The organism is Prevotella pectinovora, from assembly GCF_000834015.1.
GTDB lineage: Bacteria > Bacteroidota > Bacteroidia > Bacteroidales > Bacteroidaceae > Prevotella > Prevotella pectinovora.
The window spans coordinates 1-57,671 of the sequence record NZ_JXQI01000026.1 but is presented as its reverse complement, the minus strand read 5'-3'; the positions used below and the strand labels follow the sequence as shown (position 1 = coordinate 57,671).

The window sequence follows — 57,671 nt, the reverse complement described above, 5'->3', positions numbered from 1 at the left end:
ATCTGTGCCGCGAGCGAAATGCTGCTGATAGGCGTTTTCAGCTCATGGGTCATGTTGTTTATGAAGTCGTTCTTTATCTCCGTATACCTCTTCTGTCTGAATATCACCACGATGGTGAATATGAATGTGATGAGAAGCACTATGGTGAATGCTATCGACGGTATCATGAACTTCACGCTGCTGAAGATGTAGTTGTCCATGTCGGGGAAATGTATCCTCACGATGCCCGACTTGTTGAGCGGGTCGTTTCTGAATAGTGTCTGAGAGTAGCTGTATTCCTCTCCCTCGTCGCTATAGTCGGGACATCTGTATTGCTCTCTTCCGTCCTGCGTTGAAACCGTGAAATGATACGGGATGCTCACTCCGTTGTTCATCAGCTCCGTCTTCAAGTCCTGGTCGAGCAGTTTGAAGTTAACCCTCTCTTTCAGAGGCTTGTCTGAAGCCGTGTATAAGATATTGTATACCACCTCGTCGAGCAAAGCCTTCTGATAGACATATCTGTTTTTTATTATCTCCCTCATGGATTTCGTGGCTTCCGAGATGGAGTTCTTGTCGCTTCTCAGTATCATCGCCTTCGGCATCGAGGCTGGTCTCATCGTTATGGTCTTGAGCTCGAACGATGAATACACGTTTCCGTTCTTGTCTGCCACGGCATATTGGTGGCTGTGCTGCACGGTACCGTCCGGATGTCCGGAGCGTGTCCCCACGGAGTCGCTCTTATATGCGCGCCTCTCCGTTTCGTTCACCTCCTTTTCCAGATACTTCAGGGTTTCGTTGAGTTCCAGATTCCGGGCTGCCTGATAGAGGGCTTTGTTCACCGACTCGTCGAGCTGCTCCTTCTTCATCTTTATCATGGCATCCATGTATGTGAGCTGAAGGAAGAGCAGAGCGAGGAATGAAAATCCCATCACGCCAGCAATCAACCATATCGTTTTTTTCTTCATGCCGCAAATATATCCTATATTTAGCATTTGGCAATGGATAAAAGTTAATTTTCTGTTCCTTTTTCTATGTCGTTAACAAATATCGGTGTTTATACTTGACAATTATCAACTTTCACCAAACATCAAGTATTCAAAATCACGGCAAGCCCTAATAAATGACCGGCATAAAAATCCCAGACGAGGCCATATAAACCCAAAACGGTCATTAGGCCGTTAAATGTGATATTTTATAACTGCTTGCAGTCTTTTGCTTTTTATAAGGCGTCTTTTGTCCGTTTTTAATTCGCAATAGCTTGCTATTACTCATTAAAAGCCAAACAAAATCCACTCTTCTAAAAATCAAAATCCAAGCAAGCCCTAACGACCGATTTGGGATAAAAGATAGGAATAAAAATCCCAATCAAGACCCTAATGACAAATTTGGATCAGAGACCTCTGTCAGGACAAAACGGAATAAGACGGGCAACCAAGTTCTAATTCCTTGATTGCCCGTCATCCGGTTATATATCCGGGTCTTTACATTCCCGGTCATATCTGTTATCTCATCATCAGGAAATCTCTCTACAGATCTCATGATGAAGGAGTCGTCATCATCAGATTATCTCTACCGATCTCTTGATGAAGGAGTCAAGCGCCTCACCCTTTAGCATTCCGTTCTGCAGCAAAGCCAGGTCGATGAGCTGGTGTACCACCTTATTGTCTTTTGCATGTGCTGCCACAATCTGCTCCTTCTTTGCGCGTTCATCGCTGAGCTTCTTTTCGGTAGCCGTCATGTCGTCTTTCTCCTCCTGTGTCACCTCTTCGGGCTTCTTTGCCTTGCGAGCCTCGCCGAGAGCTGCGAAACGAGCCTGGAGTCCCTTTATCTCTGCCACTACAGGTTTGAGCTCCTCTTCACATTCCTTCTCGCTCTTTTCGAGCACCGCCTTCACGAGTCTGTGGTCTGTGTTGAGCACGATGCTGTAGGCGTCTGGCATTTGGGCATAGAAGTTCATTCCGCTCTGGAATTTGCTTATGTCCTTCATTCTGCGCATATACTCGTTCTGTGTTATCACTACCGGCTGTGCGTTCTCTCCCAGTGCACCAGTCTCCACGTTGAACTCGATATGGTCGAGATGTGGCAGCTGGGTGCGGAAGGTAGCTGACAGAATGTCAGTCTGCTCCTGCGTCAGGTCAGTCTTCTTGAGGTCTTCCTTCACGATGAGTCTCTCCACGATGTCGCTGTCTACACGTGTGAAGCGCGACTTCTCCCATTTCTGCTCAAACATGTTAACGCATGGCGTGTCGAGTTGTCCGTCAAGCAGCAACACGCTGTAGCCCTTTGCCTTGGCAGCCTCTATGTATGAATACTGTTCGTCCTTGTCGGTGGCATAGAGATAGATGAGTGTGCCGTCCTTGTCGGTCTGTGCGTCCTTGATGAGCGTCTTGTATTCTTCTGTCGTGAAGTATTTGCCGTCTACGTCCTTGAGCAGTGTGAAGTCCTTGGCGCGGTCGTAGAAGTCCGGCTGCGAGAGCATACCGTAGTTGATGAAGAGCTTCAGGTCGTCCCATTTCTTCTCGAAGTCCTTGCGGTCATCCTTGAAGATTCCGTTCAGTCGGTCAGCCACCTTCTTTGTGATGTATGTCGAGATCTTCTTCACGTCGCGGTCGCTCTGCAGATAGCTGCGGCTCACGTTGAGCGGGATGTCCGGAGAGTCGATCACTCCATGTAGCAAGGTAAGGAATTCCGGCACGATGCCTTCCACCTGGTCTGTCACGAACACCTGGTTGCAGTATAGCTGTATCTTGTTGCGCTGCAGGTCGATGTTCGACTTTATCTTCGGGAAATAGAGTATACCCGTGAGATTGAACGGATAATCCACGTTGAGGTGTATCCAGAACAGAGGTTCGTCCTGCATCGGATATAGCTTGCGGTAGAACTCCTTATACTGCTCGTCAGAGATTGTGCTTGGTGTCTTTGTCCATAGCGGCTCCATGTCGTTGATGATGTTGTCCTCGTCGGTATCCACCTGCTTGCCGTCTTTCCATTCTGTCTTCTTGCCGAATGCCACTGGTACTGGCAGGAACTTGCAGTATTTGTCGAGCAGCGTCTGTATACGGCCTTTCTCGAGGAATTCCTTGCAGTCGTCGTCGATGTGGAGGATGATGTCCGTTCCGCGGTCTTCCTTCTCAGCGTCGGATATCTCAAACTCCGGACTTCCGTCGCAGCTCCATTTCACGGCTTTCGAACCGTCTTTCCAGCTTCGTGTCACGATTTCCACCTTTTTGCTCACCATGAAAGAGCTGTAGAAACCCAATCCGAAGTGTCCGATGATGGCATTTGCGTTGTCCTTGTATTTGTCGAGGAAGTCGGTCACTCCCGAGAATGCGATCTGGTTGATATATTTGTCAATCTCCTCTTCTGTCATTCCGATACCGCGGTCACTGATTGTCAGCGTTCCCTTCTCCGCATCGAGAGACACGCGAACTGTCAGGTCGCCCATCTCTCCTTTGAACTCGCCTCTCTCAGAGAGAGTCTTTAGTTTCTGAGTAGCGTCCACGGCGTTGCTCACCATCTCACGCAGGAATATCTCATGGTCTGAATAGAGAAATTTCTTGATCACCGGGAAGATGTTCTCGGTTGTTACTCCAATATTTCCTTTCTGTGTCATAATATTTAATTTTTAACTTTTTACTTTGAATGTTTGTTTTCTGACCATGTTTATACAAAAACAATGCCAAAACGAAATACGATGAGATGAGAATGCCAAACAAAATCCTCTCTTCTGATATTCTGAAATACAGGCAAGCCCTAATTACCGATAGGTTTGAGTAACACAATGCGGTTCATCACATAATATAAAGAGGTAATATAAGCAGGCTAAGGAGGTTGTTAAGGCAACACAAAGAGGATACTTCGGCAAGCTAAAGAGACAGTTGGCAATGGGCTGGAACGGTATGCCTCTGACACAGCTATAAAGAAAAAAAGACTAACCGCCCGGCAACAACCAGACAGATAGTCTTTTTTATTATTATGTGTCTTGCGGATGTAATCCTCTATGGATTAAGCTGACGAAGGATGCTCCCTCATCTTTTATCCACAAATACAGAATCAAGGGGTCTGATGACCCGTTGTGTGTATATTAATATGCGAACAAAGGATAATCCTTCATCACGTCGTTAACGCGCTGGCGTACAGACGCTATCACGGCTTCGTTCTCAGGGTCGTTGAGCACTTCCTCGATGAATTCGGCTATCTTCACCATCAGGTCTTCCTTTGCACCACGTGTGGTGATGGCAGGAGTTCCCAGACGGATACCTGAAGTCTGGAATGCGCTGCGGGTATCAAACGGCACCATGTTCTTGTTCACGGTGATGTCGGCAGCCACGAGAGCCTTCTCTGCCACCTTACCGGTGAGGTCAGGATACTTTGTGCGCAGGTCTACGAGCATGCTGTGGTTGTCAGTACCGCCGCTCACGATGGCGAATCCGCGCTTTATGAGCTCTTCGGCGAGCTTTGCTGCGTTCTTCTTCACCTGCAGAGCCCACTCCTTGAATTCAGGCTGCAATGCCTCGTTGAATGCCACTGCCTTTGCTGCGATGACATGCTCCAGCGGACCGCCCTGCTGTCCTGGGAACACGGCGCTGTTGAGCAGCTGGCTCATCATCTTCACCACTCCCTTTGGAGTTGTCAGACCCCATGGGTTTTCGAAGTCCTTGCCCATCAGGATGATACCTCCGCGAGGTCCGCGAAGAGTCTTATGAGTTGTAGAGGTCACGATATGAGCGTATTTCACGGGGTTATCGAGCAGACCTGCTGCGATGAGTCCTGCCGGGTGAGCCATGTCAACCATGAAGATGGCACCCACCTTGTCGGCGATTTCTCTCATGCGCTTGTAGTCCCACTCACGGCTGTATGCCGAACCACCTCCGATGATGAGCTTTGGCTTGTGCTCGAGAGCGAGCTTCTCCATCTCGTCGTAGTCCACGCGACCTGTTTCCTTGTTCAGGTTGTAGCCTATCGGATTGTAGAGTATTCCCGATGTATTTACTGCCGAACCATGTGAGAGGTGTCCACCATGAGCGAGATTAAGTCCCATGAAAGTGTCTCCGGGCTTCAATACAGCCAGCATCACGGCGGCGTTTGCCTGTGCTCCGGAGTGAGGCTGAACGTTGGCATACTCTGCTCCGAAGAGCTTCTTGACTCTCTCGATGGCGAGTTTTTCAACTTCGTCAACGCCCTCGCAACCGCCGTAATATCTCTTTCCTGGGTAACCCTCAGCGTATTTGTTCGTAAGCCACGAACCCATTGCCTGCATCACCTCGTCGCTGACGAAGTTTTCAGATGCGATAAGTTCCATACCCTTGAGCTGACGCTGGTGTTCTCTCTCGATCAAATCGAAAATCTCTTGGTCTTTTTTCATATGTACAAATATTTAAGATGAATATTAGTTGTCTGTAAAATCCATGTTGAAGAAGGCCTTCCTTCAGGTCAAACGAGTTTCACCTCGCTTATCACCTGCTCCTTGTCGCAGTAGTGACATTTAATTATGCCGCTGTTCTTGTCAATCACGTGGAAGATGGTGTTCATCGGCTCATTGTTTGTGATGCATTTAGGGTTGTTGCATCTCACGATACCTTTCAGCGTGTCAGGTGTCACCACTTTCTTCTTCTCCACCACCTCGTAGTCTCTTATCACGTTGAGCACCACGTTTGGCGCCACCACTGAGAGGCGTGAGATTTCCTCGTCGGTGAAGAATTTGTCTTCTATCTTTATGATACCCTTTTTCCCGAGTTTCTTCGACGGGTAGTTGTATCCTATGGTAACCGGTGTCTGAAGCTTCTGCAGTCCCAGCAGCGTTGCCACGGCATAGGTTTTCTCTGCCGGTATATGGTCGATGACGGTGCCGTTCTCTATAGCGGCCACGAGTCTTTCTTTCTTGCTCATCATAAGACTTTGTTTATTTTATTATCGTTGTGTCTGCCTCCACTTCTTCGAGGCTTATGCCCAGCACGTCGCAGAGTATCGCCTCTCTGGCATATAGTCCGTTCTGTGCCTGCTGGATGTAGTATGCATGTGGGTTCTCGTCCACGTCGTATGCTATCTCGTTCACTCTCGGCAGCGGATGCAGGATCTTCATGTTCTCTTTCGCCTTGCCGAGCATGTCGTTCTTCAGGATATACACGTCTTTCACTCTCTCATACTCCATGAGGTCTGAGAAGCGCTCCTTCTGCACTCGTGTCATATATATGATGTCAGCCCCTGCTATCACGTCTTCGTTGAAGTCTGTGTGCTCGATATACTTTATTCCGTGCTGTTTGCAATACAGTTTGTATTCCTCGGGCATCGCCAGCTCCTCTGGGGCTATGAAATGGAACGTAGGGTTGAAATGTCTCATCGCCATGATGAGAGAATGCACGGTACGTCCGTATTTCAGGTCGCCCACGAGGTATATGTTCAGGTTCTCGAGGGTTCCCTGTGTCTTGTAGATTGAATACAGGTCGAGCAGACATTGTGATGGATGCTGGTGAGCGCCGTCACCTGCGTTTACGATAGGAACGGGAGCTATTTCTGAGGCATACTGGGCGGCGCCTTCGATATGGTGGCGCATCACGATGACGTCTGCATAGTTAGACACCATGAGGATTGTGTCTTTCAGCGTCTCGCCCTTGGTAGCGCTCGTAACCTTGGCGTCTGAAAATCCTATCACACGCGCTCCCAGGCGGTTGGCTGCCGTCTCGAAGCTGAGCCTTGTCCTGGTGGACGGCTCGAAGAAGAGTGTGGCTACTACCTTGCCTTTGAGAATCTCACGGTTAGGATGCATTTCGAACGCCTGTGCCATATTCATCAGATACATTATTTTCTCTTTCGACAAATCGGCAATGGTTACAAAATCATGTTTTTCCATAAAATGAATTGTGTTTATATTTATCGACTGCGAAGTTAAACAATATTTTTAATTTAACCTTTCAAAGAGTGGAAAAATTATGTTTTTTGACGAATATAACTACATTTAAGACATAAAAGAGGGATTATTCTTAACTCGTTGGCTTAATTTCATTATCTTTGCAAGGATATAACATAATTTGCATGCGCATGATATGACATCAATACACGGCTGACGTATATGCGCATGATACTCCATCTGAAACAAAAGACAAGAAAACGAAGAAAAAAAGAAAATGAGAAGAGCATTGATACATTTCCTGTGGGCGGCGCTCGGCTGCGTCACTCTCGCGTCCCTTATAGCCTTCATAGCGATATGGAACGGATGGATCGGATACATGCCCGATGTGGAAGACCTTCAGAACCCTATCAGCAAATACGCCTCACAGGTGTATACGGCTGACAACAAGCTGATGGGAACCTACAACATGAACCAGGAGAACAGAATACATGTAGACTACGACAACCTGTCGCCATATCTCGTAAAGGCACTGGTGGCTACAGAGGACGAACGCTTCTACGAACATTCGGGAATAGACTTCATAGCCCTCGGACGTGCCATTATTAAAAGAGGTGTGTTGGGACAGACCAGCGCAGGAGGAGGCTCTACAATCACACAGCAGCTCGCCAAGCAGCTCTATTCAAACACGGCAGAGAGCACATCGGAACGACTGCTGCAGAAGCCCATAGAATGGGTGATAGCCATAAAGCTGGAGAAATACTACACCAAGGAGGAGATAATAACCATGTATCTCAACTATTTCGACTTCCTTCACAACGCCGTGGGAATAAAGAACGCCTCAAACGTGTATTTCAGCAAGGAGCCAAAAGACCTCAAGCTCGAAGAGGCCGCCACACTGATAGGACTCTGCAAGAACCCCTCGTTCTTCAATCCCGTGCGCTATCCCGACAGATGCCGAGAGAGACGCAACGTGGTGCTCGGACAGATGCTCAAGGCTGGAAAGATAACCCGCGGCGAATACCTCATGGCTACGGAGAAGCCGCTGGCCCTCAACTTCAAGCGCTCCGACCACAAAGACGGCATAGCAACGTATTTCCGCGAATTCCTGCGCCAATACATGATGGCAAAGAAACCGGAAAGGAGCAAATACCCATCGTGGAACCTCGTGCAATACAGCATCGACTCGCTGGCATGGGAGACAGACCCTCTGTATGGATGGTGCAACAAGAACGTGAAGAAGAACGGCGAACCATACAATGTGTATACCGACGGACTGAAAATCTTCACCACCCTCGACTCCAGGATGCAGAAATATGCCGAAGAGGCTGTGCGCAAACACGTGGGAGGATTCCTCCAGCCTGAATTCAAGAAGGAGAACAGACTCAAGAAGAACGCCCCCTTCACCACCAACCTGAAGCCATCAGAGGTGAAGGCGATACTCGACCGCTCGATGCGGCAGAGCGACAGATACAGGATGATGAAGGCCCACGGAGCCACAGAGGAGGAAATAAGAGAGGCTTTCCAGAAGCCTACGGAGATGACCGTGTTCACATATCGCGGCGACATAGACACCATCATGTCGCCTATGGACTCCATACGCTACGTGAAGTCGTTCCTCAGAGCCGGATTCATGAGCATGGACCCACGCACGGGAGCCGTGAAGGCGTATGTGGGAGGAATCGACTTCAACCACTTCAAATACGACATGGTGACACAGGGACGACGCCAGGTGGGTTCCACCATCAAGCCATTCCTTTACGCCCTGTCGATGTCTAACGGCATGTCGCCATGCGACGTTGTTAGAAACTCTCCCAAGCGCTTCGGCAACTGGGCTCCGCGCAACAGCTCCCACGCCAGAATGGGACAGATGGTGACGCTGAAATGGGCACTCACGATGTCGAACAACTGGGTGTCGGCAGAGCTGATGAGCAGGATAAACCCTCAGGACTTCCTGCGGATACTGCGCGACTTCGGAATAAACACCTATGGCATATACCCCTCTTTAGTGCTCTGTCTGGGACCTAACGAGGCTTCGGTATGCGAGATGGTGAGCGCATACACCACCTTCGCCAACCACGGCATACACACATCGCCCATCTTCGTGTCGAAGATTGAAGACAGCGACGGCAACGTGATAACCAACTTCCAGCCGAGGATGAACGAGGTGATAAGCGAAGAGAGCGCATACAAGATGCTCGAGATGCTGATGTCGGTAATCGACCACGGAACTGGCGGACGACTGAGATACAAATACAACATCGACTGCCAGATGGGAGGAAAGACCGGTACGACGAACAAGAACGCCGACGCATGGTTCATGGGCTTCACCCCGTCGCTCGTGAGCGGATGCTGGGTGGGCGGAGAAGACCGCGACATCCATTTCGACACCACGCGCATGGGACAGGGAGCCACCATGGCCCTGCCTATATGGGCTTACTACATGAAGAAGGTGTTTGCCGACAAGACCCTGGGATACGACCCAAAGGAGACATTCGACATACCTGAAGACTTCAACCCCTGCTCTTCTGAAGACGACAACAACGGACAATACAGCATTGAGGATATATATGAATAAGATAACACTCTTTCCATGTGCCAAGATAAACTTGGGACTGAACATCACAAGAAAAAGAAGCGACGGCTACCACGACCTGGAAACCGTGTTCTGCCCCGTGCCAATAGCAGATATACTGACTATTGAGAAAAACGGAAAACCTGCGGGATGCTCTCTGAAGACAAACGGTATAGTAATCGACGGAAGGGCGGAAGACAACATAATAGTGAAGGCGTATGACGAAATGGCAAAAAGACACACTCTGACGGGTGTCGACATCACGATCACCAAAAACATACCCATACAAGCCGGTATGGGAGGAGGGTCGGCAGACTGCGCATTCACGATAAAGGGACTGAACCAACTCTTCTCTCTCAACCTGACAGACGGGGAGATGCGTGACATAGCCAAGGGTCTGGGTGCCGACTGCGCCTTCTTCATCAACCCCACACCTGCCTACGCCACGGGCATCGGCGAGAAGCTGACTCCCATCGACATTCCTCTCGACAACCACTGGATAGTGATAGTGAAGACCGATACCGCCGTGAGCACCCGTGAGGCTTTCGCCGGCATCTGCCCTCATGAGCCGGAAAGAAACTGTCGGGATATTGTGACTTCCGTTCCGCCAAGGGAGTGGAAGGACGTATTGCATAATGATTTTGAGGAAACGATATTCAAGCTCCACCCCACCCTTGCCGAAATCAAGCAAAGGCTCTACGAGGCGGGTGCCTGCTATGCCTGCATGAGCGGAAGCGGAAGCGCCGTTGTGGGACTGTTCGACGACCGGCCCTCTGTGGAGTCTACCGACAGGCTCAGAAGCGACTACAACGCCCTTGTCGCCACCTTCAAGCTGGGCAGACAGAAGGACAACGCCTTCGAGCTGCTGCCTCTCGTGGATGCAGAGGGCAGAGTGACGGGCAAGACAACCCGTTCTATGGCACATTGCGGCACGAAGCTGCTCCACCCCGTCGTACACCTCCACGTATTCGACACCCACGGCAACCTGTATCTGCAAAAGCGTCCGGCATGGAAAGACATCCAGCCTGACAGATGGGATACTGCCGTAGGGGGCCACATAGGATATGGAGAGAGTGTGGAGGAGGCTCTCCAGAGGGAGACCCGTGAAGAGATTTCCATCGCAGACTTCAGCGCCGAGAAGATCGACGCCTACGTGTTTGAGAGCAGATACGAGAGGGAATACGTGAATGTGTTCAAGACTGTTTACGACAAGGAAATACGTCCATCTGCCAATGAGCTCGACGGTGGCCGCTTCTGGAGCAGGGACGAGATACTGTCGTCTATCGGAAAGGGAGTCTTCACACCAAACTTCGAAAGCGAATACGTGAAGTATTTCAAGTAGAGGCTGCTTCTGCTAATTGGGTATTTTTAATTCTATATATTGTCATATTCACTTCGCCCTCTTGTAGAAATCTCTTAGCGACGCCCTTGCCACTCCCATCCTGACGAGTTCGTCGAGCTGTTTCCTTGCCTCTGCCGTCCGCCTGTCGCGTATCAGGGCGTCGGTATAGTCTATGCGGTATTCGGTGTTTGTGGAGTCGCGCTTTATCGCCTCCTCATAGTCGAATATGGCGAGCGCCACCATCCCTTGCTCCATCTCTATTCCCGCCCTTGCGGCATACGCCACGGCATTGTCGGGATACTGCGTCACGAGCCTGTTTATCTGGTCGAGAGCCTCCGTATGCCGCTTGCTCTTCTGGTTGAGCAGAGCCAGTCCGAGCTGTCCTTCGAAGTGTCCCGGCACTACCGTGAGCAGGCTCTCATAGTCTCTTCTCGCGAAATCGTCTCTGTGAAGCTTCTCGTTCGTGTAAGCCCTGTAGAAGAGGGCTGCCGGGTTGCCGGGTTCCCTTTTCAGGATATAGTCGTATTCGTCCTGCGCATACGCCCATTGTTCGAGTCTCAGGTTGTATCCCGCCTTCTTGAGTCTCAGGTCAGTTGAGTCCGGACTGTATGCCAGTCTGTCGGCAGCCACCTTGAGCGAGTCTCTGAGCTGGCTTCTGGTCTGCGCTCCCGCCTCTGTGTGCACACACATAAGCGCCATCACCACTATTGTGGCGTATCGTGCCACAATGGGTCTTGACAGGAAATAGAATTTTCCTGTCGCAGCCATGTTCCACACGTATGCCGTCTTGTCCACACATACCATCTTCCGTCTGATGATTTCCGCGAATGTCTGTATTCCCAATGGATATAGTCTTCTTGCCATGCCCTTGTCTTGATTTTCAATAATGCGTTATCAAGTTGCAAATATAATGATAAAAAACGACAAGCTGACAATAATAAGTTTTTTTCGATTTCAGCAACGCCTGTTAACCGTCATCTGTCATCTGTTAACCGTCAACTGTCATCCATCATCTGTGAACCGTCAACTGTCATCCATCATCTGTTAACCGTCAACTGTGAACCGTCAACTAAATTAAGTTAAAATTCAATTTTTTTCCACTTTCTTCATTGTTGCAAGCGAAATAATCACTAACTTTGGAATTTGTGAGTCATGAAATCTCTACGGGTGTGTAATGCAGCCTTTGCGGACTTCGCCGCCAATAGAAGAAAGCAAGTCCTGACCCATGGTCTGAAGTTCTCGCTGCCCTATCAAATCATCTAAAACTGCTGCCATGAACAACCTCTTCCCCACCTCCATATCCCCCGACGCCGCAGCTCTCGACATTCTCGAGAGGATGCCCGTCATGGAGCATGACGATATAGAAGACAAGCTGGCATTTGCCATCAGCAGCCATGGCATGAACGACGAAGACATCAACCGGCTCTGTTCCGTACTCAGCTACAGACTGTTCATCATCGAGAAGGAGCACGAGCATTTCCTGGACTTCACGCATCAATACAACGGGCTTTTCGCCGTGAAGAAGAAGGGCTATGTGAAATCGGTCCTCGACTGCTTCATGCGCCACAAGAAGATGGTGTTGCCGCTCATTACCATCATCCAGACGCTTGCCCCCCAGCTCTACACCTCAGTGAGCAGCATGGCGTCGTCATCTTCTGCCGACATGTGGGCGGCTGCCTCTGCGATTGTCTGCAGCGACTGTCTCTTCGAGCGAGCCTACCCTTCGAGCGTGTCGAAGTTCATCGGTCTGCTTGTCAGGTATTTCGGATTCATCGAGGCTATGATCGGCTGCACCACGCAGCTGCTCCATGAAGAGCAGTGCATAAAGAATGATGCAGGGAAATGCCTCTACCGCATGGAACTCTCGATGAAGGAAGCGAAAGCGTATTACGAACCTCTTCTCAAGGAGGAGCGGCTTCCCGCGTTTGCCTTCTTGATAAAGGAGAATGACCGCCTCTTCGATGAATACATGGCAGCCGGTGACAAGCGGCAGTTCGCCCAGAAACTGTTCCACGAAGTAGACGAAGCCGAGATGCGCAACCTCGCCTTCAAGGTTCTCATCGCCGAGCGCCTTGCCTGTGGGATGACCGCCGAGGAGCGTCTGCTCTTCGGCAACGACATGGTGAAGACCCGTCAGGCCCGCCTTCTGATAGATCATTTCGACTCTCTCTTCCTCGACTCCGCCCCCCGGCGCGACCATTCTCTCCAGGCTCTCATGTTCTGCAAATGGGCTATCGAAGACAATCCCAAGGCTTCTGTGAAGTCTGCCCACCGCTATCTGCTCTCGCTCTATCACGGGCATCACCGTCTTGCCGGCTACAACACGGTGAAGGGAAACGAACAGAAGCTCGGAACCGGCAGGCATTCGGAGCCCTACGCCACGTTTCTCCGTCGTCTCACAGACTTCCTGCTATCCTCCGGCGCACTGACCGATGGCGACGCGGTGGCGGCTGAGATATAGTGGGTTGTGGCTGGGCTACAAGACATGTCATTCCTGCGTCAGCCATTCCGTTATGTTCCGTTCTTCCTTCACGCAGAAGTTTATGCCCACCTTCACTATCTTCTTGCCTTTCAGCACAAAGGCATCTGCATATCGCGCTGTGTTGATTTGTGCGAGAGCTTCTTCAGCCGTTTTGTCAAACTTGAGTTCCATTATAAAAATGTGGGTCTTCGTTTCAAGTACAATGTCAATCCTCCCCTTTGCCGTGCGCTGCTCCACCTGTATGTCATAGTCGGTGAGCAGAGCGAATATCAGATATAGCATCTGCTGATAATGTCCCTCGTATAAAGTATTGTCGCAGTATGGAACCGCTTCGAGAAAAGACTTCAGCAGTTCCAGGGCTCCGTTGATGTCTCCCCTGTTGATGAATGTCGACATGTGGGCAATCGCCACACGTCCCTCATCAGCGGCAGTCTCCATATAGTTTGGCAGCAGACTGTCGTATAGCCCAATACGTATTTCCTTGTTCGGGATATCGAGTGTATAGAGCCCGAGTTGCGGGTCATAGTCTTTTATCGTGAGATATCCACTTTGATAGAGCAGCGGCATGATGCTCGACATGCTCTCTGTAGGAGCGTCGAACGATGACTCCTTTGCCTGCACTCCGCCGATGCCAGACGGCACGGTACCGAACTTCCTCATCATCTCTATCAGGAAAGTTGGTGTACCAGTGGCAAACCAGTAACCTGCCACCTTCTGTCTCGAGAAGCAGTTAAGCAGGCTGTAGGGGTTGAAAACATCTGGCGATGGCCATGCAAAGTGGTATCCGTCATAATTTTCGGTCAGCAGCCTTACTGCCGCCTCTCTCCCAACCGAGAGTTTTCGGGCGAGCTCATCCACATCGGCAGTCATCTGCGTCAGCAACTCCTCTCTTGTTATTCCACAGATGCCAGCATATTCATTGTCCATGCTGATGTTGGTAATGTTGTTAAGCTCGCTGAATATGCTGACCTGTGAAAACTTCGTTATCCCTGTGATGAACACGAAGCGCAGCATCCTCTCGCATTTCTTCAGCGGACTGTAGAAGTTGCGCATGACATCACGCAGTATGGCGAGCTGTCCGTCCTGATGCGCCACGTCGAGCAGCGGTGCGTCATATTCGTCTATCAGCACCACCACCTGTCTGCCTTCTTTCTCGTATATTGAAGTTATCAGATTTTCCAGACGCACGTTCTCGTCCACAGCATCACACTCAATGCCGAACCGTCTCTCCTCCTCTTCGAGCATATAGCCGATATAGCGTCTGAGTTGTCCGGCATCCTGATGTTTCCCTCCCGAGAAGTCGAAATGCACCACGGGATATTCCGTCCATTCCCTTTCCATATCCTCTATCTGGAGTCCTCTGAAGAGTTCTTTATCTGCCTTGAAATAACTTTCGAGTGTCGACACGAGGAGCGACTTGCCGAATCTCCTCGGACGGCTCAGGAAGAAGTGTTTGCCGCTGGTATGCGTCATGCGGTATACATACCCCGTCTTGTCTATATACAGGAGATTTTCCTTTCTAATCCTTTCGAAAGTCTGTATGCCAATAGGATATAATTTCAATGCCATTATCTTGCGTTCATTTTGTTTGGCCGTAAAGATAATCAAAATTGTCTAAAACGCCTACAATATTCCGACAAAATCAAAAATAAAAATGGCAGATTTGGATTTGTAGCCACTCCCGATGCCTGCGACCCAACGGCAAGACCGACCACCGACACTGATCACGGATCACGAATTCACCACACGCCATCACAATTCAACCACCATGAATCACGAATCATGAATCCCACGCGCCAACACAATCATTGATCGTGAATGATGCATCACGATATTCCGGCTGCCATAATCCTGCCGACACGATATTCCCACTCCCCCACCGGAAACCGACATCCCCACCCTGCCTGCTGACACGATTCCGGCTCCGAGAGGAACACTATGCAGAATTTCATCCTTCTGCCGCCTATCGCTACCTTTGCAATGCCATCCCACCGCCGGGGCGAGACAATAGTGTCTGACCCCCTCCTTCACGGCGGCTCGGGACTGACCGACACCGGCTGCCACTCAACAGGATGAAGGATGAGAGCGAGGCGAGCACGGCTACTGACATCATGACACACAACGGAAACCTGAGTCCCGACAGCTTGACAAAACGACAAGAGGGGCTGTTTTCTTTCTTCCTGGCTCCTGCCATGCAGGTGAAGCCCTGGAGCACTTTCAGCATCGGGAAGGCATACGAGTATATCACAACCGATATGGACGCACTGACGGCGACATACCGTCTGCGCGACATACACGACGAGAAGGAACGGAAGCTCTTCAAGAAGCGGGGCTTCGCCTTCTGCACCTTCTCGGGCATCTTCAGATACAGGTCGCGCGACGGGCTCATCAGCCACTCCGGACTGCTCTGCATCGACATCGACCATGTGGGCAACCACCTTCAGCTCGACGACTTGCGCAAGAGGCTCATCGACGACGAGCAGTTTCTCACCGAACTCTGTTTCGTGTCGCCATCGGGCGACGGACTGAAATGGGTGGTGAGCATCAACACGGAGCTGTATCCCCACGAACTGTGGTTCGACGCCACACGCCAGTATCTGCTCGACAGGTATGGCATCGATGCCGACAAGGCATGCCGCGACGTGTCGCGCGCCTGCTTCCTGCCACACGACCCGGGATGCTATGTGAGAAGATAGAGATTACTCCTGCAAATCACCATCAGCCCCCACCTAACCTCCCCCGAAGGGGAGGGACAGATACACTTGACTGGTTGATTGTCAATGGCTTATCAGATCCGGAGTAACCTGCATCCCCCAGTCTTTGACAGAACCGGAGTAACCTGCATCTCCCCTACGGGGGAGAACGAGAGGGGGCTGATGTTCATTGGCAAAGTAACCTGTTCCTTCCCTTTGGGAAGGTTAGGATGGGTTTGAGAACGAGAGGGGGCTGAAGTGATTGTCTGAAGTTCAGATACAGAGTAACCAGTTCCTTCCCTTTGGGAAGGCTAGGATGGGTTGCCCTTTGGGAAGGTTAGGATGGGTTTTATCCTACAGGGGAGGGACAGATAGCATTGAGTGCTGACTATAGAGTTTAAAAAATCAAACAAAACAACAAATTATGAAACATACAATTTTCAATCCAGCAGAATATCTGGAACACAACGGCAACAACAAGCCGGACAACAAGAGAACCGCAAACGGCAGCAACGCCACACATGACAATGCCCTCAACGCCACACACTGCGACAACCTCAACGCCACACACTGCGACAACCTCAACGCCACACACTGCGACAACCTCAACGCCACACCCCACGACACCCACTACACCACTCCCGACGACACTCTCGCAAGGGTGGCAGAAGTGGCTGACAGAGTGGCAGCCTCGGGACGCGACATCACACAGGGCTACGACAACTGGCTGAGACTCGCCTTCGCACTTTCAGACGGACTCGGAGAGGCTGGCAGACAGATTTTCGACCGACTCTCGCAGATGAACGCCGACTACGACACTCGGGAATGCAACCGACTCTACGACAACTGCATGAAAGGCCACAAGGGAGGAATCACTATCGCCACCTTCTTCCAGATGGCAAGAGATCTGGCTAATGTAGACCTCAAGGAGATGGCAAGGGAAAGAGGGAAAAGAGAGGAAGAAAGTACCAAAAGTACCAAAAGTACCAAAGTACCAAAGTACCATAAGAACAATATAAAATGTAATAAAAAAGATAATATATTGATATATAACAACTTAGACAAAAGTATCATACACCATTGGAACTTTGGTACTTTGGGACTTTTGGGACTTTCTTGTAAAAACTTTTCCAACGGCTATACATTCTCCGACAAGTTGGATACGGCAGACCTTCCTCCCATACTCAATAGAATCATGCAGCTACACGACGACGTGGTGAGCCGCGACAAGATGATAATTGGAACGCTGAACATCGTTTCGGGCCTAATCGGAGCGGCAAGCGGAACGCCGGACATGCCCTCGGGAGTTTACGGACTATACGACGGCAGGAAGGTGTATGCTCCGTTATACAACATTCTCTTTGCCAATGCCGGTTCGTCGAAAGGCGACTTGAACTTCTGCCGACAGCTCGCCAAACCGCTGAAAGACGAGATGCGACGGGAGTATGAGGGAAAGAAAATGGAATACGAAAGGCTGATGGCGGCATACGAGGCGAAACGGAAGCAGAAGGACAAGGGCGACCGCGGAGAGCCGCCCGTAGAACCCGTGTTCCGAACGCCATTTGTGCCGGGCAACAGTTCATCCTCGGCGGTATACCGCGCCATCGACGCCAACGGAGGATGGGGACTCATGTTTGAGACCGAGGCAGACACCGTGTCGGCAATGATATCATCAGACTATGGCAACTACTCCGACCTCATGCGCAAGGCGTTCCACCACGAAACGATAAGCATGAACCGAGTGAGCGAGAAGCTCCACATCGACGTGGACTCTCCGCGGCTCTCCGTGATGCTCACATGCACACCCGGACAGCTGCAGCCGCTATTCCCCAACTGGGAGAACGGACTGGGCAGCCGATTCTTCTTCTATCAGTTTCCGGAAGAGGAGCCGCGCTTCAACAACGTGTTCGCACGCAACACCCGTCCCCTCGACGAGGAATACCTAAAGATGGGCGAAAGTCTGCTCAAGCTATACCACGCCCTGGAGGAGAGAAAAGGCAGACCCGTACAGTTTGTGATGAGCTCCAACCAGCAGGAGAGCTTCCTCGCCTCGTTTCAGGAGATGCTCAAAGACCAATACGAGATGCTGGGCTCCGAATACAAAGCCTTCGTTTACCGTCTCGCCCTCGGCGGATTCCGCTATGCCATGGTGCTCTCCACGCTGCGCCGCCTCGCCACGATGACCGACCTGGGAGGCATCTTCCAGCCCGAAGAGAGCGCAATGGTATGCGACGACCGCGACTTTGCCACAGCCATGACCATAGTGGAGACGCTCGCCAACCACACGGCACGTGTATACACAAGGCTCGCAAAAGAAACGGAAAACCCGTTTGCAGACAAGGGCATAAAGCTGACGCCGGAGGAAATCAAAATTTACAACAAGCTGCCTGACGACAAGGAGTTCAAAGCAAGTGATTATATCGCCATCGCCCAAGAACAAAACATATCGCGGGCATCCGCCTACCGTCTGATCAACCTCTTCTGCAATGCCTACGGCATCATCATTCCCACACGCTACGGCCACTACCGCAAGGCGGCTGCCGGCAACGATGACGCATCTAAAAGCGGCGAAACGGAGGCGCAAAGCGGCGGAACAGAGAATGAAAGCAACTGATTGTCTGACCATAAAACACCTATTTATATATGAACAACAACAGCAGACGAAACCCGCAGCCAGAACCCCAGAGGATGGCGATACGAACATACGGCAAGTCAGAACTGGCAATGCTATATTTCCCTGACTCGCAGCCACACACCGCCGTAAACCATCTCATGGCATGGATAAGGAGATGCGGGCCTCTGAGCGAGGAGCTCAAGAGCCAGCACTATGTGCGCACGGCAAAATGTTTCACCCCCAGACAGGTGGAAACCATCCTGAGACACCTGGGCGAACCGTGAGAAAAGACAGAAATAATCACTTATCCCACGCCAACGTATACTAACCCACGACCGCCAACGGCAGATGTGGTATCTTTGCAATGTGAATGATGAGAGAAGCAGTTGAGCACAACTTGCCGGAAGCTTTTTGAAGAGCGATTGTCAAGGCTTGGCGAATCTCCTCATCAGAAACCTATACTTTAACCCTTTAACGTAAAACAGTTATGATCAAGTACATCCTGAAAAAGAACAACGTGGAAGGCAGTCACTCCTTCGGCAAATGGTATGCCTTCCCGGTGAAAGAGAGCACCGTTGACATCGACAAGCTCGCTGAACACATGGCGGCTCACAACACTCCATATTCGGCAGGTGCCATAAAGGGGATCATCACCGACATGGTGTCGTGTATCAAGGAGCTGCTCCTCGAAGGACGAAGCGTGAAACTCCCCGACCTCGCCATCTTCAGCATCGGCATCAAGAACACCAGAGGCGGAGCTGTGAAAGAAGAGGAGTTCACCGTTGCTGCAAACATCGACGGACTGAAGCTCAGGGCGCGCGCCACCGGTTCGCTGCAGATGAAAGACCTGGAGACCAGTCTCAGACGCGCCACCGTGGTGGAAGCGAAGAAGAAGCAGCCCGTCACCCCTCCGAAGGAATAATAACACAAAAACTTCATAGTGCATCTCAATTGTTTTTATTCTGTATCTTTACCATGAAAAGCACAGTCTCTCAGCGGAGAGCAAATGACCGGCGTGCTGCCTATGTTTCCTGAGCGCAGGAAAAGGCAGCACGCCTTTGTATTGGAACCCATCCTATGGGGAAGGTTAGGATGGGTTTAAGGTTAGAAAGGGTTCTATGAATTAAAAGCCACCGCATGATTGGCAATCTTGACAAAAAATCGTATCTTTGCACACGAATTACTACCTATGCCAGAACAAAAGCCCATCCGGGCAGATGAATCCATGATTGCGGCCACATGAATCCGCAGCCCATGACAGTACGGGCAATGACCATTGAAAACATATACGCAACGATGTTTCCAAACAATCATGAACGACATAAGACAATATAAGCACAACTATTCAAAACATATATATAATAGGTATTCACAAATTACACGACTATGAATTGGAAAAAACTACAGAATGGTTCGGACATAAGAGGAGTGGCTCTCGAAGGTATTGAAGGAGAGCACGTGAACCTCACGGAAGAGGCGGTGGAGACTATCGCCAGATCCTTCGTTTGCTGGACCAGAAAAACCACAGGCACAAACACACCCACAATCACCGTGGGAATGGACTGCCGCATTTCAGGTGACATGATTAAAGGAGCCTTCGTGAAGGGAGCCAAAGAGGCGGGAGCAAACGTGGTGGACTGCGGGCTGGCGTCAACGCCGGCTATGTTTATGACCACCATCAGCGAGCAACTGAAAGCCACTGCTGCAGTGATGGTGACGGCAAGCCATCTGCCGTTCAACCGCAACGGACTGAAATTCTTCACACCCAAGGGAGGTCTCGACAAGAAAGACATAACATCGATTCTCGACATAGCCGAAAGCGGAGAATATGCATACGACGGAGCTGAAGGCAGCTGCAAGACGCTCGACTTCATGACCATATACTCAAAGCATATCGCCGACTATATCTGCCAGGGAGTGAACGCCGACGAATTCTCTCAACCGCTGAAGGGAATGCACATCATTGTGGACGCAGGAAACGGAAACGGAGGATTCTTCGAGAAGATACTCAAATCATTGGGAGCCAAGACCGAGGGAAGCCAGTTTCTGGAGCCGGACGGACACTTCCCTAACCACATACCGAACCCGGAGAACGCAGAGGCTATGGCTTCGGTATGCAAGGCTGTGGAAGAGAGCAAGGCTGACATGGGAGTGATATTCGATACCGACGTGGACCGTTCGGCTATCATCGGACACAAGGGGGAGCCCATAAACCGAAACGCGCTCATAGCGCTCATAGCATCGGTGATACTCGAGGAGCACCCGGGGAGCACGATAGTGACAGACTCAGTGACGAGTGACGGACTGGCTGAATTCATCACCCGACTGGGAGGCAGGCACCACCGCTTCCGCAGAGGATACAAGAACGTGATAAACGAGGGGATAAGGCTCAACCAGACCGGTGAGGAATGCTGGCTTGCAATAGAGACATCTGGACACGCAGCACTGAGAGAGAACCATTTCCTGGACGACGGAGCTTATCTGGCAGCAAAGCTCATCGTAAATGCGGCTAAGCTATACAGGCAGGGCAAGCGTCTGGACGAGATGATTGCCTCTCTCAAGCAGCCGAAGGAGAGCAAGGAGATAAGGATAAAGCTGACGGAACCCGACTTCAAGGCGCAGGGAACGGAAGTATTGGAAGACATGAAGGCGAAAGTCGCAGGAATGGCTGGATGGACTATCGTGGAACCCAACTACGAGGGACTGAGAGTGAGCTGCACTGACGACGGGGAAAAGGGCTGGTGGCTCTTGCGTATGTCGCTGCACGACCCCGTAATGCCTCTCAACATAGAGAGCAACGTGGAAGGAGGAGTGGCTGCAATAGAAGCCAAGCTGAAAGGAATGGGACTGCTCTGAGAATGACAGGACCGGCTGACGAACGTTTTGTGGCATACCGCAAGACAAGCGTTTTGGAGCATTCCGCAAGACAAGGATTTTGGGGCATACCATAAGACGAGCGTCGGGGAATAAATCTATAAGAGAAAGAAATTAGAACAAGACTAAATATGAAAAACGAAAGCGAGAACATCGTGGCACAGCCACTTGACACTCCCGAAGCACAGGTGTTGTGGGGAATACTCATGGCGTATGGATATCTGGGAGAGGATCTGAAGCCCGCAGACCCCGACGCCAAGAAGGCGACGCTGCTGGCTGACTCTATCGCCACCCTACTGCAGATAAGCCCCAAATGGGAACCTTTCGAGCGGATGTGGGGAATGACCGGCATGGAAGCGACATTCAGCAGCATTAGCGAAACGGACAGCTGCAGAGAGTGGATAAAAGAGGTGAACGCCGTAATGCCTTCGCCGGACATTCTGAAGATGTATGGAAGCATGTGATTGGGAATAAAATAAACAAAGAAAAAAAACAAACGGAGTGTTGAAATATGCGAATATACAACACTCCGTTTCTTTTTTTTTCAACCCAAATCGGTTTTTGGGGTTATTTCAGAGGTTCAATCTTTATTCCGAAGAGATTGCGTGAATCTGCCTTCGTCAGTTCGTGGGCGCCGGCAGAGAGAGTCTCTGTATAGTAGCTCACGGTTGCAGTCTTCTTCTCGCCGTCTACCTTCAACGAGGCAGTCTCGGTGTCGGCGAAATAGAAAGTGGCCTTCATGCTCTCAGCAAGTGTGAAAGTGATTGATGTGGTTGATTCCATCTTCACACAGGTGTTGTAGGTAGTGCCGTCGATAGTGGCAGTACCCTTTGATGTGGAGTAGTTGCCAGTAACAGTGAAGAGTGAGCTTGATGGTGTCTTGCCCTCAAAGGTGCAGAGCACGGTACCCTCTACGGTAGTGCTGCCGCCACCGGGCTGGGAGCCGGAACCGCCTTCAGAACCGCCACCGGGCTGTGTGCCGCCTGTCTCTGAGGAGTTGCCTCCCTCGCCATAGATCTTCACGAGTGTGGTCTTGTAGTTGTCGAGGGCTGAACCGAGAGCTGAGTCGTATTCGTATGACTGGTCTTTGCCTGTGAAATCCCATGAGAAGTCGCCGTGGTTGATGCGTCCTGCACCATAGAAGCCTGTGACTACAGCAGGTACATCCTCTGCAGCATCAGCCTTGTATGAATACATCAGAGAGGCGTTGGTGTCGAAATTGTCGTATGAAGTGGCACCCTGGAGTGTCTTTACTGACGAAGGCACCTGCTCGTCGCGTGACGATGCCTCGTAGGCGTCGAAGTTCACGTTGTCCTGCTGATAGGTGACGAATGAGAAGTTGGAGGTCTTCTCGGCGAATACGTTACCGAAAGACTTTATGATTCCACCATCCTCACCTGAGAATGTGCCCTTGGGATCGTACTTCACGTCGGAACCCTGCTTGGAGATGAGCATCGGCTTGTTGGTAGAACGGAAATAGTTGTTCTCGGCAAAGACGCTCGAACCGCTTGTAGCTCCGATACCGTATTTTGCCACTCCGTCGAAATAGTTGTTCCATACGTGAACGCTCATAGTGCGGATACGCGGACAACGGGAGTCTGCATGGTCGAACCAGTTGTGCTGATATGTGATATAGTTTGGCTTGCTCTCGCTTGTCATACCGCAGAGAGAGCTCTTGCCGGTATCCCAGAAGCGGTTGTATGAAATGGTGAGATACTGTGAGTCGCCCTTCAGGTCTACTGTTCCGTCGCCCTTGGCATGGTCGCCGCCTCCGTTAGGACCATAGAAGAAGTCCATGTTGTGTATCCAGATCTTGGAGTTCTTGGTGTCGAGAGAGATGCAGTCGTCCATGCAGCGCATGATGGCAAGATTGCGGAACTCCACGCTCGAAGCGTTGCGGCAGAGGAATCCAAAGCTGTGTACTGTGGCATCGTCGCCCACGCCCTCGAATGTGAGGTTCATCTCGCTGTATTCTCCCTTGCCCTTGATCTGAAGACCCTCTTCAGAGCTTGACACCTTGTCGAGGTCAGACTTCTTCACCAGTCCGATGAAACGGAAAGCGACAGGTGTCTTGTCCTGACCTTTCTGATAACCGTCGATGATTGCCTGGATACCGGTACAGGTGCCGGCTCCGGCAACATCGGTAGAGATTGTCTTGGCTGTCTTGGCAGTAACGTAGAACACCTTGGCTCCGGCTTTCAGCGTACCGTCGGTATTGTAGGCTCCAACGCCGTTAGCGCCGCTCTTGAACTGAGCGAAGCCCTCACGACTGTAGTTCTTCACTTTCAGGTTTGTTACGTAGCTTGCCGAGCTGGCTATCTCGTTTCCGTTGGCGTCAACGGCAACTACCTTCAGCGAATATGTTCCGGCAGCAAGACCGAGCACGTCGGCACGCACATACGACGGATAGAGGCGTACGAGCTGCTTGTCGATGAGCTTGTCGTTGCAATACACATTGTAGGATTCTGCTCCGGAGAATGGTGCCCATTTGGCATAGGCGCTCTCAAGCCAGCCCTTAGACTCCGTGATGTTGATGGCTCCGGCAGGATTGTTGATGTCGCCGCTCTCACCACCCTCTTTTGCCTTGGCAAAGGCTATGCGGCTGACATTGCCCGAATACACGTCGGATGCTGAACCGCTGAGAGGATTGATGGTGATGTTGCCGCCATTGATGTCTACGGATGATATAGACTCGGTGTTGTAATACTTCACGTCGTTTGAAGTGAGCGTGAGGCGCATCTGGTTCTTGTTCACGTTGAGCGGCACGTTGTTGCCTGTGGATGGAGTGAGTGAGCCTTGATTAGTGGTCAGGTCACTCTTTGTCTGTGCTGAAGCACTGACGAACAGCATACACAGGAATGCTGTGAGTATTGATTGTAACTTTTTCATTTCGTAGTGATGGTTTTAGCGTTTTACAAATTTCACGATCTGCGTGCCAGCCTTCAGGATGTAGACTCCCGAACGGAAATCCCCGACATTGACCTGTGTGGTCTCCTCGCCTGCTCTGAGAGAAGCAATCTTCTTACCGGAGATGTCGAAGACAGCAACCGGAGTGCCTGCAGCAAGACCGGAGATGTCGAGACGACCGTCAACAAGACCGTTGAGCCTGAAAGTGTTGATACTGTTGATTGATGAAACGTCGCTGAAATCCAACACGACATCGTCTAATGCGTATGACTCCTCAGAGCCTTCGAAATGCAACACTACGTTGTCGCCACTGAAAGTGAGCTGGGTGACGGTTTTCTCAACCTTCTGACCGTTGATGGTCAGGGTTTGCACGACATCAGCATTTGCCGAAAGGCACAATGACATCAATGCCAGTGAAACCGCAATGATTCTTTTTTTCATTTTTTAATTTAAAGATTAGTTCGGTAGATTAATTCTATATAATTATCGTCCTTTCATAAAGAAGTCCGACAGACATCGAGGACGCTTGTGTTCCTCGTGGAGTGTTTCTGATTTGCATCGGCAAAAATAAGAAAAAAACCGGCAAAGAGATTATGCTCCAGCCGGCTTTCTATCGTAAACGTTTACACTAGTATCAAAACTACACTATCGGGAAGTCATGAAGCCCTCAAGGTTGGCATACTTCCGCTTCATCATGCGCACGTATATATTGTTTATCCAGTATTTATGGGTGAAGATGAATGCCAGACCTACAGCCATCAGGATTATATAAGTCATCGTGTCGCTGAAAAACATCTTGAGCATAGGGAGGATGAATGAGGGGGCGAAAAGGGCTACAACCTCATAGACCACCTGGATATAGTTGGTTTCAAGACCGCTCTTCTTCGTAAGCTTGGTGTTGAGAGGAAGCGTCTGCTTGTTGGTAACGGCAAGCTGCATCAACAGACAGAACAACGGTCCGGCTGTGAATATCATCATCGAGACGAGCATCAGGAGGCTGTATTTGCCCGTGAACACCGTAGGGAGCATGAGCAGGAGGGGAAGAAGGAGAACGACGGAATAGAAGTAATATTTCGCTTCCAACAGACTGCGGATATTCTCTTTCCTTACCATAAGGCATTCGATGAAATTGCCTTCGTAGCTCATTATGCGCACGTGGTTGACACCGACGAGGATGAAGGGATAGACGCTCCAGAACTGGGTGGAGAAGTCATCGTCGTAGATATCGGTGAATGAGTTCAGAAGGCTCAATATCACCACGAAAACGATTTGCAGAAGGAATGTCTTGCGCATGTTCTTGTTGCGGAGCACCATCTTGAGCTCGAGTTTCAGATATTCGCCGGTCTGATTGAAACGGTCGAAGAAATCGAATGAGGAGATGGAGCGCAGATTGAGTTCTTTTTCTGCCTGTGTCTCGGATTTTATGCAACGGTATTGTACCGTTCTGTTGACCATGAACAGGACAAGCAGAAGACCAAAGAGAAGAAGGAACAGAAGGGGGTTGCAGTCTGCCACAAGGGTTCCGATGCCGGAATATACGGACAACAGCTTGGTGATGCCACCTACAGGCCATGGAATAAAAAGCAGAGCATAGACAAAAAGAGGCAGCAGGATGAGCCAGGCTCGCTCTATGACAAGTGTGCGGCAGAGCATATAGAACAAACTGTTGCACACGATGAACAGATGGAAGCCCAACACAAGAAACAATGTGGGGAAAAGGCCATAGCCGAACAATACGCTCATCAGAGAGAATGGCACAGTGACTGACAGCCACAGGAGATTGCCATAAGAAAAGACGCTCGACAGAAGGAAACAGTCTACGCAGTCGTAACGCCGCAAAGGCAGCAGCAGATAGGGCTTCACCATCTGAGACGGAGTGTGCTGCATGAAAAAGCGAGCCAGAAAGTCTACAGCAAGCAGAAACGGCAGTATGGAGAAGAAGAACTGGGGAGCCGTGAAAGTGGTGGAGTCGTTGGCTATAAGCGACAACAGGACGGCTATGAACATCATATACAAGACGAGCATCACACCGCCAAGAATCATGAAGAACTTGGCTATGCTGTTGGTCTCGAAAGCCACATTGCGACGTTCTGAGAGTCTGACATGACGACGCAGAGTACGGTAAACCTGGAATTTGTTCATATTCTTGATGAAATGTCTTTAAACGGCAAAATTACCGTGGGCGTTAAACCGCATAATGACCGTTGGGGATTATCTCAGGTCGATAACTTCAGCATTGGGATATTCCTTGCTGTTGAACCGGAAATGGGAATCTGAGAGATTGACCTTACGGAAGTTGGACACGCGGATAGTGGTCCATCCGCTTGACTGACGCATCTTGACTGTCTGGAGCTGATAGCTCTTGCTCACGGTGACATACATCTCCTTTATCGTGCGGCCCTTGTTCACGGCATCCATGTGTACCTGCCATCCATTGCCCAGCTTCTTCACGGAGAGTTTGTAGCCGTTCTTGTAGATATACAGGAACTTGTATGGATTCATTGACTGCTGCTGAGCCTCGGTTGGAGTACTGATGTTCACCTCCTGAGACTTTTTCATGTATGTCCATTGAGTGCGACCGTCATACCATACTACGGATGCCGGGGTGTAGGCATAGAACTTGTTGCCCTTGACGGCTACTGTGCCACTCACGTTGCCCAACTTGCCGGAGGCGCTGAAGTTGGCTTTGGCTCCAGACTTGCTGTAGAGCGTCTGTGCTGTCTTGTCGAGTATCTTACGGGCTTCCTTGGCGTTCTGGCCATAAGAAAGGCAGAAGACCATGACAAGAGAGAATATTAACAATAAACGTTTCATGAATCGTTGAATTTTATTTGTCTGTTATTATATGTCCTATCCGTCATATATGTCCTATCCGTCATATATGTCCTATCCGTCATATATGTCCTATCCGTCATATATGTCCTATTCGTCATATATGTCCTATTTTGATAATCAGCCTCTGAGAGAGACGAGCAGGTTCTCCAGACTGTTTTCATCGGCAAGAAGCACCTCACGAGGCTTGCTGCCTTGTGCAGCCCCTACGATGCCTGCCTTCTCGAGCTGGTCCATCAAGCGTCCGGCACGATTGTATCCGATAGAGAAGCGGCGTTGTATCATAGAAGTTGAACCCTGTTGGGTAATCACTATAGCGTGGGCTGCCTCCTCAAACAACGGGTCGAGAGCATGACCGTCTAATCCGCCACCAGATACTTCTGCCCCCTCTTCGGATGCCGGCTCCGGAAGTTCGAGAGGTTCTACAGGACCTGGTTGTGAACTGATATACTGGTTTATCCTCTCCACCTCAGGAGTATCCACGAAGGCACATTGCACACGCACAGGCTCGTTGCCGCTGAGGAAGAGCATGTCTCCCCTACCGATAAGCTGGTTGGCGCCAGGACGGTCGAGGATGGTACGCGAGTCTATCATCTGGCTCACCTTGAAGGCCATACGTCCAGGGAAGTTCGCCTTGATGTTACCGGTGATGATTGAAGTGGTAGGACGCTGGGTTGCGATTACCATGTGGATACCTACGGCTCGAGCGAGCTGGGCGATACGTGCTATAGGAAGCTCCACCTCACGGCCTACCTGCATGATGAGGTCGCCGAACTCATCAATTACTACAACGATATATGGCATGAACTCGTGTCCGTCGGTAAGGCGGAGCTGATGGTTCAGGTATTTGCGGTTATACTCCTTGATGTTGCGTGCTCCAGCCATCTTCAAAAGGTCGTAGCGGGTGTCCATGAGCTTGCAGAGACTGTTGAGCGTACGCACCACCTTCTTCACGTCGGTAATGATAGGTTCGTCATCATCAGGCACCATAGCCATGAAATGGTTGGCGATGGAAGAATACACGCTGAACTCAACCTTCTTGGGGTCGATGAGCACAAGCTTCAGTTCATTAGGGTGTTTCTTATATAATAATGATGTGATGATGGCATTGAGTCCGACAGACTTACCCTGACCCGTTGCACCGGCCACGAGCAGATGCGGTATCTTGGCGAGGTCTACCATGAACACTTCATTTGTGATGGTCTTGCCCAGGGCGATAGGAAGTTCAAAACTGGTCTTCTGGAATTTCTCCGAATTCAAGATGCTCTCCATCGACACGATGTTCATCTTTGCATTCGGCACCTCTATACCGATGGTTCCCTTGCCTGGAATAGGAGCTATGATACGCACACCGATAGCCTTGAGGCTCAAGGCGATGTCGTCTTCAAGGTTTCTGATTCTGGAGATCTTCACTCCCTCTGCAGGTGTTATCTCATAGAGGGTGATTGTAGGGCCTACCGTTGCAGAGATTGTCTTTATCTGCACACCGAAACTGCTGAGCACCTCTACGATACGGTTCTTGTTTGCCGTCTGCTCCTTCATGTCGATATATGGCTGGTCGTCATCATCGTATTTCTTGAGCAGGTCGAGAGTAGGGTATTTATAGTTGAGCCAAGGCTCCTTAGGGTTGATTGGCGTGTCGAGAGGATTCCCGGCAGGAGCCACAGTCCTTGATGTTGACGACTTGGAATCTCCCTCTGCCGGACGTATCGTGAAGCTCGGATCTGAAGTTTCTTTCGATTTCGGTATAGGTGTGGCAGGATTATTCAGAGGCGTTGTCTCTGTCTCCTCAGCATCATCATTAGGCACGATGTTGACAACCGGCGAACCAGAGTCGCTGAAGTCCACCGTCTGCTTCAGAGTCTCCCTGTATTTGCCTGTTTCAGCAGCCTCTGAACCGGCAGCCGCAGAGACAGCAGAGGATTGTGCAGAGTCATTCATATCAGAAGCGGCGTTACCTCCGCCCTCGCCCTTGGCGTTGGTGACATAGAAGCCGACGCGGTTCTGAATCATGCTTACGGGGTTTAATATTTTCCTTACCACCATCACCGTTTCCGAACTGAGATATGTGAGGAAAAGGATAGCCACCAAGACGAGGATGCCGATAAGTCCCGGCAGTCCGACAACATTCTCAAGCCACTGGCAACAGTACTCTCCATGTCCGCCTCCTGGATTATACACCTCGCCACCGATAAGAGGCGTGAGGAACTTGGTGGCAAATATTGATGTCCAGAGCATTATGACGCTGAAGCACAAGAATGTCTTTATCAGATTGGGATTGTATGCCTTGACGAGTTTCAGACCCACGATACACAGGAATACGGGTATCATGAAGGCAGAATAGCCGAAGCATTGGCAAATGAAGAAATCCGACAACAAAGCGCCCAATGGACCACAGGCATTATGGAAGGCGCTGTTCTTGCTAAACCAGTCGCCGGGACGCATATCCATGACAAGGCTCTGGTCGATGGACGCTGTGGCGAAATAGGATATGAATGCCACGACAAGCCATACGGAACAGACAAACAGAATGATACCGAATATGAAATTGAAGATATCATTTTGTAGCATCTGTACTCCCATGACTTCTGCAAAACTTTGTTTTTGCGCTTTCTTTTTCTTTGCCATTATTACGCTTGATTGATTGTTTTAATGAGTGCGCGAAACCATTTCACGCTTATGTTCATGCAAAAGTAACCGAAAATTGCAAGAAATACGCAAAAACTCATATTTTTTTTCTAATTTTGCAAGTCCATTGATATTTGAGAATGAAAAAAGTAATATATAACAAAATCGACAAACACGCAGTGACAGAAATGCCAAGGGCTGTTTTTGAGGGACGCATCTTCGTCATAACAACCGAAAGAGATGCAGACAGAGCAGTGGAATACCTTCTCACACAGCCTATTCTCGGCATTGACACCGAAACGAGACCTGCTTTCAGAAAGGGGAAGCAATACAAGGTTGCCCTGCTGCAAGTGGCGACAAACGACACTTGCTTTCTGTTCAGACTGAACAACACAGGCATGACAAAATCAATAATAAGACTGCTTGAGGACGAGAGCATTCCGAAAATCGGACTCTCGCTACACGACGACATAATATCGCTGCACAAAAGGGCTGAATTCAAGCCGGGCAACTTCATCGACCTGCAGAAGCATGTGGGAGAAATCGGAGTGGAGGACCTGAGTCTGCAGAAACTTTACGCCAACTTCTTCGGACTGAAAATCAGCAAGGCGCAACGGCTCACGAACTGGGAGGCGGACATACTGACGGACAAGCAGAAGGTGTATGCCGCAACAGACGCCTGGGCATGCATAAAGCTATACGACGAGCTGATGAGGCTGGAGAGAAACAAGGATTTCGAACTGAGAATCGTGAAGCCGGCAGAAGAGACAGTAGAGGCAATGGCAAAGAAGCAAGCATAAAGTATTTCACCTACGGCTTAATGACCGCTTGTGAAACCAACGGTATGATGACCGTTCGTGGGATTAACGGCATGATGACAGTCAGTGGGAGTAACTGACTGATGACCGTTTGTGGGATTAACATAAAAATAATATAATATAGAATTCGATTATAGTATGACTCAATACAAGTCTGTTTATTTGAAAAGAGGGAAAGAAGAAAGCTTGAAACGCTTCCACCCTTGGGTTTTCTCTGGTGCCATAGCAAAGATGGACGAAAGTATAGAAGACGGCGACACGGTGAACGTGTACACGTCGGAAGATAAATTCATAGCCGTAGGCCACTACCAGATAGGAAGTATTGCCGTGAGAGTGTTGTCGTTTGAGGAGCGATCCATCGACAGGAACTTCTGGGAAGAGCGCCTCTCAGAGGCTCTGAAGATGAGACTGGCAATCGGAATTGCCGACAACTATGAGAACAACACCTACAGACTTGTTCATGGCGAGGGAGACAGCCTGCCGGGACTGGTGATAGACTGCTACGGAAAGACTGCCGTGATGCAGGCCCACAGCGTTGGCATGCACATCAACAGAACGGACATTGCCGAAGCATTGGTGAAGGTGATGAACGGAAGGATAGAGAACGTGTTCTACAAGAGCGAGACCACCCTACCCTACAAGGCAGACCTCGGACAGGAAAACGGCTTCATCATCGGAGGCTGTACCGACAATACGGCAGTGGAAAACGGACTGAAATTCCATGTTGACTGGCTGAAAGGACAGAAGACAGGATTCTTCGTTGACCAGAGAGAGAACCGCAGTCTGCTTGAGAAATACGCAAAGGGGAAGAACGTGCTCAACATGTTCTGCTACACAGGAGGCTTCTCCTTCTATGCCATGAGAGGAGGAGCAAACCTCGTACACTCCGTTGACAGCAGCGCCAAGGCAATAGACCTGACCAACGCCAACGTGGAACTCAACTTCCCTGGCGATGAGAGGCATCAGGCTTATTGTGAGGACGCATTCAAATTCCTTGACAACGCAGAGGATTTCTACGACCTCATAGTGCTCGACCCACCGGCTTTTGCCAAACACAGAGCCGCCCTACACAATGCCCTGAAAGGCTATACACGACTGAACGTAAAGGCTTTTGAGCGTATCAAGCATGGCGGAATACTGTTCACATTCAGCTGCTCACAGGTAGTGACGAAAGACAATTTCAGGAATGCCGTGTTCACTGCAGCTGCCATATCAGGACGAAACGTGAGGATACTGCATCAGCTGCACCAGCCGGCTGACCATCCTATCAACATCTACCACCCGGAGGGAGAATACCTCAAGGGTCTCGTGTTGTATGTGGAATAATTAGTTGCATGGTGAACAATATGTTGCATGTGGATTAATTGCTGTATGTGATTAATTGCAGCATGTGGAATAACATATAGAAAAGACAACCGTATCTTGAAAAGTTTTCTAAATAGCGTCAGCAGATTCATAAAGGAAGAAAAGCTGATGGAGGCAGACGGACTATACCTTGTCGCGCTGTCGGGAGGAGCCGACAGCGTGGCACTATTGCTATGTCTGAAAGATCTGGGATACAGAGTGGAGGCCGTACATTGCAACTTCAGGCTCAGAGGAGAAGAGTCTGACCGGGACGAAGATTTCTGCAAGAGGCTTTGCGAGAAAGAGAATGTCATGCTCCACATCACCCATTACGACACCCGGTCGTATGCCTCGCTCCACGGGATAAGCATAGAGATGGCGGCAAGGAATCTGCGCTACAGCTATTTCAAGCAGCTCAGAGAGGACATGGGGGCGGCAGGCATCTGCGTAGGCCACCACATGGAGGACAGCGTGGAAACCATGTTGCTCAACATAATAAGAGGTACGGGAATAAAGGGCGTGACGGGAATAGCAGCCAAAAACGGACATGTGACAAGACCCATGCTCTGTGTCTCCCGCAACGAGATAGAAGACTATCTGAAGGAAAGGGGGCAGACTTACATCACAGACAGTTCAAACCTCGTGAACGACGTGAAGAGAAACATGCTCAGACTCGACGTCATGCCTCTGATAAGGGGAATAAACCCTTCGGCAGACAAGAAGATGTTTGAGACTACAAGAAGGGTGACAGAAGCCAACAGGGTGTTTGAACACGCAATAGAAAAGGCTGCGGAGGACTCTACAGCAGTAAAGGACAACTATCTATTCATCAATATAGAGAGGCTCAAGCGCCAGGTGTCTCCCGAATACACACTCTACCACATCCTTTCAAGACACTCGTTCTCATCGGCTACCATAGACGACATATTCTCAAATCTGGACAATCTGAAGAACGGAAGCATCTTCTCTTCCGACACCCACAGACTCGTTGCAGACCGCGGTTTTCTCGTGATAGAACGGAATGAAGACAAGGACAGCAGAAATGAGAAGCCTTTCATATTGCCCGAAAGCGGCACATACATTATCAACGAGACCACGAAAGTAAGAATCAAGGAGGAAACCACAGAAGAGGGATTCACGCCAAGCCGAAGCCAGTTTACCATAAGCGCAGATGCTTCGAAAGTGAAATTTCCTCTCAGAATACGCCGTTGGACCCAGGGCGACTGGTTCATCCCCTTCGGAATGACAGGAAAGAAGCTTGTCAGCGACTATCTGACAGACAGGAAAATGGCATTCTTCGACAAAGAGAAACAGCTTGTCATGACAGATGCCGGAAACAACATCCTATGGCTTATAGGCCAACGCCTGGACAACAGGTTGAGGATTTCTGGAAACACAAAGAAGATCTTGACAATCGAGTTTATTTGCAATTGAAATATAGGCAATTGAATATATTAGACAATTGCATAACCAATTGAAGTTTCCATATAAACACAACTTCAAACCAACAAGTTATGAACAGGCGTTTCACCGGTTTACAATGCAGAAACGCCCTATACCCAAGCAACAAACTTGCGGTTATTGACGAGCAAACAAGCAGACCGCCTCTGATGACTAATAGCCCTTGAAATCCATGATTTTGGGGCAGAACCCTTTAAAGGGACATTTCTCGCAATGCGGCTTTCTGCTTGTGCAGACATACCTGCCATGGAGCAAGAGCCAATGATGAGCGTCGGCCAGCAACGCTTCAGGGATGTTTTTCGTCAGACACCGCTCCACCGCCAATGGAGTGGCAGCAGATTTCGGCACAAGCCCCATTCTGTGGCTCACACGATAGACATGGGTGTCGACGGGCATTGCAGCCTTTGAAAAGGCAACGGCAAGCAGCACGTTGGCGGTCTTGCGCCCTACACCCGGCAGACTGGTGAGATCGTCGAGTGCCGAAGGGACCTTCCCTCCAAACTTCTCCTGTATGGCCACCGAGAGTTCCACGAGGTGCTTTGCCTTGGAATTGGGATATGAAATGCTGCTGATAAACGAAAGCACATCTTCAGGATCTGCCTCTGCCATTGCCGCCGCATCAGGATAATGCCTGAACAATTCCGGCGTCACCTGGTTCACCCTCTTGTCTGTGCATTGGGCGCTCAGGACTGTAGCCACAAGCAGTTGGAAGACGCTGCCGAATTCCAGTTCCGTGGTGACGTGTGGAGAAACTTCCGCAAAATGTCTCAAGACAGCTTCATAACGTTCAGAGCGTTTCATATCTCAATTTCAATGAATATCCAGGTCGTTGACTTTAATAGTCGAGGACTAATATGTTAAAAGACTATGTGGTCGAAGCATATTGTTGCCGTAGACTATTATTGTCGTAGACTTTGTTATCGTAGACTATATTTTGGTTTACTCAGCCTTCTCAGCAGCTTCTGTAGCCTCTTCTGCATTTTCCTCAGGGTCAACGAAATTCGTCACACCGTTGGAAACCAGGATGTTATACCACTGGAGAAGCTTCTTGATGTCGCTGTCGTGAACTCTGTCGCGGTCGTAGTCAGGAAGAATTTCGGCAAAATAAGCGTGAAGTTCGTCCTTGCCACACTTCTTGTAGTCGAGCGAGCATACCTTTCCGTCCTCCTTGCGGAGCACAGAATCGAGAATATTCATCAATGGAACATCCTCAGCCACTGTATACATGGCGATGTCGGAAAGACTTGTCACTCTGTCGCTTGCGAAGATTGGCAGGCGGCGATGGGTTTCGTCCAAGGCTTCAACGATAAGGTTCATCTTTGAACTTGACACAAGCTTATAAAGTCCGGGCTTTCCGGAAACTGACAAAATTGTAAAATCCATTTCAAATATTTGTTTAATAATTAATTAATAAGTTCTCATTATCGTCCCGACGATGTCATAGGGACTTGACACATCAGCAGACGTTCAGATTTCAGCGTAGGCGCAAAGCCGCCAGCACGTCGTCAATCTGCGGTTCCAAAGGTTTGCTGCCGTCGTTGAGGATAACGAAATCGCTTTTAGCCTCCATCTCCTCCTGACTCATCTGGCAGTTTATCCATTCTCTTGCCTTCTCTCGCGTTATAGAGTCGCGGACGATGATTCTGTCCACCCTCACCTCTATCGGTGCCGATACGCAAACCACGCAGTCCACGAGCTTGTCGAATCCGCTCTCGAAGAGGATGGCGCACTCCATGAATTGAAGTCCCGAGGCTTTGAAATCGTCGGCCACAGCGGGATGCACGATGGCGTTAATCCTTTTCTTGTTGTCTTCGGCGTCAAGAAGAAACTTTGAGATGACAGCCTTGTCGGGCTTTCCGTCTGCATAGGCATCCTGTCCTATCAGGTCTGTCAAAGCCTTTCTTACGGATGACGACTCGCGCATTATGCGTTTGGCTGCGCTGTCGCAGTCGTAGACCTCTATCCCCCTGCTTTTCAACAAGGAGCAGACGTATGATTTTCCGCTTCCTATTCCGCCTGTAATGGCTGCTTTCATAATTGTCTCCATTATTATAGACAGCCACCATCGAAGGGCTATACATGCTCTCTAATAGCCGCTGTCAATATTCTATCTATTTATATAATAGCTGCCAGAAAGGGAGTTCCTGTGGTATTTATGACTTTCTTTTCCGCTACTGTTCTTCAATGAGGTAGTCCACATGTTCTATTTCGGTATGCGCATTCTTCACGCCATGCGGCACGGATGCAATCTTGAGCGTGCATTTGTCAGAAGGCGCTGAGAGAATCTCGTTGTAGTCTACCACCACCTTGAACTTGTTGGTGTTTATGGTTCTGAAGATGCTCGCGCCAACGGTGAAGACCACTTTAACCCTCGACGGGAATGTTCTCAACACCTTTCCCTCCGGCATGTTGAGCGCCGAGATGGGAACCTCTGCACTTTCCTCGGTCAGCACATCCGGATAGACAGCCATTCTGACACGGGAGGGCACGCATTTCACTCCTCTTATTTCCATGAGGTCAAGGTCGCGTCTGATGGTGTCCTTGAGGTTTTTGATATTGATCCGCTCTGTGTAGATGTACTTTATGCTGTCGAGCATTTTCTGACTGCCGTAAACATCCACCATATCGGGCGAGAATTCTATCTTCGCCAGATAATAGCTTGCGTCAGCCTGTATGTTTCCAGCCAGCCTTACGGGCAGCCGCTTGTGCATTCCGTAATTGTAGAAGTATTCCAGCTTGTCGGGCTTCACTCCTGTCACCTTCGACGAACTGTATAGTTCGGCATAGATCAGCTTGGTGAGTTCCGACGCAGACACGGAGCCATACCCCTTGTTCTTGATGTATGAAGAGAAGGGTATGTCTATCCTTTTCAGTTTGTCACCATATATATATGTACATAGAGTATAGCCTTTGTCTTTCACAGTCACCTTTATTGTGTCTTCGGTGTCGCTCGTCGGTACCACGTTTTTAGGTATGTTCACGATGCGCACGGGAATCCTGAGTTCTTTCTCATAGGTGTCGTTCAGGGCCAACAACAGCCAGAACGCTCCGCTCAGGGCGAGGAAGAACAAAAAAATCAGGAACTCCTTGTTCACGATATTGAAAAAGGAGTTTCTGACTATACTGTATATACTTTTCAGGATGCGTTTCATTATTTTTCCTTGCTGACGGTTGCAGAAGCTGCGACATCAGCAAATACAGAACCTTTGTCAACTGTTATAACCACGCCCTTTGCGATTTCGAGCTCGATTTTGCCTGTAGCGATGTCCACTTTCTTGATGGTGCCGTAGATTCCTCCGCCTGTCACCACCTTTGAGCCCTCCTGCAGCGAGTTCTGGAAATTGCGTATTTCCTTCTGCTTTTTCTGCTGCGGACGAATCATGAAGAAATACATGATGGCAAAGATCACCACCATCATTATAAGGAACTGCATGCTGCCTCCACCCTGTTGCTGGGCAGCCAAAAACATTGTTGTGTTCATAATTTACTGTTATGTTTGTTTTAAATGTTAATCGTTTGTCTGTTTTTGGGCGTCTCGCCTGTTTTAATGTCAAGCACTTTACCTGTTTTAATGCCAGGCGCTTTGCCTGTTTATATGCCAGCCGTTATGCGTGCTGAATTACGGATGCGTCATCTTGTCGGCATCACCTTCATCATCTTGCCTGTGTCGATGAGGTAGCGGGCGATGGCGTCGAGCATTCCGTTGATATAGGAGCCGCTTCTCGGAGTGCTGTAGAGTTTCGCCAGGTCAACGTATTCGTTGATGGTCACGTTCACCGGTATGTTCGGGAAGTTCATCATCTCTGCAATGGCTATCTGCATTATCACCACGTCCATATAAGCCAGGCGCGAGAAGTCCCAGTTGCGCGAGGTCTCGCTCATGAAGCGCTGATACTGGTCGGCGTTGAGGATTGTGGCGCGGAAGAGCTTCACGGCGAACTCCTTGTCTTCCTCGTCCTTATATTCCGGCAGGAGCTCCTGCAGTTCCTTGTTTGCCGGATCGAAGCGCTTGATGGTCTTGAGCACGAAGGTGTCCACGATTTCCTTGTCGTCGTTCCAGTAGAGACTCTTCTCCTCGAGCATGGCGTCAAGGTTGTCGTTGTCCATGATGATTACCTTGTAGAGCTTGCGCCACGCCTCGCGGTCGGCTTCATACGAGTCGGTCTCGTCAGCCACATAGTCGGCATAAATCCGGCTCTGCTCTATCTGTGTGAGCAGGTTTCTCACGAACTCCACGCTGTCGTCCCATGTCTGCTTCTGATTCTCGAGATACTCGTTGAGCTGCTTGTTAGCTTCGAGCTGAAGGGCGAACTTGTTGTTTGCAAACTTGCCTGAGGGCAGAGGTGTGCCTTCTCTCTTTGCACGGGAGAGCTCCACTTCATAGCGCAGGCGCGACTCTTTGGAAACAGCTACAATCAGGGACAGCAGACAATTATACAGGTCGTATGCCTTGGAGAGGCTGAACAGCAGCTCCTTCTCGGCATTATCCATGTTGTGGTTACCGTTTTGATAATATGCGTAGGTTAACTGGACAATTTTTATCCTTATCAATTCTCTGTTTATCATCTTATAATATTAAAATGAACGTGTATTTCAAAAAAAACCGATGCAAAAATACTTATTTTATGCGGTACTTGCAAGAAAACCACGGTGTTTTATCTATTTTTATTTATAATATTTGCGTATTAATCAAAAAAGAAATACCTTTGCACCGCTTTTTCGAGCACTACGTGAATAGAATTCTCGTGTGATGGTGAATTAAGCATTAATTATTAACAACTTAATTTAGAGTAACACAATTATGAAAGAAATTGAAGTAAAAGGCCAGAAGAGAACTGATTTGGGCAAGAAGGCAGCCAAGGCTATGCGTAAGGAAGGTCTGATTCCATGCAACCTCTACGGTGAGGCAAAGAACGCTGACGGCGCTCCTGAAGCATTGTCAATCGCTTGTCCTATGAGCGAGTTGAGAAAGATCGTCTACACTCCACACATCTACGTTATCAAGCTCGTCATCGACGGCGAGGAGCGTACTGCGATTCTCAAGGAACTTCAGTTCCATCCGGTAACAGACGCCCTCCTTCACGTTGACTTCTACGAGGTTAACGACCAGAAGCCTATCACTGTGGGCATCCCTGTCAAGCTCAACGGTCTGGCACAGGGTGTACGCGACGGTGGACGTATGAACCTCTCTATCCGCAAGATCGACGTTACAGCGAAATACCAGGCTATTCCTGAGCATCTCGACATCGACGTTACTGCCATGACTATCGGCAAGAGCATCAAGGTTGGCGACCTGCACTTCGAGGGTCTTGAGATGGCAACAAGCAAGAACGTTGTGGTTTGCTCAATCAAGGCTACACGTAAGTCTATCGCTGCAAGCCAGGCTGAGGCATAATGCCATAGATTTAGCAAGAAAAGAAATTTATCACGGGGTGGTTCTGAATTTTAATTTGGAATCACCTTTTTTTAGATTCAACCCAAATCGGTCATTAGGGCTTGCTTGGATTTTGATTTCTTAGAAGAGTGGATTTTGTTTGGCTTTTAATCAGTAATAACGAGCTATTGCAAATTAAAAACAAGCAAAAGACGCCTTATAAAGAGCAAAAGGCAACAAGCAGTTATAAAATATCACATTGAACGGCATAATGACCGTTTGGAGTTTAAAGCAATACGTAATGGAAAAATTCTTGATTGTAGGATTGGGAAACCCCGGCAGCGAATATTCGGGAACACGACACAACACGGGATTCATGGTGGTAGACGCCATGGCTGAGGAGGCTGGAGCCTCTTTCGACGACAAGAGATACGGATTCGTGGCTGAGACTTCGGTGAAGGGAAGGAAACTCTTTCTGCTGAAGCCTACCACATTCATGAACCTCAGCGGCAACGCCGTGAGATACTGGATGAACAAGGAGAACATACCCATGGAGCACCTGCTCGTGGTGGTGGACGACCTGTCTCTGCCACTGGGAGCCCTCAGACTGAAAGGCAGCGGAAGCAACGGCGGACACAACGGACTGGGAAACATACAGTCGGTGATGGGCACGCAGAAATACGCACGCCTCAGAGTGGGAATAGGCAACGACTTCCCCAGGGGAATGCAGGTGGAATGGGTGCTCGGCAGATATGATTCAGAGGAAATGGAAACCCTCAAGCCGGCGATAAAGACTTCGTGCGAGATAATAAAGAGCTTCGCCCTTGCCGGCATTGACATAACGATGAACCAGTTTAACCACAAGAAATAAGGAAACATGCAAGAGTCTGCGAGAATAGACAAATGGCTGTGGGCGGCAAGGATCTTCAAGACCAGGTCGCTGGCTGCCGATGCCTGCAAGAACAGCCGCGTCACGAAAAACGGAACCAACGTGAACCCTTCCCACATCGTAAAAGGGGGAGAGAGGGTGAGGGAAAAAAAACCGCCGATAACCTATTCGTTCAAGATACTTCAATGTATTGAAAAGCGCGTGGGCGCAAAACTCATACAGGACATCTACGAGAACGTGACCGACCCGAAACAGTATGAGATACTGGAAATGAGCAGGATAAGCGGATTCGTGGACAGAGCCCGTGGCACAGGACGCCCCACGAAGAAAGACCGCCGCAGCCTCGACGCCTTCATAGAGCCTGCAATGTTCGGATTCGACGAATACGACGACGACCCGGACGACTGAAACCCAACCGCCCGCAAGGGCAAGCTGCAATGAAAACTAACGGCAGGACGACCGTCTGGACGGTTGCCCAGCCAAACCTAACATAATATAATCATAATATCATTTACCCAATATGAAGAACATAGCCATATTCGCATCCGGCAACGGAACAAACTGCGAGAACATAATCAGATACTTCGAGAACTCGGAAACGGTGTGCGTGGCTCTCGTGGTGTGCAACAACAAGAGTGCACAGGTGATAAAGAGGGCGGAGAAATTCGGAGTGCCCGTGGAAATAGTGAACAAAGAGGGATTCAAAGACAGCTCCAGAGTGCTGCCCCTGCTGGCCGGCCACAACATATCACACATAATCCTCGCAGGATTCATGCTCCTCCTGCCCGACTACCTCACGGAGGCTTACAAGAACAGGATAGTCAACATACACCCGTCGCTGCTGCCGAAATACGGCGGAAAGGGCATGTATGGCGACAACGTGCACAAGGCAGTGAAGGAAAACGGCGAAAAGGAAAGCGGAATAACAATCCATCTCGTGAACAACGAATACGACAAGGGACAGATACTGAAACAGTACACCACCCCACTCTCGCCCGAAGACTCCGCCGACGACATCGCCCGCAAGGTGCACGCACTAGAATACGAACACTACCCGGAAGTGATCGAGCAGCTGCTCAGCCGCTGACAGCAGCCATAATTACTGCCGCAGGATTCCGCCACTCCTCCACACCGGAACCCCCTGCTCTATATAAAGAATAAAGAAAACATGAAAAGAACAATCCTTCTGGTCCCGCTCCTAGCTCTCAGCCTGGTCTCCCGCGCCCAATACAACGTGATACACAAGGCAGGGATAAAGACGCTGCAAGTGGTGTGCGGCGACAAATGGCTCGCGCTCCCGATAATGAAACTCCGTTCTGACAATCCAAGCCAGAACAGGATAAACATATCATTCGACGACCTGACACACACATACCACCGCTACACCTACAGCATCACCCATTGTGAAGCCGACTGGTCGCCGTCGGAGCAGCTCTTCGCAAGCGACTACATAGAAGGATTTGCCGAAGACAACACGATAGACGACATCACGGAATCCATAAACACAAACGTGGACTACACCCACTACGCCTTCTCCATACCCAACGAGAAATGCAGACTGAAGCTCAGCGGCAACTACAAGGTCACGGTTGCCGACGGAGACACGGGCGAAGAGGTGCTCACGGCATGCTTCATGGTGGTAGACCCGAAGGCGGGAATATCTATGGGCGCCACCACAAATACCGACATCGACACCAACCTCGCCCACCAGCAGATCTCCATGAAGCTGTCGTACAACGCGCTGAGAGTGGCCGACCCCGAGACACAGATAAAGACCGTGGTGATGCAGAACAGGAGATGGGACAACGCCATACGCAACGCACAGCCACAATACAAGACGCCAAGCGGACTGGAATGGCGGCACAACAGGGAGCTCATCTTCGAGGCGGGAAACGAATACCACAAGTTTGAAACCCTCGCCACATCACACGCCACGATGGGGATAGACGAGATATCGTGGGACGGGGAGAACTACCACGCACACGTGTTCGCCGACGTGCCCAGGCCGAACTATCTCTACGACGAAGACGCCAACGGAGCCTTCTATATCAGAAACAGCGACAACATAGAGAACGAGAACACGTGCGACTACATGTACGTGCACTTCACGCTCGACAGCAAGCAAAGATACCCCGGCGACATCTATCTGAACGGCGAATGGACATACAACCGCTTCCTGCCCGAATACAAAATGGAATACAACGAGGAGAAACGGCGCTACGAGGCCGCCATCCTGCTGAAGCAGGGCTACTACTCATACCAATACCTGATGGAGAGCAGCGACACCACCATGAAGACCTCCCCGTCAGAAGGGAACTTCTATCAGACGGAAAACAAATACCAGGCGTTGGTATATTACAGAGGACAAGGCGACAGGACAGACCAACTCGTTGGCTATCAGGAGATTCAGTTAAACCCAAACGGTCATTAGGCCGTTCAATGTAGCATTTTAATACTGCTAGCAGTCTTTTGTTTTTTTATAAGGCGTCATTTGCCTGTTTTTAATTCGCATCAGTCAGCTATTACTCATTAAAAGCCAAACAAAATCCACTCTTCTAAAATTCCAAAATCCAAGCAAGCCCTAATGACCGATTTGGGTTAAAAGCCAAACAAGATTCGTCCTTCCACAAGAGGAAGGCTTGTCGCTCCAAACCCCAAAGGCAGTCTGAAGCAAGGAGACGCAGCTCTAGTATCGACAGGACCGGCTATTATGAAAAAAGCTGAAAACATTTGGCTGTCTCGAAAATTATCATTACCTTTGGAGTAAATTTTAAAGCGACCTAAAGTGAAGAAAAAATTATACATACTACTGATATCCCTCATGCCGCTGGCAGGCTTCGCACAGAAGATAACGCTCGGCTCATGTGTGACCAAAGACGGAGGGCAATACAAAGGGGAGATGCTCGCGGGAAAACCCAACGGCAAAGGAAACGCCATTTATAAGAACGGGGACACCTATGAAGGCGAATACGTGAAGGGAAGACGCCAGGGATTCGGCGTGTACACATTCTCCGACGGAGAGAAATACGAAGGACAATGGTATCAGGACCAGCAGCACGGCAAGGGAACATACCACTTCATGAACAACAACAAATACGACGGACTCTGGTTCAGAGACTACCAGGAGGGGCATGGAGTGATGTACTACTACAACGGCGACAAATACGACGGAAACTGGTATCACGACAAACGTAACGGAAAAGGACGATACACCTACGCCAGCGGAGCATACTACGACGGACAATGGAAAGACGACAAGAAATGCGGCGAAGGGTTCTTCGACTGGGGCGACGGCACCACATACAAGGGAATGTGGCTCGACAACATGCGCTCGGGAAAGGGAGTGAACAAATACTCCGACGGAGACGTGTATGAAGGTGAATGGCTCGAAGACATGCAGAACGGCAAGGGTATATACAGATTCAGAAACGGAGACGTGTATGAAGGAGACTACCTGCACGGCAAACGCACTGGAGAAGGGATATTCAGATTCGCCAACGGAGACAAATACACAGGACACTTCAACGAAGGGAACATGGAAGGAAACGGCACCTTCGCATGGAAAAACGGAGACGTGTATGTGGGCTCATGGAAGCAAGACAAGCAGAACGGACACGGAAAGCTGACAAAGAAAAACGGCGACGTGTTTGAAGGCGAATTCAAAGACGGACTGCAGAACGGAACGATGATAATCCACTTTGCCGACGGAAGGAAATTCAAAGGAGTATACAAAAACGGAAAACGCAACGGAAACTCAATAGAAGTGGACAAAGACGGCAAAAGGACCGAAGGAGAATATAAGGACGACCTGAAAGACGGAAAGTTCATCATAAAAGACCGAAACGGAAACATCACCGCACAGGAGATGTACAGGATGGGCAGAAAGTCCTGACAATCAAAGAGCTGTAACAAAAAGGCACGGAAAACCGACTGCCGAAGGACTGAGGGACCAATGGCTGAAAGGAACAGGAAACCCAATGACTGAAAGGCAAAGAGGCCGCCAGCCCGGAATGACGCAGCGCAAACGGAAAACGAACAACAACGGAGCCCCAAACACGGAGCGACGGACAAACGACAAATCTAACAAAAAAACAAAGCATCATGGTAATTGACACAATCGACAACCTGGAGAAGTACGCGACACTCAACCCGCTCTTCAAGGACGTGGTGGAATTCATCAAAGCAAACGACCTCAACACTCTCGAGGAAGGAAAGCACTTCATCAAGGACAAAGACCTCTTCGTCAACATACAGACCGCAAAGGGCAAGACAAAACAAGAGGCAAAGCTGGAGACACACAAGAGGATGATCGACATACAGATTCCGCTCTCGGCAGAAGAGACATTCGGATACACACCACTATGCAACCTGCCAGAAGAGGAATACAACGAAGAGAAAGATATCACGAAATACGCTATCCTCGCCGACACATATCTCACATGCAAGCCTGGGGAATTCGCAATATTCTTCCCGCAAGACGGCCATGCACCATGCGTGTCGGAAGAACCTCAGTTCAAGAAGGCTATATTCAAAGTGCTGGCATGACGCCTGCATACAGCGGAACAATGAGAGGAGGATAAACATCAACTAACGAAACAACTATCAGTAAATCATGGCAAGCAGAACAACGAAAGCCGATTCGCGGAAAACGGCAACGGCGAAAAAGGACCAGCCCAGACATATAGGCATCGTGCAGAAAGACCCGTATCTCGAACCATACGAAGACGCCATACGTGGCAGACACGAGCATGCGGAATGGAAAAAGAACCAGCTGACAAACAACGGAAAGAAGACGCTTGCCGCATTCGCCAGCGGACACGACTACTACGGACTACACAAGATGAAGCGCGGATGGGTGTTCAGAGAGTGGGCGCCGAACGCAACCGACATCTATCTCGTGGGCGACTTCAACAACTGGACGGAGGACGAAAGATACAGAGCCAGAAGAATAGAGGGAACGGGAAACTGGGAACTCAAACTCTCTGAAAAGGCGATGAAACACGGCGACCTCTACAAGATGCACGTGTATTGGCAAGGAGGCGACGGAGAGAGAATACCGGCATGGGCACAAAGAGTGGTGCAGGACGAAGAAACCAAGATATTCTCGGCACAGGTGTGGAACCCCGAACCTTATGTGTGGAAGAAAAACAAATTCGCCCCATGCAAATCGCCGCTACTCATATACGAATGCCACATCGGAATGGCACAGGACGCCGAAAAGGTGGGCACATACACGGAATTCAGAGACAACGTGCTGCCCAGAATACAGAAAGACGGATACAACTGCATTCAGATAATGGCAATACAGGAGCACCCGTATTACGGATCCTTCGGCTACCACGTGAGCAGTTTCTTCGCACCGTCGAGCCGTTTCGGAACACCCGAAGAACTAAAGTCGCTCATCGACACGGCACACGGGATGGGAATTGCTGTGATAATGGACATCGTGCACAGCCACGCCGTGAAAAACGAGACCGAAGGGCTGGGAAACCTTGCAGGAGACCCCTGCCAATACTTCTACGGAGGCGACAGAAGGGAACACCCTGCATGGGACAGTCTGTGCTTCGACTACGGAAAAGACGACGTGGTGCACTTTCTGCTCAGCAACTGCAAATACTGGATGCAGGAATTCCGATTCGACGGATTCCGGTTCGACGGAGTGACCTCGATGCTGTACTACAGCCACGGACTGGGAGAGGCGTTCTGCAACTACGGCGACTACTACAATGGTCATGAAGACGACAACGCCATCTGCTATCTCACACTCGCCAACGAACTCATACACGAAATCAACCCCAAGGCTATAACAATAGCCGAAGAGGTGAGCGGAATGCCAGGACTGGCTGCCAAGGTAAAAGACGGAGGAATAGGATTCGACTACAGAATGGCGATGAACATCCCCGACTACTGGATAAAGACGATAAAGGAGAAAAGAGACGAAGACTGGAAGCCGAGCAGCATCTTCTGGGAGGTGAAGAACAGAAGGTCCGACGAGAAGACTATCAGCTACTGCGAAAGCCACGACCAGGCTCTCGTAGGCGACAAGACGATAATATTCAGACTCATCGACTCCGACATGTACTGGCACTTCAAGAAGGGCGACGAGAACGGAACAGTGGTAAGAGGAATAGCCCTGCACAAGATGATAAGACTCGTCACGGCAACGACCATAAACGGAGGATATCTCAACTTCATGGGCAACGAGTTCGGACACCCGGAATGGATTGACTTCCCACGCGAAGGCAACGGATGGAGCTATAAATACGCACGCAGACAATGGAACCTCGTAGACAACAAGGAACTGGACTACCACTATCTGGGCGACTTCGACAAGAGGATGCTCGAGACGATGAAGATGGTGAAGAACTTCCAGAACACCAGACTGCAGGAAATCTGGCACAACGACGACGACCAGATACTGGCATACATGAGGGGTGACCTGCTCTTCGTGTTCAACTTCAACCCAGTGAAATCGTTCACAGGATACGGATTCCTCGTGCCGACAGGCTCCTACGACGTGGTGCTCAATACAGATGCAAAGGAATATGGTGGATTCGGGTTTGCTGACGACAGCATCACCCACCTCACAAATTACGACCAACTGTATGTGGACCAGCATAAAGAATGGCTGAAGCTATACATTCCGGCAAGATCTGCAGTAGTATTGAAGAAGAATTAAAATGACCAAAAGTATATTCACAAACAGAGGCAATGACACATGGATTGCAGAAATTGCATGTGCCATTGTCTTTTGCATTTTCACATTCGCCTACCTGTTTTTTTATCAGGCAGACCTCCTGACAATGGAGCAGCACGTATTGTCTGACGGACTGACAAAATACAACCGCACCATAGGAGCTGTCATCATCACGGCAATCCTGCTGCTGCTTCAGCAGGGAGTGGACGCGGCAACGAAGAGGACAATCAAGATGCCGGCACTCACCTACTTTCCCCCGGCGATGCTGCTGGCGATGCTCACCGACATCAGTCCGAGCATAGACCACGGCTACTCTATTGGCAAATGGGCATGGCTCGCCCCCCTGCTGATCACGGCTTGGGGAGGAGCGGCGTATGTTTCGGCAAGACATAAAGACAGCGACAGCCCGAAGCAGAAAACCATAGTTCAGACTATATGGGAAAACATTCTGGCAATGACCGCCCTATATATTTTCATAGGCGCCACGGCAAACACAGACAGAGTGTTCCACGAGAGGATGAAAATGGAAGTGATGGTGGCTGAAGGCAAATACAAGGATGCGCTCAACGTGAAGACAAGCAAGGCTGACAAAGACTCCACAATCACGATGCTAAGAGCCTACGCCCTGGCAAGAGAGGGCAAGATGGGCGAAAGACTGTTTGAATACAGAGTGTATGGAGGGTCGGAAGCACTGCTGCCAAACGGCACTACGGTGAAGAGTCTGCTACTGCCTAGATATGAAATATTCCGCTTCGTGGCAAAGCCGGCAGTAGAGAAGATGGGGGTGACACAGTACCTGAAATGGATGAAAAAACACAGATACGCCAAAAAGCCGCTCAGGGACTATCTGCTCTGCGCCTATCTTATGGACAGGAAGATTGACCTCTTCGTGAAAGAACTCGTGGACGACAAGGAAACGGAATTCGAAAAACTGCCGAAACACTACAGAGAGGCTCTGATATTATACAACCACATCAGGTCGAACCCCATGGTTTCTTACCACAACGACATCATGGACACCGACTACACAGACATGCAGAACATTCTGAGAAGCGTGACGAACAAGAAAGAGGCAATGTCGATGGCTGGAAAATCATACGGCAACACATACTGGTATTATTATTTCTCAGGAAAGTGAAGTGGAAAGACCGCATTTTCTTGAACAAAAATTTCAAGCATAAATAAATTTAGCTTAATTTTGCATATCTGCATCAGTAATGAATGTGTAGAGAAGAATGTTTAAAAAACTAAGGAAGAACTGAAATATATAACGGAGGAAGGAAAGTAAAATATAACGGAGAAAAGACAATGAAAACGGAAGATGACATAAAGAAAGCAGTAGAAGTGATGAGAAACGGCGGGATTATATTATACCCCACCGACACGATATGGGGCATAGGCTGCGACGCCACAAACAGAGACGCCGTGGAAAGGATCTACAAGCTGAAGCGACGCGACGACCACAAGGCGATGATCTGCCTCGTGGACTCTGACGCAAGGCTGCAAAGATACGTGAGAAACGTGCCGGAAGTGGCATGGAACCTGCTTGAGCTGGCTGAAAAACCGACAACCGTGATATTGGACAATGCCGTAAACCTGGCAGACAACCTGATAGCCGACGACGGAAGCATAGCGATGAGAATTACCAAAGAACCGTTCTCCAAAGAATTATGCTACAGATTCCAGAAGCCGATAGTATCCACAAGCGCAAACATCAGCGGAGAACCCGCCGCACAGAATTACATGGACATCAGTGAAGAGATACTGAATGGCGTGGACTATGTGTGCTGGTCGAGAAGACAGGAGCACAAGCCCCACAATCCATCAAGCATCATAAAGCTGTCGGAGAACGGCGAGGTGAAAATCATCAGATAGAAAAGAGAAAGACTTGAGGAACAAATCATGCACGAAAAAATATCTGCGCTGCTGAACCAGTTCATTGAATGGCGCACAAGACACATTAACAACAAGCAGTTCACATTGATACTTAGCCTGGCTGTCGGTTTCCTTGCTGCAGTAGCAGCAAGCATACTACACACGCTCATCAAGCAGATACAGCATCTGCTCACGGTGGGATTCGACATCGACGGATTCAACTGGCTATATCTCATATATCCGGTGATAGGAATCTTCCTCACGTCGCTATTCGTAAGATACATCGTGAGAGACAACATCAGCCACGGAATAACACGCATCCTATACGCCATCAGCAGCAAGAAAAACAGACTTAAAGCCCACAACTGCTGGAGCTCCGTGATAGCGTCTGCCATCACCATCGGATGCGGAGGAAGCGTGGGAGCCGAGGCGCCTATCGTGCTAACTGGCTCAGCGATAGGAAGCAACCTGGGAAGGCTGTTCAAGATGGACAACCACACGCTGATGCTGCTCGTGGGATGTGGCGCGGCAGCTGCCATCGCAGGAATCTTCAAGGCGCCGATAGCCGGACTGGTATTCACGCTCGAGGTATTGATGATAGACCTGACGATGGCTTCACTCCTGCCAATACTCATAGCCAGCGTGACGGCAGCATGTTTCACATACATATTCTCGTCGGACGGAGTGCTGTTCGACTTCCATGTTGACGGAACGTGGACTCTCTCAAGAGTGCCCGCATATATACTGATGGGAGTGGCTGGCGGAATAATAAGCCTGTATTTCATGCGCACGATGACAGCATGCGAGGGCGTGTTCGGAAAACTCAAGAACCATCCATACATAAAGCTGGCTCTCGGAGGAGCTATGCTGAGCACACTCATTGCCTTGTTCCCCGTGCTCTATGGCGAAGGATACCACAGCATCAACATTCTACTCAACGGAAGGACTCCGCAGGACTGGGACCAAATCCTCAACAACTCTCTCTTCTACGGACACAGCAACCTGCTCGTGGTGTATGTACTGCTTGTAATACTCACCAAAGTGTTTGCCACATCAGCTACCAACGGAGGAGGAGGATGCGGAGGAACATTCGCACCGTCATTGTTCATCGGAGCCTATGTGGGATTCTTGTTCGCAAGACTCTGGAACATGTATGAAATCGGAATTTACGTGCCTGAAAAGAATTTCGTGCTCCTGGGAATGGCTGCCGTAATGGCGGGAGTAATGCATGCTCCGCTCACGGGAATATTCCTTATAGCCGAAATAACCGGAGGCTACCAGATGTTCATTCCGCTGATGATTGTCAGCATCTGCTCATATCTTACCATCATCATCTTCGAACCGCACAGCATATACGGCATGCGACTGGCAAGGCAGGGAAAACTCATCACCCATCACACAGACAAGGCAATCCTCACGCTCATGAACATAGACAGCGTGATTGACAAGAACATCAGCCACGTGCCTGAGGACATGGACCTCGGAGCTCTCGTACACGCCATAAGCAGAAGCCACACCACCATCCTGCCCGTTCTAGACGAGGGCGGGAAGTTCATGGGAGAAATCGATATGTCGAAGCTCAGGCACATAATATTCAGGACGGAACTTTACCACCACTTCAAGGTGAAGCAGCTAATATCCCAACCGCCATGTGTGCTCAGCGTGAACGACCCTATGGAGACAGTGATGAAGAATTTCGACCAGACAGACGCTGGAATGCTGCCTGTACTTGAAACCGACGGCACGTTGAGAGGCTACGTAAGCCGCTCGCATCTATATTCCACTTACAGGAAAATGGTGGCAGACATGTCGGCTGAATAACCGCAGAAACACACCTATAAGACAATAAAACCGCCGAATTGCTAACGCAAAACAAGCGACAAGCATACTACAAACAAGCGGTTGTCAGATGACAAACAACGATAAAAGCAAGCTAACGAGAAGACAAAACTTCTCTTAGCTTGCTTTTATCATTAAGACAAAAATGCGTTTATCCTAAAACGGTCATTAGTGCTTGCTATATATTACCAATCTGAGTCTACAGCATAACCTAACAGACTGGTCTACAATTTCACTTTCCAACCCGAAACATCCTTACCATTTAGGAAATCGCGCGCCTCCATCCTCTTCTTGCCGCTAAGCTGAATGACTTCAAGCTGCAGCTTATAATCCGAAGCATTGACAAGCAGACGACCCTGGTCTACGGTAAACAGTCCTACCCCACCGTCGGAAGGGATTTCCGTCTTGGCTGCCTTATATATCTTGAGCACAGATTCCTTGCCCTTGTCGTCGAGCACGGTAGTCCATGCTCCTGGCACGGGTGAAAGGCCACGAATGAAGTCATAAACCTTCTTTACAGGCTGATTCCAAGAAATATTACACGTATCCTTGAAAATCTTTGGGGCTGAATGCAAATCTGACGATGAAGCCACCATGTCGCTTTGAGCCATAGACTCAACATGGCCGTCGCCTTCCAACATCTTGTCGATAGTCTTCAGAGCGAGATTTGCTCCCAACTCCATCAGACCGTCATAAACATTCTCCACATTGTAGTCGTCGTGGATGTCGAAGGTGTCTTGCATTATAATCCTGCCTGTGTCGATGTCGTGGTCGAGGAAGAAAGTGGTGACTCCTGTCTGTACCTCACCATTGATGACTGCCCAGTTTATAGGTGCTGCGCCACGATATTGCGGCAGCAAGGCGGCATGAACATTGAATGTGCCGAAACGCGGCATTGACCATACCACCTCCGGAAGCATGCGGAACGCCACTACCACCTGGAGGTCGGCATCATAGGCACGCAAGGCTTCAACAAACTCCGGGTCTTTCATCCTGACGGGCTGCAGAACCGGGATTTTCTTGCTCATCGCATATTGCTTTACAAGCGAAGGCTGGAGCGTGTCTTGATGACGGCCCACGGGTTTGTCGGGCTGGGTCACCACGGCAACGACGTTATAGCCTCCCTCCACGAGTTTGCTCAACGTACCGACGGCAAACTCCGGAGTACCCATGAACACTATACGTAAATCTTTCTTTTCCATTTGATTATTCAACAGTAACTGATTTTGCGAGGTTTCTTGGCTGGTCCACATTAAGGCCCTTGAACACAGCTACATGATAGGCTATCAGCTGCAACGGCAAGACAGAGAGCAATGGTGCCACTACAGGCAAAGTGGCAGGAATCTCAATTGTGGCCTCGGCAATGTTTTTCACCGCTTCATCGCCTTCTGTGACAATTGCGATGATTCTGCCATTACGGGCTTTCACCTCCTGGATGTTGCTCAATATCTTCTTGTATAACTGATGGTGGGTGGCGACGAAAACCACTGGCATGTTCTCATCAACCAATGCAATCGGGCCATGCTTCATCTCTGCTGCCGGATAGCCCTCAGCATGGATATAACTGATTTCCTTAAGTTTCAGAGCTCCCTCAAGAGCTACAGGATAGTTGAAGCCACGCCCCATATAAAGAGCATTGCGGGCATAGGTCAGAGTGCGCGAAATGTCTTTTGTCAAAGCATCCTGCTCCAACACCTTCTTCATCTTCTCTGGTATGAGAGACAACTCTGTAACGTATTTCTCAAACTCCATCTGGGAAATGCTGCCCAGTTCATGACCCAGAGCCAGGGCAAAGAGGGTAAGAACCATCACCTGACCAGTAAACGCCTTGGTTGAAGCAACACCAATCTCCGGACCGACATGAGTATAAATACCTGTATCGGAGGCACGGGCTATACTTGAACCTACTACATTCACGATACCGAAACACAGGGCACCTCTTTCTTTTGCCAATTCAAAGGCGGCAAGAGTATCTGCAGTCTCTCCACTCTGGGAAATGGCTATGACGACATCTCCTGGCTGAATGACAGGCTTGCGGTATCTGAACTCTGAGGCATACTCCACATCAACGGGAATCTTCGCCCATTGCTCTATCATCTGCTTGCCAATCAGACCAGCATGCCATGAAGTGCCACAGGCTACGATAATGAAACGGCTGGCACGCAAAAGCCTGTCGCGATGCTGGTTTATCGCACTGAGCACAATCTTCTTCTCATCTGCCAGCAATCTTCCTCTGATACAATCGGAGATACAGCGTGGCTGGTCATAAATCTCTTTGAGCATGAAATGTTCATAACCTCCCTTCTCAAGAGTATCGAGATTTACGTCCACTTCCTTGATCTTAGGGTCTACATCCTCATTGTCAAGTGTATGGATCTCCATTTTCTGTCCTACCTTCAGCAGAGCCACCTCTCCATCATTCAAATATACCATCTGCTTGGTGTATTCCACGATAGGCAGAGCGTCTGAAGCAAGGAAAAATTCCTTGTGGTCTTCACCAATTCCGACTACAAGCGGACTTGACTTTCTTGCCACTACGATTTTGTCTGGGTTCTCCTTGTCAACCACAGCAATGGCATATGCTCCCGTTACTCGACGCAAAGCCGAAACTACGGCACCTTCCAGATCCTTGCCGTACTCATCCTGTATGAACTGAATCAACTGAACAAGCACTTCGGTATCTGTAGAACTCTTGAAGGTAAAACCCTTGCCCTCAAGAAAAGTCTTCAGATTGGAGTAGTTCTCGATAATGCCGTTATGAACAAGGGCCAGTCTGCCATTTTGTGAGACGTGGGGATGAGCATTCAATGTAGAAGGCTCTCCATGTGTAGCCCAACGAGTATGGGCAATGCCGATATGACCGGATATGTCTTTAGAGGCAGCAGACTCTTCCAGATTGCTGACCTTACCCTTAGACTTATAAATGTTCATCTTATGATCGCCGGCAAGAAGAGCAACGCCTGCCGAGTCATAACCACGATATTCCAGACGATGCAAACCTTTTATCAAAATCGGATAAGCATCTCTATATCCTATATATCCTACTATACCACACATAATTTATCTAATTAAAAATTGTTGTTAAAAAACTAATCCGTATCGAATGATATTTGTACGCAAAGGTAACAAATAAAAATAAAACAATAGAAGATTTTCTATCTTTTATGTAATTGAGAACCAAGACTGGATTCCTATTCAATACATAATACCCAATGAAAGCAAGGACGTCATTTCACCTTATTGAACACGAACCTTACGATGATGAAATTGACTGGTATTGATATTGCATACGCAGGAATCGGCGCCAGAGCTTTATGAATTCCTAACCAGACAAAAAAATTGAGCAGGCTTACTTGCAGCATGAAATTTATACAATGAGCAATTATAAAGCCCATGCCATTACGCTTCGTGGTCTTCTTCTTGAACGTGAAATACGCCGACATCAAATAATTGAACACGAAACTCAAAAAATAGCCGACGGCAAAAGCCAATGACATATTGACCGACAGCAAAAGCAGTACAAAATATATACCATAATGCAACGCTGTAGCCAACCCGCCTGTTATTATAAAGCGGAAAACCTCTGATTGGGTGAACGATCTGATATTTGCCATTAAAATATTCATCACAAGAAATGTATCAAAAAGCCGGCCTCCCAAAAGGAAGACCGACTTCTTAAGAAATTGATCAGGATATTAAAATCATTTTCTTGACCACCAATGCTTTTTCTTTGGAGGTTCCTGATTCAAATCTGTCAACATACTCTCCTTCAACACTCTGCGGTAACTCTTGCCGCTACATATCATCTGATATATCAGCCCCCATTCCGGTAGACCGCCGATGTTTCTGTCATCAATGAATATATCAGCCTTGATTTTCCTGCTGAAATGGTTGTTGTTCTGAGCGCCGTTCTCTTCGGGATAATCCTTGTTTACTGCCCAGAATTCCACGCCCCTTTCCCTGCACCACTCCACGGCTTCATCCAGAAGTTTGCCTTCTCTTACTGACCATAAGATCAATTTATGCCTGTCAGCAATGAGCTGTTTGAGGGTGTCGGTGGCAAAAGGTATTTCTTCACCGATCTCAGGATAACGATGTTCTACAATCGTTCCGTCAAAATCAACTGCTATCGTCATTATTTCAACTTCAGAGAGTTATCGTTTTCATTGCCATACTTGTTGCCATAGGTGCCGTAGGTGCCATATCTAGAAGAGCCGTATTTGCCATAGCTTCCATATTTGCCATAAGGACCATAATAGCGGTATTTACCGTATTTGCCTACACCGTAATAATAGCCGTATTTCTTCTTCGACATGTCGATGCCATTAAGTACAATAGACATGTTTGGAAGTTTCTTCTCGGCATTCAACTGGTTGATGAGGCCGAATGCAGACTTAGGAGTATAGTCGGCACGACACATGAAGACAGTAGCGTCTGAAACCTTTCCAACCTGGAGCGTGTCTGTGACCAGACCTACTGGAGCAGTATCGATAAGTATGTAATCGTAATGCTCCTTAAGCTGATCGATAACGGTGTAGAGGGAAGGACGTGTCACGATTTCTCCTGGGTTTGGAGGAATCGGACCAGCCATAAGCAAGTCAAGATTAGGATTTATCTCAGAGGGGAGTATTTCCTTTTCCACATCAGTCCAAGTAGGGTTGTCCTTCATCAGCAACTTGGTTATACCGTTATGATGGTTGTCTATCTCGAACAGCTCAGCCAATCTTGGCTTACGGATGTCAAGACCTACGAGGATTACTTTCTTTTCAAGCAAGGCGAAACTTATTGCCAGGTTTGCAGCATTGAAGGTCTTGCCCTCACCTGATGTTGAAGAGGTGAACATGATAACCTTTTGTCCCTCCTTAAGCATAAACTGAAGGTTTGTTCGCATAGAACGGAAAATCTCTTCCATCTGGTTGTTCTGGTTTTCATGCACAACGATATCCGCACGTGTCTTCACAGCGTCGTTGGCTACGGCAACGTCTGCGATAATAGGAAGATCGGTAAGCGATTCAACATCATCATGACCTTCAATACGATAACGGAAGAACTGGATAACATACAGAATTCCGGCAGGGATACACAGACCGAGAACAAAGCCAATAAGCATAATCATAATGCTCTTTGGACTGATTACACCGGCAAACTGAGGCAACTCGATAAGTTTACCCTTATCTGCCGTAGCTGCCAGTGAAATGGAGTTTTCCTCTCTCTTCTGCAGCAACATCAGATACAGGCCGGACTTAACCTCCTGCTGACGTCCTATCTGTGTCAGTATCCTTTCTTGCTCTGGAGTTCTTGCCACTTCACTGTTATACTGACCATATTGTGAAGCCACAGCATCGCGCTGGATTTCAAGATTACGTTTCGCCTGTCCGAGCGCCATCTTGATGCTCACGCTGATGTCATTAAGCTGAGAGGTCAGCTCCTCTACTACAGGAGAGCTTTCGGATGCAGTGCGCAGGAGTCGGTTTCTCTCCAATGCCACCTTATTATAATCATTGATCAATGAAGTGGAGGCAGCATCCTGCAGACCGACGTTTGAAGGAATTACCTGATACTTATTGCCAGGACGCTCCACGAACTGTATCAAACTGTTCAAGAGAGAGATTTGGGTTCCGGCATCTTTAAGTTTCTGCTCATAAGAAGAGAGGTTAGTAACGCTATTGCTGGCACCTGTCTTGATGTCAACGAGTCTGTTGCTTCTCTTATAGTCCTCGAGAGCCCCCTCAGTAGTACTCAATTCGGCATTGATCTTCTCAAGTCGCTCATTGACGAATGCTTCAGTACGCCTTGCTATCTCATTCTTGTCTTCGTTAGCCTGTCTGTTATAACAGATAGCCAACTGGCTCAGATAATCAATACCGCGCTGGATATTCTGGTCATTGAGCTGGAGATTCAACGTTGAAGAAGAAGCACTGGTCTGGGAAACGGCAAGCGAACCACTGTATTTGCCAGCCATAGCCATAGGAGAACAGATTGAAACGATTTCTTCATCACCGTCATTCATCACACGTGTGGCGTTTCTTGTAAGATAAATCGTGCCTGCCTTGGTACGAATTGTAGCAGGCAGCATCTTTACTGTCGTGTTTATCTCATATGGTCCTGAATACATGTTCTCACCAAGCGAAACGAAATATGTTCCATTAACAACATAACTGTCTCCATCTCTCTTGATAGTCATGTTTACAGGCTGGTTCAACTTCTCTACATGAGCAGGATCCATATCAACGTTTACTGCCTGGTCTTTATAAAGGATGTTGTTCTTGAAACGGCCCTTGTTCCAATATGATACATAGAGCTTAAGATCTCTCACAGCCTCGGCTGCAAGGGTCCTCGTCTGAAGAATTTCCATCTCATTCTCCAAGCCATAGTTGTTGGAGATAATTCCAAGGTTAGCCATCTCACTAAGTCTTCCACGTCTTCCATTATCACCATCATCTTTGACAAGCAACTTGGCAACAGTGGAATATACAGGCGTAGAATATCTAAGATACAGATATGACGCACCTATACAGATGATAAGTGATAGTACAAACCATTTCCAATTCAGAAGAAACAAAGTGAATATTTTCTGAAAATCGAAAGAAGACTTGTCGTTTTCTTCATCGATAGAATAAAGATTTTTTTGTTGTTCAACCACCATATGATATTTAATTTTTATTGTTTACTAAATTATAGAGATACTGCCCATAATTATTCTTCATCATAGGCTTGGCTGTTTCAAGAAGCTGAGCATCCGTTATCCATCCTTGTTTATATGCGATTTCTTCAAGACAAGCCACTTTCAGTCCCTGGCGTTTTTCTATCACCTCTATAAAGGTACTGGCCTCCGACAAGCTGTCATGGGTTCCTGTATCGAGCCATGCGAAACCTCGCTGAAGAGTCTTTACTTTCAAATCGCCACGTTTCAGATATTCCTGGTTGACGGTGGTTATTTCAAGCTCGCCCCTTGCGCTTGGTTTAATGGTCTTGGCTATACGGACGACATCATTGGGATAGAAATACAATCCGACTACAGCATAATTGCTTTTTGGGCATTCCGGCTTTTCTTCAATACTCAGGCAGTTGCCTTCTGCATCAAATTCCGCCACGCCATATCTTTCAGGATCATTGACATAATATCCGAAGACTGTTGCCTTTTTCTCTTTCTCTGCAGTCTTCACACTATCTTTAAGCAGACCAGTAAAACCGGATCCATAAAATATGTTGTCACCAAGCACAAGACACACGTCGTCATTTCCGACAAAATCTTCACCGATTATAAAAGCCTGTGCCAACCCATCGGGGGATGGCTGTTCCGCATACTGGAAACTTACACCGAAATCCGATCCGTCACCCAGGAGCCTTTTGAAACCAGGCAAATCATAAGGAGTAGAAATTATAAGAATTTCCCTTATGCCAGCCAACATCAGAACTGATATCGGATAATAAATCATTGGCTTGTCGAAAATAGGTATAAGCTGTTTGCTGATACCTTTTGTTATAGGATAGAGGCGTGTTCCGGAGCCACCTGCCAAAACGATTCCTTTCATTTTAGTGCCGTTTAAATAATTAAATTCTAATTTAATCGCAATCTCATATTGACATAAGAATATCTT

At 49.0% G+C, this 57,671-nt stretch carries 48 protein-coding genes (1 of these 48 running past the window's edge); 23 read left to right on the top strand and 25 right to left on the bottom strand.

The genetic code is table 11. From position 1 onward, the window contains the following. From ST42_RS03590 to pyrB, 5 genes are all read right to left on the bottom strand, one after another. A protein-coding gene (locus ST42_RS03590; protein WP_044072346.1) for a sensor histidine kinase crosses the window boundary here: on the bottom strand, positions 1-944 show its 5' portion. The gene continues 640 nt to the left of window position 1, outside the view; 944 of the gene's 1,584 nt are visible here — the first part of the coding sequence; the start codon lies at positions 942-944; the stop codon falls past the left edge of the window. A gap of 593 nt (positions 945-1,537) precedes the next feature. Then, positions 1,538-3,592 carry a molecular chaperone HtpG gene (gene htpG, locus ST42_RS03585; protein ID WP_022316516.1) on the bottom strand — a complete coding sequence of 685 codons (2,055 nt, stop codon included), beginning with the start codon at positions 3,590-3,592 and terminating at the stop codon, positions 1,538-1,540. A 471-nt stretch (positions 3,593-4,063) separates the two neighbouring features. Continuing rightward, positions 4,064-5,344 carry a serine hydroxymethyltransferase gene (gene glyA, locus ST42_RS03580; protein ID WP_044072345.1) on the bottom strand — a complete coding sequence of 427 codons (1,281 nt, stop codon included), beginning with the start codon at positions 5,342-5,344 and terminating at the stop codon, positions 4,064-4,066. Positions 5,345-5,412: 68 nt separating this feature from the next. Further along, a complete protein-coding gene (pyrI, locus tag ST42_RS03575) occupies positions 5,413-5,868 on the bottom strand; it encodes an aspartate carbamoyltransferase regulatory subunit (protein ID WP_022316518.1) in 456 nt (151 codons plus the stop codon). A 13-nt stretch (positions 5,869-5,881) separates the two neighbouring features. Further along, on the bottom strand, positions 5,882-6,829 hold the full coding sequence (pyrB, locus tag ST42_RS03570) for an aspartate carbamoyltransferase (protein ID WP_044064870.1): 948 nt from the start codon (positions 6,827-6,829) through the stop codon (positions 5,882-5,884). 274 nt (positions 6,830-7,103) lie between these two features. On the opposite strand from pyrB, the gene ST42_RS03565 reads away from it, so the two are divergent. Both ST42_RS03565 and ispE read left to right on the top strand, forming a co-directional pair. Continuing rightward, the gene (locus ST42_RS03565; protein ID WP_044072342.1) at positions 7,104-9,404 is read left to right on the top strand and encodes a penicillin-binding protein 1A; all 2,301 of its coding nucleotides are present in this window, start codon (positions 7,104-7,106) and stop codon (positions 9,402-9,404) included. After that, positions 9,397-10,743 carry a 4-(cytidine 5'-diphospho)-2-C-methyl-D-erythritol kinase gene (gene ispE / locus ST42_RS14465; RefSeq protein ID WP_082028567.1) on the top strand — a complete coding sequence of 449 codons (1,347 nt, stop codon included), beginning with the start codon at positions 9,397-9,399 and terminating at the stop codon, positions 10,741-10,743. Before ST42_RS03565 ends, ispE begins: the two co-directional genes overlap by 8 nt. A 48-nt stretch (positions 10,744-10,791) precedes the next feature. On the opposite strand, the gene ST42_RS03555 is transcribed toward ispE, so the two are convergent. Further along, positions 10,792-11,607, bottom strand: coding sequence for a tetratricopeptide repeat protein (locus ST42_RS03555; protein ID WP_082026199.1), 816 nt, complete (start codon positions 11,605-11,607; stop codon positions 10,792-10,794). 409 nt (positions 11,608-12,016) lie between these two features. Here ST42_RS03555 and ST42_RS03545 point away from each other — a divergent pair, with 409 nt between their 5' ends. Beyond that, on the top strand, positions 12,017-13,204 hold the full coding sequence (locus tag ST42_RS03545; RefSeq protein WP_156139287.1) for a hypothetical protein: 1,188 nt from the start codon (positions 12,017-12,019) through the stop codon (positions 13,202-13,204). A gap of 27 nt (positions 13,205-13,231) precedes the next feature. On the opposite strand, the gene ST42_RS03540 is transcribed toward ST42_RS03545, so the two are convergent. Together ST42_RS03540 and ST42_RS14425 are read right to left on the bottom strand one after the other, a co-directional pair. Further along, positions 13,232-14,794 carry an ATP-binding protein gene (locus tag ST42_RS03540; protein ID WP_044072422.1) on the bottom strand — a complete coding sequence of 521 codons (1,563 nt, stop codon included), beginning with the start codon at positions 14,792-14,794 and terminating at the stop codon, positions 13,232-13,234. A 257-nt stretch (positions 14,795-15,051) separates the two neighbouring features. Next, positions 15,052-15,177 carry a hypothetical protein gene (locus ST42_RS14425; RefSeq protein ID WP_262503194.1) on the bottom strand — a complete coding sequence of 42 codons (126 nt, stop codon included), beginning with the start codon at positions 15,175-15,177 and terminating at the stop codon, positions 15,052-15,054. Between the two features lie 120 nt (positions 15,178-15,297). Here ST42_RS14425 and ST42_RS03535 point away from each other — a divergent pair, with 120 nt between their 5' ends. The 6 genes from ST42_RS03535 to ST42_RS03505 all read left to right on the top strand — a co-directional run bounded on the left by ST42_RS03535 (position 15,298) and on the right by ST42_RS03505 (position 21,870). After that, positions 15,298-15,921, top strand: coding sequence for a BT4734/BF3469 family protein (locus tag ST42_RS03535; protein WP_052488215.1), 624 nt, complete (start codon positions 15,298-15,300; stop codon positions 15,919-15,921). 421 nt (positions 15,922-16,342) lie between these two features. Beyond that, a complete protein-coding gene (locus tag ST42_RS03525; RefSeq protein WP_052488213.1) occupies positions 16,343-18,532 on the top strand; it encodes a DUF3987 domain-containing protein in 2,190 nt (729 codons plus the stop codon). Positions 18,533-18,561: 29 nt separating this feature from the next. Then, positions 18,562-18,816 (top strand): DUF4248 domain-containing protein, encoded by a 255-nt coding sequence (locus ST42_RS03520; RefSeq protein WP_394365283.1) that lies wholly within the window; start codon positions 18,562-18,564, stop codon positions 18,814-18,816. 203 nt (positions 18,817-19,019) lie between these two features. Then, positions 19,020-19,454, top strand: a complete 435-nt coding sequence (locus tag ST42_RS03515) for an HU family DNA-binding protein (protein ID WP_022315702.1) — start codon at positions 19,020-19,022, stop codon at positions 19,452-19,454. Between the two features lie 464 nt (positions 19,455-19,918). Continuing rightward, positions 19,919-21,388 carry a phosphohexomutase domain-containing protein gene (locus ST42_RS03510; RefSeq protein ID WP_044072337.1) on the top strand — a complete coding sequence of 490 codons (1,470 nt, stop codon included), beginning with the start codon at positions 19,919-19,921 and terminating at the stop codon, positions 21,386-21,388. Between the two features lie 149 nt (positions 21,389-21,537). Further along, the gene (locus ST42_RS03505; protein ID WP_044072335.1) at positions 21,538-21,870 is read left to right on the top strand and encodes a hypothetical protein; all 333 of its coding nucleotides are present in this window, start codon (positions 21,538-21,540) and stop codon (positions 21,868-21,870) included. 103 nt (positions 21,871-21,973) lie between these two features. Here the strand turns inward: ST42_RS03505 and ST42_RS03500 are convergent, their stop codons facing one another. From ST42_RS03500 to ST42_RS03480, 5 genes are all read right to left on the bottom strand, one after another. Then, positions 21,974-24,295 (bottom strand): pectate lyase family protein, encoded by a 2,322-nt coding sequence (locus tag ST42_RS03500; RefSeq protein ID WP_044072334.1) that lies wholly within the window; start codon positions 24,293-24,295, stop codon positions 21,974-21,976. A 15-nt stretch (positions 24,296-24,310) separates the two neighbouring features. Next, positions 24,311-24,754 (bottom strand): T9SS type A sorting domain-containing protein, encoded by a 444-nt coding sequence (locus ST42_RS03495; protein WP_044072332.1) that lies wholly within the window; start codon positions 24,752-24,754, stop codon positions 24,311-24,313. 204 nt (positions 24,755-24,958) lie between these two features. Next, positions 24,959-26,455 carry a DUF5687 family protein gene (locus ST42_RS03490; RefSeq protein ID WP_044072330.1) on the bottom strand — a complete coding sequence of 499 codons (1,497 nt, stop codon included), beginning with the start codon at positions 26,453-26,455 and terminating at the stop codon, positions 24,959-24,961. A gap of 69 nt (positions 26,456-26,524) precedes the next feature. Beyond that, positions 26,525-27,127 (bottom strand): LolA-like putative outer membrane lipoprotein chaperone, encoded by a 603-nt coding sequence (locus ST42_RS03485; protein WP_022316362.1) that lies wholly within the window; start codon positions 27,125-27,127, stop codon positions 26,525-26,527. A gap of 138 nt (positions 27,128-27,265) precedes the next feature. Further along, entirely contained in the window at positions 27,266-29,773 is a 2,508-nt protein-coding gene (locus ST42_RS03480; protein WP_044072328.1) for an FtsK/SpoIIIE family DNA translocase, read from the bottom strand. 140 nt (positions 29,774-29,913) lie between these two features. Here ST42_RS03480 and ST42_RS03475 point away from each other — a divergent pair, with 140 nt between their 5' ends. From ST42_RS03475 to tilS, 3 genes are all read left to right on the top strand, one after another. Then, positions 29,914-30,573, top strand: coding sequence for a 3'-5' exonuclease (locus tag ST42_RS03475; protein WP_044072327.1), 660 nt, complete (start codon positions 29,914-29,916; stop codon positions 30,571-30,573). Positions 30,574-30,729: 156 nt separating this feature from the next. Continuing rightward, positions 30,730-31,917 carry a class I SAM-dependent rRNA methyltransferase gene (locus tag ST42_RS03470; RefSeq protein ID WP_044072324.1) on the top strand — a complete coding sequence of 396 codons (1,188 nt, stop codon included), beginning with the start codon at positions 30,730-30,732 and terminating at the stop codon, positions 31,915-31,917. Positions 31,918-32,013: 96 nt separating this feature from the next. Next, positions 32,014-33,369 (top strand): tRNA lysidine(34) synthetase TilS, encoded by a 1,356-nt coding sequence (gene tilS, locus ST42_RS03465; RefSeq protein WP_044072321.1) that lies wholly within the window; start codon positions 32,014-32,016, stop codon positions 33,367-33,369. 180 nt (positions 33,370-33,549) lie between these two features. Here the strand turns inward: tilS and nth are convergent, their stop codons facing one another. The 6 genes from nth to nusB form a co-directional block, all read right to left on the bottom strand. Next, positions 33,550-34,197, bottom strand: a complete 648-nt coding sequence (nth, locus tag ST42_RS03460) for an endonuclease III (RefSeq protein WP_022316356.1) — start codon at positions 34,195-34,197, stop codon at positions 33,550-33,552. A 138-nt stretch (positions 34,198-34,335) separates the two neighbouring features. Then, a complete protein-coding gene (locus tag ST42_RS03455; protein ID WP_042517531.1) occupies positions 34,336-34,779 on the bottom strand; it encodes a DUF5606 family protein in 444 nt (147 codons plus the stop codon). A gap of 91 nt (positions 34,780-34,870) precedes the next feature. After that, entirely contained in the window at positions 34,871-35,431 is a 561-nt protein-coding gene (gene coaE / locus ST42_RS03450; RefSeq protein WP_197068903.1) for a dephospho-CoA kinase, read from the bottom strand. Between the two features lie 136 nt (positions 35,432-35,567). After that, a complete protein-coding gene (locus tag ST42_RS03445) occupies positions 35,568-36,548 on the bottom strand; it encodes a CdaR family protein (RefSeq protein WP_022316353.1) in 981 nt (326 codons plus the stop codon). Then, on the bottom strand, positions 36,548-36,877 hold the full coding sequence (yajC, locus tag ST42_RS03440; protein ID WP_022316352.1) for a preprotein translocase subunit YajC: 330 nt from the start codon (positions 36,875-36,877) through the stop codon (positions 36,548-36,550). The genes ST42_RS03445 and yajC overlap by 1 nt, the downstream gene beginning before the upstream one ends. A 149-nt stretch (positions 36,878-37,026) precedes the next feature. Further along, on the bottom strand, positions 37,027-37,962 hold the full coding sequence (gene nusB / locus ST42_RS03435; protein ID WP_044072317.1) for a transcription antitermination factor NusB: 936 nt from the start codon (positions 37,960-37,962) through the stop codon (positions 37,027-37,029). 235 nt (positions 37,963-38,197) lie between these two features. Here nusB and ST42_RS03430 point away from each other — a divergent pair, with 235 nt between their 5' ends. The 11 genes from ST42_RS03430 to ST42_RS03380 all read left to right on the top strand — a co-directional run bounded on the left by ST42_RS03430 (position 38,198) and on the right by ST42_RS03380 (position 50,052). Next, a complete protein-coding gene (locus ST42_RS03430; protein ID WP_022316350.1) occupies positions 38,198-38,791 on the top strand; it encodes a 50S ribosomal protein L25/general stress protein Ctc in 594 nt (197 codons plus the stop codon). A 280-nt stretch (positions 38,792-39,071) separates the two neighbouring features. Continuing rightward, the gene (gene pth / locus ST42_RS03425; protein WP_044072314.1) at positions 39,072-39,641 is read left to right on the top strand and encodes an aminoacyl-tRNA hydrolase; all 570 of its coding nucleotides are present in this window, start codon (positions 39,072-39,074) and stop codon (positions 39,639-39,641) included. A 6-nt stretch (positions 39,642-39,647) separates the two neighbouring features. Beyond that, a complete protein-coding gene (locus ST42_RS03420; RefSeq protein ID WP_044072312.1) occupies positions 39,648-40,067 on the top strand; it encodes an RNA-binding S4 domain-containing protein in 420 nt (139 codons plus the stop codon). A 112-nt stretch (positions 40,068-40,179) separates the two neighbouring features. Then, positions 40,180-40,746: a phosphoribosylglycinamide formyltransferase gene (gene purN / locus ST42_RS03415; RefSeq protein ID WP_044072311.1), complete on the top strand. Its 567-nt coding sequence runs from the start codon at positions 40,180-40,182 to the stop codon at positions 40,744-40,746. An 81-nt stretch (positions 40,747-40,827) separates the two neighbouring features. After that, a complete protein-coding gene (locus ST42_RS03410) occupies positions 40,828-42,090 on the top strand; it encodes a type IX secretion system plug protein (protein ID WP_044072309.1) in 1,263 nt (420 codons plus the stop codon). Positions 42,091-42,444: 354 nt separating this feature from the next. Beyond that, entirely contained in the window at positions 42,445-43,551 is a 1,107-nt protein-coding gene (locus ST42_RS03405) for an MORN repeat-containing protein (protein WP_022316550.1), read from the top strand. A 209-nt stretch (positions 43,552-43,760) separates the two neighbouring features. After that, positions 43,761-44,204: a YhcH/YjgK/YiaL family protein gene (locus tag ST42_RS03400; RefSeq protein WP_044072307.1), complete on the top strand. Its 444-nt coding sequence runs from the start codon at positions 43,761-43,763 to the stop codon at positions 44,202-44,204. A gap of 67 nt (positions 44,205-44,271) precedes the next feature. Beyond that, positions 44,272-46,338 (top strand): alpha amylase C-terminal domain-containing protein, encoded by a 2,067-nt coding sequence (locus ST42_RS03395; protein ID WP_044072306.1) that lies wholly within the window; start codon positions 44,272-44,274, stop codon positions 46,336-46,338. A 1-nt stretch (position 46,339) separates the two neighbouring features. Next, positions 46,340-47,494 (top strand): DUF6057 family protein, encoded by a 1,155-nt coding sequence (locus tag ST42_RS03390; protein ID WP_044072305.1) that lies wholly within the window; start codon positions 46,340-46,342, stop codon positions 47,492-47,494. Between the two features lie 170 nt (positions 47,495-47,664). Then, the gene (locus ST42_RS03385; RefSeq protein ID WP_044064900.1) at positions 47,665-48,231 is read left to right on the top strand and encodes an L-threonylcarbamoyladenylate synthase; all 567 of its coding nucleotides are present in this window, start codon (positions 47,665-47,667) and stop codon (positions 48,229-48,231) included. Between the two features lie 27 nt (positions 48,232-48,258). After that, complete coding sequence (locus ST42_RS03380; RefSeq protein WP_044072304.1) at positions 48,259-50,052, top strand: chloride channel protein; 1,794 nt, start codon at positions 48,259-48,261, stop codon at positions 50,050-50,052. 242 nt (positions 50,053-50,294) lie between these two features. Here ST42_RS03380 and fmt read toward each other — a convergent pair whose 3' ends face one another. The 6 genes from fmt to rfbA form a co-directional block, all read right to left on the bottom strand. Continuing rightward, positions 50,295-51,272 carry a methionyl-tRNA formyltransferase gene (fmt, locus tag ST42_RS03375; protein WP_044072302.1) on the bottom strand — a complete coding sequence of 326 codons (978 nt, stop codon included), beginning with the start codon at positions 51,270-51,272 and terminating at the stop codon, positions 50,295-50,297. Between the two features lie 4 nt (positions 51,273-51,276). Further along, positions 51,277-53,127, bottom strand: coding sequence for a glutamine--fructose-6-phosphate transaminase (isomerizing) (gene glmS / locus ST42_RS03370; RefSeq protein ID WP_044064902.1), 1,851 nt, complete (start codon positions 53,125-53,127; stop codon positions 51,277-51,279). A 170-nt stretch (positions 53,128-53,297) separates the two neighbouring features. After that, complete coding sequence (locus ST42_RS03365; RefSeq protein WP_044064952.1) at positions 53,298-53,684, bottom strand: GtrA family protein; 387 nt, start codon at positions 53,682-53,684, stop codon at positions 53,298-53,300. A gap of 87 nt (positions 53,685-53,771) precedes the next feature. Next, complete coding sequence (locus tag ST42_RS03360; RefSeq protein WP_022316559.1) at positions 53,772-54,206, bottom strand: BT0820 family HAD-type phosphatase; 435 nt, start codon at positions 54,204-54,206, stop codon at positions 53,772-53,774. Continuing rightward, complete coding sequence (locus ST42_RS03355) at positions 54,206-56,716, bottom strand: GumC family protein (protein WP_044072301.1); 2,511 nt, start codon at positions 56,714-56,716, stop codon at positions 54,206-54,208. The genes ST42_RS03360 and ST42_RS03355 overlap by 1 nt, the downstream gene beginning before the upstream one ends. Before the next feature lie 7 nt (positions 56,717-56,723). Continuing rightward, a complete protein-coding gene (gene rfbA / locus ST42_RS03350; protein ID WP_042517623.1) occupies positions 56,724-57,605 on the bottom strand; it encodes a glucose-1-phosphate thymidylyltransferase RfbA in 882 nt (293 codons plus the stop codon). Between the last annotated feature and the right edge of the window lie 66 nt (positions 57,606-57,671).

What these genes read in the sequence shown, in the direction of transcription:
- htpG (WP_022316516.1), bottom strand. Translation starts at nt 3,592, where the DNA reads ATGACACAGAAAGGAAATATTGGAGTAACAACCGAGAACATCTTCCCG.
- glyA (WP_044072345.1), bottom strand. Translation starts at nt 5,344, where the DNA reads ATGAAAAAAGACCAAGAGATTTTCGATTTGATCGAGAGAGAACACCAG.
- pyrI (WP_022316518.1), bottom strand. Translation starts at nt 5,868, where the DNA reads ATGAGCAAGAAAGAAAGACTCGTGGCCGCTATAGAGAACGGCACCGTC.
- pyrB (WP_044064870.1), bottom strand. Translation starts at nt 6,829, where the DNA reads ATGGAAAAACATGATTTTGTAACCATTGCCGATTTGTCGAAAGAGAAA.
- ST42_RS03565 (WP_044072342.1), top strand. Translation starts at nt 7,104, where the DNA reads ATGAGAAGAGCATTGATACATTTCCTGTGGGCGGCGCTCGGCTGCGTC.
- ispE (WP_082028567.1), top strand. Translation starts at nt 9,397, where the DNA reads ATGAATAAGATAACACTCTTTCCATGTGCCAAGATAAACTTGGGACTG.
- ST42_RS03555 (WP_082026199.1), bottom strand. Translation starts at nt 11,607, where the DNA reads ATGGCAAGAAGACTATATCCATTGGGAATACAGACATTCGCGGAAATC.
- ST42_RS03545 (WP_156139287.1), top strand. Translation starts at nt 12,017, where the DNA reads ATGAACAACCTCTTCCCCACCTCCATATCCCCCGACGCCGCAGCTCTC.
- ST42_RS03540 (WP_044072422.1), bottom strand. Translation starts at nt 14,794, where the DNA reads ATGGCATTGAAATTATATCCTATTGGCATACAGACTTTCGAAAGGATT.
- ST42_RS14425 (WP_262503194.1), bottom strand. Translation starts at nt 15,177, where the DNA reads ATGAAATTCTGCATAGTGTTCCTCTCGGAGCCGGAATCGTGTCAGCAG.
- ST42_RS03535 (WP_052488215.1), top strand. Translation starts at nt 15,298, where the DNA reads ATGAAGGATGAGAGCGAGGCGAGCACGGCTACTGACATCATGACACAC.
- ST42_RS03525 (WP_052488213.1), top strand. Translation starts at nt 16,343, where the DNA reads ATGAAACATACAATTTTCAATCCAGCAGAATATCTGGAACACAACGGC.
- ST42_RS03520 (WP_394365283.1), top strand. Translation starts at nt 18,562, where the DNA reads ATGAACAACAACAGCAGACGAAACCCGCAGCCAGAACCCCAGAGGATG.
- ST42_RS03515 (WP_022315702.1), top strand. Translation starts at nt 19,020, where the DNA reads ATGATCAAGTACATCCTGAAAAAGAACAACGTGGAAGGCAGTCACTCC.
- ST42_RS03510 (WP_044072337.1), top strand. Translation starts at nt 19,919, where the DNA reads ATGAATTGGAAAAAACTACAGAATGGTTCGGACATAAGAGGAGTGGCT.
- ST42_RS03505 (WP_044072335.1), top strand. Translation starts at nt 21,538, where the DNA reads ATGAAAAACGAAAGCGAGAACATCGTGGCACAGCCACTTGACACTCCC.
- ST42_RS03500 (WP_044072334.1), bottom strand. Translation starts at nt 24,295, where the DNA reads ATGAAAAAGTTACAATCAATACTCACAGCATTCCTGTGTATGCTGTTC.
- ST42_RS03495 (WP_044072332.1), bottom strand. Translation starts at nt 24,754, where the DNA reads ATGAAAAAAAGAATCATTGCGGTTTCACTGGCATTGATGTCATTGTGC.
- ST42_RS03490 (WP_044072330.1), bottom strand. Translation starts at nt 26,455, where the DNA reads ATGAACAAATTCCAGGTTTACCGTACTCTGCGTCGTCATGTCAGACTC.
- ST42_RS03485 (WP_022316362.1), bottom strand. Translation starts at nt 27,127, where the DNA reads ATGAAACGTTTATTGTTAATATTCTCTCTTGTCATGGTCTTCTGCCTT.
- ST42_RS03480 (WP_044072328.1), bottom strand. Translation starts at nt 29,773, where the DNA reads ATGGCAAAGAAAAAGAAAGCGCAAAAACAAAGTTTTGCAGAAGTCATG.
- ST42_RS03475 (WP_044072327.1), top strand. Translation starts at nt 29,914, where the DNA reads ATGAAAAAAGTAATATATAACAAAATCGACAAACACGCAGTGACAGAA.
- ST42_RS03470 (WP_044072324.1), top strand. Translation starts at nt 30,730, where the DNA reads ATGACTCAATACAAGTCTGTTTATTTGAAAAGAGGGAAAGAAGAAAGC.
- nth (WP_022316356.1), bottom strand. Translation starts at nt 34,197, where the DNA reads ATGAAACGCTCTGAACGTTATGAAGCTGTCTTGAGACATTTTGCGGAA.
- ST42_RS03455 (WP_042517531.1), bottom strand. Translation starts at nt 34,779, where the DNA reads ATGGATTTTACAATTTTGTCAGTTTCCGGAAAGCCCGGACTTTATAAG.
- coaE (WP_197068903.1), bottom strand. Translation starts at nt 35,431, where the DNA reads ATGAAAGCAGCCATTACAGGCGGAATAGGAAGCGGAAAATCATACGTC.
- ST42_RS03445 (WP_022316353.1), bottom strand. Translation starts at nt 36,548, where the DNA reads ATGAAACGCATCCTGAAAAGTATATACAGTATAGTCAGAAACTCCTTT.
- yajC (WP_022316352.1), bottom strand. Translation starts at nt 36,877, where the DNA reads ATGAACACAACAATGTTTTTGGCTGCCCAGCAACAGGGTGGAGGCAGC.
- nusB (WP_044072317.1), bottom strand. Translation starts at nt 37,962, where the DNA reads ATGATAAACAGAGAATTGATAAGGATAAAAATTGTCCAGTTAACCTAC.
- ST42_RS03430 (WP_022316350.1), top strand. Translation starts at nt 38,198, where the DNA reads ATGAAAGAAATTGAAGTAAAAGGCCAGAAGAGAACTGATTTGGGCAAG.
- pth (WP_044072314.1), top strand. Translation starts at nt 39,072, where the DNA reads ATGGAAAAATTCTTGATTGTAGGATTGGGAAACCCCGGCAGCGAATAT.
- ST42_RS03420 (WP_044072312.1), top strand. Translation starts at nt 39,648, where the DNA reads ATGCAAGAGTCTGCGAGAATAGACAAATGGCTGTGGGCGGCAAGGATC.
- purN (WP_044072311.1), top strand. Translation starts at nt 40,180, where the DNA reads ATGAAGAACATAGCCATATTCGCATCCGGCAACGGAACAAACTGCGAG.
- ST42_RS03410 (WP_044072309.1), top strand. Translation starts at nt 40,828, where the DNA reads ATGAAAAGAACAATCCTTCTGGTCCCGCTCCTAGCTCTCAGCCTGGTC.
- ST42_RS03400 (WP_044072307.1), top strand. Translation starts at nt 43,761, where the DNA reads ATGGTAATTGACACAATCGACAACCTGGAGAAGTACGCGACACTCAAC.
- ST42_RS03395 (WP_044072306.1), top strand. Translation starts at nt 44,272, where the DNA reads ATGGCAAGCAGAACAACGAAAGCCGATTCGCGGAAAACGGCAACGGCG.
- ST42_RS03390 (WP_044072305.1), top strand. Translation starts at nt 46,340, where the DNA reads ATGACCAAAAGTATATTCACAAACAGAGGCAATGACACATGGATTGCA.
- ST42_RS03385 (WP_044064900.1), top strand. Translation starts at nt 47,665, where the DNA reads ATGAAAACGGAAGATGACATAAAGAAAGCAGTAGAAGTGATGAGAAAC.
- ST42_RS03380 (WP_044072304.1), top strand. Translation starts at nt 48,259, where the DNA reads ATGCACGAAAAAATATCTGCGCTGCTGAACCAGTTCATTGAATGGCGC.
- fmt (WP_044072302.1), bottom strand. Translation starts at nt 51,272, where the DNA reads ATGGAAAAGAAAGATTTACGTATAGTGTTCATGGGTACTCCGGAGTTT.
- glmS (WP_044064902.1), bottom strand. Translation starts at nt 53,127, where the DNA reads ATGTGTGGTATAGTAGGATATATAGGATATAGAGATGCTTATCCGATT.
- ST42_RS03365 (WP_044064952.1), bottom strand. Translation starts at nt 53,684, where the DNA reads ATGGCAAATATCAGATCGTTCACCCAATCAGAGGTTTTCCGCTTTATA.
- ST42_RS03360 (WP_022316559.1), bottom strand. Translation starts at nt 54,206, where the DNA reads ATGACGATAGCAGTTGATTTTGACGGAACGATTGTAGAACATCGTTAT.
- ST42_RS03355 (WP_044072301.1), bottom strand. Translation starts at nt 56,716, where the DNA reads ATGGTGGTTGAACAACAAAAAAATCTTTATTCTATCGATGAAGAAAAC.
- rfbA (WP_042517623.1), bottom strand. Translation starts at nt 57,605, where the DNA reads ATGAAAGGAATCGTTTTGGCAGGTGGCTCCGGAACACGCCTCTATCCT.